The sequence below is a fragment of the Halobacillus litoralis genome, from assembly GCF_020524025.1.
GTDB lineage: Bacteria > Bacillota > Bacilli > Bacillales > Halobacillaceae > Halobacillus > Halobacillus litoralis_D.
In genome coordinates, this window is record NZ_JAIVKN010000004.1 from 173,015 (window position 1) to 230,685 (window position 57,671).

Consider the following 57,671-nt stretch of genomic DNA (forward strand, 5'->3'; position numbering starts at 1 on the left):
AAAAGCATGCCTTGCTGCGGGCATGCTTTTTAAAGTCTGGTATGTTCAGATTCTTTCTATTTATTTCTTATACTGGTCCAGTAGATGCTGCAGCTTGCGTGCAACAGCATCTACTGGACCATTCAGTTCCTGGCTTGAGAAAGTTACTTTCGCACGGCTTTCGTCCATTTCCAAAGCCTCAGCAAATAATCCCCCAAGTCCACGGGCACGTCGATCAACTTCTAACATGACATCGACATGGTTTTCCTGCAAAAAGAAGATGGCTTCCAGTTCGTCTAAATAGGAACGGTATGATCCACCTGGGGCAAATTCAAACTCCTGAACATAACCAAAACGTTTAGAGACCTCCATTTCAACCTTTCGAAGCCTGAAGTCGAGGTTGTTTTCTAAGGCATTCAGCACTTTCTCAATATAAGGGTGAGGGGCTACTTTAATCGGATCGCGGTCTTCGGGATCCAGAGCCATAGGAATTGCGAGTCCTGTTTCGAACCAAATCGGAAGCCTTCCGAGAGACGCCGGAGCATGATAAGGGAGTTGAATGGAGAATGGGATTTCTTTTGTTTCCCCTGCCTGGATCGTTTGATTATTAGCAATGGGATATTTCTGTAAGGCCACTTTTTCTCTTACCTTTTTATCGTCCACTTCGCGGATCGCTTCTGTCATAAGGAATATATGGATGGAGTCGATGGTTTGTTCTACATCGCCTCCTTGAATAACTACTTTACCATGAACGTCTTCTCCTGGTACGAACTGGTCTTTTTCTAACTGTGTATCTACCTTTGCGGCACCAACGCCAACACTGGCTAATATCTTTTTAAACATGTGATCTCCTCCTTTTCCTGATTATACGAAAAAGATGAAGAAAAGGGTTCATCTCTTTTTCAATAGGCAGGTAAACAAATTTTACGAAGCTGCGCCTTCTTTCGCTCTTACTCTATGATCTTGAATGGACCAATAGAATCCTAGTATTCCCAGGCCGCCAGTGAGTAAAAAGAAACCGGCCATCATGCCATTAGATAGTAAAGCGCTGAGCATCAGCCCTAAGCTGCCGACGATCTGACCGGCATCCATCGCTAATCCGCTGACGGCTTTGTAAGAGCCCCGGGCATCATTCTTAGCAAACTTAGCAACATAGGTGGAACGAATCGGCTGAAAGAGCAGTTCTCCTACGGTTGCGATGGTAATGGCAGCCATTAATATGAATAACATGTTGTTCCACGCTAAAAAACTATATCCCCATACATACATCAACAGTCCAATGAATAATATGGCAGATGCATGAAATTTTTGTGCAATTCTCCCGATAATCGGAGAAGCGAATATGACAATGATCGTGTTGAGGAGGATCAGAAGACTCAGCGTTTTAGCTCCGTCCACCGGGATTCCAAACAGAGACGTATGGATATCCTCATTTAGACGGACAGCAATAAATCCATAAAGGTGAAACTCTAAGGATAAAATAAGCAGTGTAGCAGCACAGAGGACCATAAAACGCGCATCTTTCAAGACATCCGTGTAGTTAGAAACAAACCCGGAAAAGATCCCTTGTTTAACTCCTGCGATTTTCTTTGGTTCATAGTTATCTTGAATCCATCCCATTGTAAGTACTAGTGTAAAGATTGATAAAAGCGAGAAGCCTAAAAATAATGCGAATGTATGGGTTAGAAAGAATAATCCGCCCAGTACAATTCCAATTGCGAATGCGACGTTCGTAGACCAATAGATAAACCGATACATCGTGGGCTGTTCTTCTTCGGAACTTACGTCGATGAGAAGTGCTTCTGAAGCAGGGTCAATACAACGGCTGGTAATACTTAAAGTGAAAAACATAATAAATGTGATCCATACCGATTCAAACCACGGAGAGTTCGCCAACGCAATGAGGGTAAAGGCAGCGGTTTGAATCATATATCCGGTGACCATCACTTTCTTCCTTCCATAACGGTCTGCCCAGAACCCTCCATACATACTAAACACAATGGATACAAGGGTCGTGAATGTTAGAATCCCACCGGCAAAGGCTAAGCCGAGCTGATTGGAAAAATAAATCGCCATAAACGGAAAAATACTCATTTCTGCTACATCCGTCACAAAAGAGGCAGTCATCCGGAGCTTGATATTGATATGGAATTGCTTAAACTCTGTTAAAGTCATAGATTTCCTTCTCCTTCCTAGGATTTTATTGTAAATTGGAAAATAGGAAAGAAAAAGTGTAATGGATTTTTTTGATTTTCATATTTTAAAGGAGAATATCCGAATGAGTGTCTTAGAGTACTATATCGATCTAAAACGGCTGCCGGAATATCAACAGGTGAAGGAAATTCTCATTTCAAAAAAAGAAATAGCGGAGATCCTTTTCTGCTCTTCAAGGAATGTTCATCATGTGTTAAATCGATGGATACAGGAGGGATATGTGGATTGGAAAAGCCAGCGGGGAAGAGGGAAAAAGTCGACATTAACTTTCTTGTTGTCGCTCGATGATGCAGCCCTCCGTCACGTAAATGATCTTATCCAAAAGGAAAAAGTAAAGGAAGCGATGATATTTGCTGACCATGATCAATTTTCTTCCACGCTGAAAAAGGGACTCGTCTCTACCATACAACAGGCTTTTGGTATTCAGCATTCAGGGAACGAAGAAGAAACGAATGACACCCTGCATATCCCTTTACAGCATAACCTTTCCAATATGAATCCCTTCTTTGTAACAATCGCAAGTGAGGCACATATTTTAAATGAGGTTTTTGATACGCTGGTCCACTTTAATACAGAATCGAAGACATTGGTCCCGCATCTGGCTCAAGGATGGGAAGCAAATGATGATTTTTCTACCTGGACTTTTTACCTGCGTAAAGGCATTCGATTTCATAATGGAAACTTGCTGACGAGTAAAGACGTCCTGTGGACATTTGAATCATTGGTTCATGAAAAAGTGGATATCCCGAATAAATGGCTGGTTGAGGGTATAGAGGATATTTCCATTGTGAATAAGCACAGCATCAGGTTTCACTTAAAAGAAGGCAATCATTTGTTTCCTCATTTTTTAAGCGCTGTCTATACCTCTATCATTCCGGATGGGTCTGACATTAGCAGCAATCTTTTAATTGGGACGGGGCCGTTTATGCTGGAAGAGGCCATGGACGAAAAAATAGTTTTAAAAGCCTTTGATTCCTACTTTCAAGGGAGACCTTTTCTTGATCATATTCACATATGGAAGTTACCAGAGAGTGATTTTAATCCGCTTTACTTTTTTATTCATGATGACAGCGGCGCCTATGATATGAAGGGATCTACTTTTACGATTTATGATAAAGGAAGCAACTATCTCATCTTCAATATGAACAAGCGGGGGATTCATCAGAACCCGTTCTTTAAACAAGCGGTGAGTGAGATGGTTGATTCTAAGGAAATGATTCAGGAATTGGGCGAACCGCGGTGGGCACCTTCCACAAGTTTTATTCCTGAGATGAGCAGCTACAAAGAAGTAAAACATTCCATAGAAAAAGCTGGTCAGCTTCTCGATGCATCCAACTATAGAGGGGAAACCATTCATCTAGCTGTCCTGCGTTTTGAAGACTTTATGGAAGATGCCAGGTGGATGCAGCAGAAGCTGCGGAAAATTGGGATTGTGGTCGAGATCCATCCAATTGAACTGTCAGATATTTACCGTGAGGATTTCATGTTGTCCTTTGATGCTCTATACACAGGAGAAGGGTTTGAGGACAATCTTGAGTTAGCGCTTCTTATTTTGCTGAGGAATGAATATGGGATCCGCAGATATCTCAATCCCTCTCAAGTTAAGGAGCTGGATCAAGGGTTTGAAGCTCTAAAGAAACAGCCGGACGATCAAGGATTCTTAGATGTCTTTCATACGATTGAAGAGAGACTGAAAGAAGATGGAACCATTATCTTCACCGTTCACTCTTCCGATCAGAATACCTTTCAATCGAATTTGCAAGGGATTCACATCAGCGGATACGGCTGGCCGATCTTTCGTGAATTATGGATTAAACAAGAATAGACGTTGACCTGCATGAAGCCTTCCAATTGTTTGGTGAAGAAAACTCAGGTAGGAGGCGAGTGTGAATGAAAGAAATCCTTGTTAATTATATGAAAAGATTTTCGGATCTCAGTCAGCAGGAGCTGGAGGCCATCGTATCGGATATCCCAGTGATCTCTTTTAAAAAAGGAACGATCTTGTTACACCAAGGGCAGATTCCTGATCACTGTTATTTTATTCTCAAAGGGTGCATTAGAAAGTACACCATTAATGAGGAAGGGAAGGAAACTACTGTTCAGTTTTATACAGAAGAACAGAGTGTTACGGTTTTTAGTTCACCTCTTCATCCACAGTATTCAGCCTACACTTTGGTATGCCTGGAGGACTGTATGTTAGTAGTTGGTGACTTATCATTGGAACAGGAGAACTATAAGCAACATGCTGCACTCCAACCAATGATCCGCCAAATGATTGAAGCGGACATGGGAGAGGTGCAGGATGATTTTGCTGGTTTTATGTCTTCGACACCAGAAGAGAGATATAAGTCCTTGAAAATAAAACAACCTGAGCTGATTCGCCGGGTGCCTCAGCATCAGCTCGCAAGCTACTTAGGCATCACTCCTGAGTCCTTAAGCCGGATTAAAAAACGTCTGGGATAATCTTTAAACCTTCATTCAACGAGCTTTTATGCCTTTGACCAACAGCCATAAACCAAACCCTAATTCTCCAATTGTCATAGGAAGCATTAAGGTCATCTCAATGATAGAAGTGACGTTCTGAATCAACGGGAAAAAACTTTTCAGAACGTGAACAAGCATATAGCTGACTCCTGCGATAATGAGTAACGTGCTGATTACTTTTGGAATAGAGCTTGATTTAAAAGTGATCAAACCGACAAGTAAGAGATGGACACCAAATACAATCAGTCCAATCGACCAAATGGTTTCAAAGGCGTTGATCCTTGTCATGACTTGAGAAGCAGAGGTTTCCATTGAAGCTCCTGTGTTTTCTAAAGCGATTATATATGCGGTCACCAGCTGGGAAACGGCTGCAGCAAGAATGGCTGTGTAAAGGAGACGAACCCAGCCGGCTAATAATGAATACTCCGCATGGACTGGTCTTAAGCATATATAAAACGCCCACGCCACTATAATATCAAGCAAGATAATTAAAACCCAGCTTAAAATTTCATAATGAAACAATGTGCTGAATACCTGGATGTTTTCTAAAGTCTCCAAAGCGTCTTCGGGAATAATAAGGGTTGAATGAGCATAGCCATAGGAGAAAAAAGCCGCAAACGTCATGATGAGCAAGGATATTCCTGCAATTAGGGACGACTGTCGCTGCAGACCACTTAATTCATTCATAGGTGTTGAACCTCCTTCATCGTTTATTTGTATGGTACCTGCATAAGGGAGATGCTGCATTGACTTAAGTTAAGAAATCAAAAAAAGAACGTCCCTGTTGTTTTAGTAATAACAAGGACGCTCCTCTTTAATTGGTTCTGCTTACATCTCTCTATGTCCATTTTATCTAGAAGATCTATTGTCGAGACCTTTGTGCGGCTTGTTAAAGTTTCATTCCCCGAACGCTTCCGGAAGCATCTTGAATCCTTCAATCTCCGCATCTTCTTCTATTTCAATCATAATGCAGCGTTTGCCTTTATAATTGACCTGCCTCACAAATTCAAGGTCCTGGGGACTAATTGAAATATTGGCGACTTTTGTATTAATTTTAATAGATTTCGATTTGTATTTCGGTACAATACTCGATGCTTTCAGCTCATAGCCTTCATTATCAGTAATTTGTTGGAACGCATGTTTTACTTTTTCGCCGTCCACTTGTTCACCACTTTGGTTTAATACACGCTCAACTTCTCTATAATCGAGCTTTGGAGGTTCATCCTCCTCATTTTCTTCAACGACACGGTTTATCTCACTGTAGACGTTAGCGAGGGTGGAGGGGTTAAGCTGGTCACCGACGACATCCCTGATGACTTCTTCGAAAACCGCCTTGTCTTCCTTCGCTGTCATAATCTCTTCTCCATTTAATACGTCTTCAATGAAACGGTAGTCCAGCTCATTTGCTTTCCCGGCTGCATAGAGAACGTGGTTTACATCAGATGCCCCTTCTGTAATGGATGGGAAGAGGAATCCGGACATAGGATTCTTCAAATCGATGACGGGATCGACTTCAATCTTATATTTAAATTCTTTCTCCACATAATCAAACTGGATTTCTTTCTTAGGCTCTTCCGTTTTGTTTATGCTGCAGAGTATGAAAGGGTTGGAGTAAACAGCATCACGATCACTTTCCTCTGATTCTTCACTCCTCCGTTTTGTTGGTTTCATATACTCCGCCCGGATAAACGTAATGACAATATCTTTTTCATATGGATGGTCGTCGATGATTTTCTCTGTCATGGCGAGCATCTCCTGTTTCCAATCCTCTACGTTTTGACTGAGCAGCCCTCTATGTAACAGAAGCTGACTTGAATTCTCAGCATCACGCTGAAACTTCAGTTCAAATAATTTTTCGTCCAGCTGCCCGGTCAGCACTTTCTTGAAATTGTTCATAAACAGCTCTTGTTGATCGCGATCGAGCATTTCAAATGGCTGGCTCTGGTGGTGGTAGATATCTGTCGACTCTTTCATGATGTATACATTAAAGATGTCTGTGATTTTTAATAAATCGTTATCTACTTTAAATTGTTTGCGAATACCGGCAATGTCTTTTTTGTCCATCAATCGCTCACTCCTATAATGATCTTCGTTCAGGATTCTTTTATTTTAACACTGATTCATAATTGTTTATCGATAGTATTTCAAAAAAAGAGATCTTCTGTTATACATAAAGAAAGTAAACCTTAGGGAGGCATGAAAATGAAAATGATTGATTTAAGTGTCCCGTTAAGCCCGAAGGTAAAAGAGCCGACCCCGCCATCCATTCACTATCATTCGCACAAAGAAGGAGCAGACCAAGCTGTACAGCACCTCGGTATTACACATGATGATTTGTATCAGGGAAAAGCATGGGCGACCGAGGATGTGTCAGCCAGTACCCACGCAGGAACACACGTGGATGCCCCGTACCATTATGGAGACGTTTCGGAAGGTGAAAAAGCACGAACCATTGATCAACTGCCTATCGATTGGTTTTATGGAGATGGTGTGCTTTTTGATTTTAGCGAGAAAGAAAAAGGGTATGAAATTACTTCAGATGATTTGAATGAGCAGCTGGAGGAGATGAGTTACACATTAAAACCGCACGATATCGTCCTTATCCGCACGGACGCGGATAAACAGCTGTATCAACCTCAGTATGCTTTTTGTCACGCTGGTGTTTCAGCAGAAGCCACTCGATGGCTGATTAATCAGGGGATCAAAGTTATGGGCATTGATGCGTGGGGATGGGATATACCGCTTGATGTCCAGGTGCAGAATTACAAAAAAGATCCTGCCAGTAATCGGATTTGGGATGCCCATCTGGTAGGACTGGAGAAAGAGTACTGCCAAATTGAAAAGCTGGCTAATTTGGACCAAATCCCCAGGCGTCATGGATTTAAGGTGAGCACATTTCCAGTAAAAATTGAAAACGCGAGCGGCGCATGGGCCCGTCCCGTAGCAATCTTGGAAGCGTGAGCTGAAAAGAAGAGGATTCCTTCTATAGAAGGAATCCTCTTTATTCTTAGTTATCTTGTTTTGCTTTTTTTGATTTACGTGCGCGTTTTGCTTCTTCTTTGTGCGCTTCATTTGCAGCTGCACTTCCGAATTCCTGAGAAAATTCAGTATCTGCCTGCTGCGGGTTAAACCCCTTTTTGTTCTTTTGTTCTGCATCGTTTTTCTTATTACGCTTCGCCATGATGTGTCACCTCCATTTCCTCCCTTAGTATGAATCAGAGTTTGATTTCTCATGTAAGAAAAAAGGTGAATTTTATCTAGAATCCATAGGCGATAGGAGGTATAATATACAAAGATAATCGTTTGAAAAAAATAGATGGAAGAGGGGCATCCGGCCTTCTTCCATCTATTTTTTCTTTGCAAACTCCAGAAAGAAAGGGACGATCGTATGGATTTCTTTACAAGAATGGAACAACACACCGGGGTCTGTCTAAACGACGTCCAAAAACAAGCGGTCCTTCATACTGATGGTCCGCTGTTATTACTCGCTTCACCAGGCTCAGGAAAGACAACGACACTGAATATGAAAATCGGCTACTTGCTGCTTGAAAAGAAAGTGAGCGCAAATCGCATTATGGCGATTACGTTTAGTAAAGCCTCTGCCCATGACATGTCTGAGCGCTTCGACCGTTTCTTTTCTGCGGTAACGGATGAAAAAGTGCATTTTTCGACCATTCATAGTTTTGCCTTTAAAGTGGTGCGTGAATCGCTGAGAAAAAACGGGCAGGACTTCCAGCTGATTGAGGGGAATATTAGTGACGAAGAGCTGAAGAAAGGTTTCGATGGGCCTGACATCCCTCTTCACAAGAAATTTATTTTGAAAAAAATCTATGAAGATACAAACGGGACACAAATTTCAGATGATGAAATGGACGAACTGATGACCTATATCAGCTTCGTAAAGAACCGGATGATTGAAGGCAGGGAACTTGACAAAGTGACCTGTCATGTCAAAAACGCTTCAGATATTTATCAGACCTACGAACGGTTTAAGAAAAAACGTGACGATAAATTACTTCTCGACTTTGATGATATGCTCACTCTTTGTCACCGCATCCTGCTTGAAGACGGGGCACTCTTATCAAAGTATCAACAGCAGTTTGAGTATATCCTTACCGACGAAAGTCAGGATAACTCCGTCGTTCAGCATGAAATCGTCGAACTATTGGCGAAGCCGCATAACAATTTATGTGTGGTCGCCGATGATGATCAGTCCATTTTTATGTGGCGTGGGTCCGATGTAACGAAGCTTCTGCAGTTTGAAAAAAACTATCCTGATGCAACGGTTATGACGATGTCACAGAACTACCGGTCCTCACAGGAAATTGTTCAAGCATCAAATCAGTTTATCAAACGCAACAAAAACCGTTATGCAAAAGAAATGTTTACAGAGAATTCTTCTCATAAACCAGTCGAGATTAAATCGATGCGAAATTATGAGGATCAGTTGAAGTATGTGACAGAAGAGATTAGAAAGAGTGGAGCGGACGAAGAGGTCGCTGTTCTCTACCGCAACAATTCCTCCGCTGTACCGCTTGCAGACAAGCTCGATAAAGCCGGCATCAAGTTTTATATGAAAGATATCGACGCCAAGTTTTTTAAGCACTGGATTGTAGAGGACATGCTGAACTTTATGCGCTTTTCCTACAATGATAAGCGGATTGATATTCTAGAGCGGATTCATACGAAGTTCAATGCCTATATCTCAAAGCAGCAAATCGCCTACTTGAAGAAGAAAAATAACCAAACATCTGTATTTGATACGCTGCTTGAAAGTGACCTTCCGTCTTATCAGCAGAAGAATATTACTCAGGCGAAGAAGCAGTTTAAAGCGATCAACGAAATGGAGCCTGATAAAGCGATCCGAACCATTCGTGATAAACTTGGCTACGACCGTGCGATTAATAAAATGATAGAGAAATTCGGATTTAATGCCGAGCATCTATTCAGCATTCTGGATACGCTCGAAGAAATCGCTCATGGCCTTGGCACCTTAAAAGGGTTTGCCGACCGTCTGAAGGAACTCGAACAGTTGGTTCAAACGTCTAAATACAACAAAGACAAAAGTCCGCTCACCCTCACTACTTTCCACAGTGCCAAAGGGCTTGAGTACGACAAGGTGTATATGATTGATTTAATCAATGGTGTTGTACCTTCGAAAGATGATATGGAACGTTACCGAAATAAAGAATACGGACCTATGGAAGAAGCGGTCCGGCTTTTCTATGTCGGCATGACCCGAGCAAGGACAGACCTTGAGCTGTTAACGTATAACTATAAAGGAAATGAACGCGTTACTGAATCCATCTTTGTCATGAATGTAAGAAGAATCACCCAGCCTGAAGGGACTCAAACAACAAAAAGAAGACGAAAGCATCCAGACGTTGATTTAACAGATGAGACGCTCTTAAAGCCTGTTGAAATCGAGCTTGGTAAAGCCGTTATTCATAAAAAATTTGGTCCCGGAGTCATCAAAGAGTATGGCGGGGAACAAATTGGTATACAGTTTAAGGAAGCGGGCTATAAGGAACTCCTGCTTGAGTTTTGTATGGAAAACGGGTTATTGAGTAAACCGCAGATATAAATTGTTCGTTTAGCAAGAGGACAGCCTTTATATAAAGGCTGTCCTCAGCTTTTAGAGAAACCCGTGTTTTTCATAAGCTTTTTTCTGCCGTCAGGAGCAAAAGACCGTTCCGTTTCCGCTGTGAGGTCTCAGGTTGCTCTTTTTCCGCAGGGTTGTCACGGTCTGCAGATTTTCCAGAAAGCATCTTCTTTGAAAAAACGGTGGATGACGGTGGTTTTCATTCTTAGGGGATCTATTTTATATGTAGAAAAAATGTGCACTTATAAATAGATAAAGGCCCCGGACTAAAGCCGGGGCCTCTTCGTTAGTTGGTTGCCCGCATTTCGCTTCTACTTTCCTGTTTGTTACGTACCATTTGAAAGATGGTCAGCGCGGCAAAAAGGGCAAGTCCAATTAATGAAATGATGAAGTTCGGATAGACGAGTAGAACACCTGCTGCGATTAATCCCACTCGCTCAAACCAGTTCACCTTTGTCACGTAATAACCGATCATAGCTGCACTGATACTTGCCATTCCTAAGAGGGCAGTGGCAACACTAATCGTTACATTGACCGCATTCGCATCGCCCTGAAGTAAAAGAATCGGGTTCGATACGAAAATATACGGAATGATAAAGGCAGCGATGGCGAGTTTCACAGCCGTCACTCCTGTTTTCATTGGATTTGCACCTGCAATTCCTGCACCTGCATAAGCGGCAAGACAGACAGGAGGAGTGATATCGGCAACAATGCCGAAATAGAAGACGAACATGTGAACAGCGATGACCGGAACATCAAACGCGAGCAAGGCAGGCGCGGCCATCGTAGCCGTTACAACATAGTTCGCCGTTGTCGGCAAACCCATTCCCAGAATGATACAGGCAATCATCGTAAAGAACATGACGAGGAAAAATTGTCCCTGGGCAAGATCAATAATCCCGCCGGCAATTTTCGGTCCAAGTCCGGTGGTCGTAACCGTACCAGCGATAATACCGGCGGTGGCACAAGCTGCAATAACTGGAAGAGCCACCCGCGCTCCTTCTTCCAAAAGCTTGATGATTCCTTTAATGGACATGCGCGTATCTTTTCTGAGAAAACTGATGACAAAAGCTGTAACGATAGCAAATAGAGCTGCATAGGTTGGTGTTCTGCCTGCTAGAAGGAAGCCGATGATAATGATAAGCGGCAGAAAAAGATCGAGCCGTTTCATCAGGTTTGTTATGTCAGGCAGTTCTTCCTTCGTCAATCCACGGATATTCTGCTTTCTAGCTTCAAAGTGAGTGCCGAGAAAAACCCCTGAAAAATATAGAAGCGCCGGTATGATGGCGATGACGATGATTTGATTATAGGGAGTCCCTGTATAGGAAGCCATAATAAAAGCAGCGGCACCCATAATTGGCGGCATGAGCTGCCCGCCGGTCGAAGCGGCAGCTTCTGAGGCAGCGGCAAAATGCGGTTTAAACCCTGCATTTTTCATCATCGGAATGGTGAATGATCCGGACCCGACTGTGTTGGCAACTGAACTTCCGCTGACCATTCCCTGCAGACCACTCGCAGCAACGGCAGCTTTTGCTGTACCGCCGGTATACCGACCGGTCAGGCGGAGAGCGATATCGTTGAAAAATTGTCCGATATTCGTTTTGACTAAAATGACACCAAAAAAGAGAAATAAAAATATATAGGTGGACGATATTTGAATCGGTATCCCAAAAATGGCGCTTGAGCTGAAAAACATTTTAGTCGCAAGCGTCGGCCAGTCATATCCGGCGTGGCCGATAACGGGAATGTAGTTGCCGAACAATCCGTATAAAAGGGCAAGCATGGCAATAATGACAATCGGAAGGCCTACGACACGTCTGGTTGCTTCTAACAGCAGAAGGATCCCAGCTGTCGCTACATACTGATCCATGTAGGAAAAACCAAAAATGATCGCCTCGTTAATCAAACGTTCATAATTTTGAATGATATAAAAGTTTGTATAAAGTGCAATGGCTGCTAAGAGAACATCATACCAAGGAATTCCACGCTTAGCTGTCAAAGAGGACTTGATGGGATAGAGGAGATAGACAAGACACAGAGCAGCACCAAGGTGAACTGCTCCTTGAATTAACGACACATAAGCCCCTCTGTAAGCCGTATAGAGCTGAAAGATGGTGAGTGCACTTCCCAGGATGAGAGTGAGCCACCCCCAGGGGCCCAGGTTCGTACGAAAGCTGCTTTCTTTGTCGTATTTTTTCATGAGTTCCCGCTTGTCGACTTCTTGATTTTCCTTTGTTGGCACTGATCTTACCTCCATTTCTAAATGGTATCATTTGAAAGAACCGGACAAAGCTATGCCCGGTTCTTGATGAATGGTTTATTTATTCAAGGAGCCCTTCTTCTTCGAAATACTTCTCTGCACCTGGGTGAAGAGGGAGTTCGCCGGCACCTGATAATGCTGTATCTTTTGTAATAAGCTTAGCTTGAGCTATGGACATGTCCCCAGCATTTTCAAACAAGGTCTTGGTCATTTCATAAGCTAAATCTTCACTCACTTGTTCAGTAGAACCCAGCAGCAAAGCCATTGCTGTGATTGTTTCTACAGGCTCGTCCTGCCATTCGTACGTACCAGGTTCAACCGTATAAGCTTCATACTGACTGTTTGCAACGACTTCATCAAGTGCCTCACCTTCGATGTTCAGGAACTTGACTTCTTTCGTTGCCGCTTCTAACTCATCCGTTGTAGAGGAAGGTACGCCAACAACAGCAAAGGAAGCGTCAATCGTTTTGTTCTGAAGCTTACTTTTTGCATCTCCAAATCCTTCTTCAAAAGCTTCATAGTCTCCTTCTTCAATTCCATACGCAGAAAGAACCATTTCAGCCGCTTCACGTGTCGCTCCACCTGGCGGGCCGACAGCGACTTTCTTGCCTTTCAAATCTTCAATAGATTCAATTCCTGTAGAATCAAGAGTGACAACCTGAAGAGCTTCCGGATAAAGGGAACCAATGACGCCTACGTTTCCTACATCCTTGCCTTCGAATTCACCTGTTCCTTCAACAGCATTAATCATGGTTGTGTTCTGAGCAATGCCAAGTTGGAAGTCACCGGACTGAATTTTGGCTATGTTTTCAACAGAAGCCCCTGATTCAACTGAGCTGACATCAAATCCTTCCATGTCGATGTTATCTGTAAGAAGGTTAGCCATTTCTCCACCTAGAGGATAATACACGCCACCAACACTGCCTGTCCCCATTGTAAGGTTTGTCATTTCTTCTCCACCGCTGTCGCCACCATCATCGCCGCCAGCTGAATCGCCTCCATTTCCGCTTTCACCGCAGGCGCCGAGAATCATGCTGATGGTGATGAGGAAGACGATCATCAACCAAGAGTGCTTTTTCATCAAAATACCCCCTACTTTTCAAGTGTTTTTATTCAAATAGGAGTGCTTTTTCCTATTTAAAACTAATTATCCCTTATATTTACATAATTTTATCTCGTTTCGTCAATTATTACAAGAATATTAAGAAAATTACGTCATTAACGGTTGGATTAGGAAGGTTATATAAGAGAAGAGGGGGGAGTGAACCGCAGTCACGTCTGACATGGATGCTTCTCATTGCATGAAGCCATTAGCAGCAACTGAATACAGGGTTATTTTTAGAAAAAAATGAAAAAACAATCTTTTTTCTATACTCCTCCATCCGTGCTATAATCCTAAAATGCAAAATTTATGTATGGTGAATTGTTTGATAATTCGAATGATTCAGCAGTAAAAGGAGATTCAACATGAATGACACACAAGTTCTAATACAAGAACCAATGGCGATTTTTGCCTACTTGATTGCCCTTGTCGGGGCAGTATTTATGTTATCAACGTTGGAGTATAAGCCGCTTAAGAAATTTTTCGGCTATCTACCACCGTTAATTTGGATGTATTTTTTACCGATGCTTTCGACAACGTTCGGAATCATCCCGCAAAGTTCAGATTTATACAGCTTCTTAAGTACCTATATGCTGCCCGCTGGTTTACTGCTGTTAATGATCAGCACGAACGTACCAGCTACCTTTAAACTTGGTGGAAAAGCTGTACTTGTCTTCCTTGCAGGTACTGTCGGAGTAGTAATTGGTGGACCTATTGCCTTTGCTTTATTCCAAGGTGTATTACCTGATGAAGCATGGCGCGGTGTGGGTGCACTTGCCGGGAGCTGGATCGGTGGCTCTGCGAATATGGGGGCGATGATTGAAGCTTTCAGCACGCCTGACGATATTTTAAGCCCAATTATCTTAACGGATACATTAGTCGGAATCGGCTGGATGGGAGTTATGATTTCCCTTGCAAATTTCCAGGAACGCTTTAATAAGTGGAATGGCGCGGATAACTCTACGATCAAGCGCGTCAATGAAGATATTGCAACAGATGTGCAGAATAATGCGAAACCAATTCAGCTTCCACAGCTCTTTGGGATCCTTTCCATTGGCTTCGCTGGTTCTTATTTAATCCGTCTGTTTGCTGATCTTTCGTTCATTCCAAAATCTGATGTTATGAATACATCCACGTGGACGTTCTTAATTATCACTGCTGTCGGGATTGCCTTATCCTTTACCAAAGTCCGCAACCTTGAATATTATGGTGCAAGTAAAGTTGGATATATGGGGATTTACTTGTTCCTTACAGCTATAGGAGCTCAAGCAAACTTGATGGATATCGTTCAAGCACCTCAGTTTATCCTTATGGGACTGGTGTGGCTCGCTATTCACGTGCTTTGTATATTCCTTGCCGCACGCTTATTAAAAGCACCGCTCTTCTTCGTTGCTGTCGGCTCTCAGGGAAACATTGGTGGAACAAGCTCTGCTCCAATTGTTGCCTCTGTTTTCCAACCGGCGCTTGCGCCTGTCGGATTGTTGATGGGTATCCTTGGTAATGTAGTTGGAACATACGCAGCTCTCCTCTGTGGTCAACTGGCCCGGATGATTGCCGGCGGATAATCATAAACTGAATTAAAAGCCTGACCTTTTTTAGGGTCAGGCTTTATTTTATTTATATGAATTCCCCTGGAGGACACCTACGTCAAAATAACCTCTCTGTTTCATCCAATTGGGATGGGCTCTCCTTCATTGATTGTTCTTTTTTGAATATATATAACAAAGTGAGCGGGGAAAGGGGAGATCCTATGGCTGTAATTAAAGCTCCATACAAAGACATTAAACTTCTTGCGCGTCTGCTCAGAGCTGAAGCGGTCGGGGAAGGGAAGCAGGGGATGCTCCATGTCGGGGCAGTTACGGTGAACAGAGCAAGGGTGAATTGTTCAGATTTTGAGGGGTTAAGAACACTACCTGAAGTGATTTATCAACCCAAAGCGTATGAAGCACTTCAACACGGGATGTTTTATCAAAGATCAAGAGAGAGTGAAAGGCGCCTGGCAAAAAGGAATGTGAAAGGGCACAGATCATGGCCTGCAAAGTATAGTTTGTGGTACTTTAAGCCGGAGGGTCAATGTCCACCCACCTGGTATGACCAGCAGCTGGTGGGCCGGTATAAGGCTCACTGCTTTTACGAACCAGTTCAGGGCGAGTGTGATGAGATTTACAATTCGTATTAATGGCTGTGTCCGTGATGATATTCTCTGCCTCAACCATGAGGTGGAGTTTTTTTTGGTACAGGTGAAAAAGAGCGTTTATTAAATGGAACGATCATTTTTGTGAAAGCAGGAAACACTAGGGAAGTAACAAGTACAGGTAGGAGGGAAAGCATGAAGGAAAAGGGAAAGAAGCTTGGACGCACAGAAGCGAACCTTAAAATAAATAAATATCTCGAAGGTGAACGTAAAAAGGAGAAGGACTTGAGTACAGGGTATATGAACAATAATACTGCAGCTATTGAAGTGAATGAAAAAGATCAGTAAGAAAATAACATCCCTCCTTCTTTTGATTAGAAGGAGGGGGTAGATTCAGGATATGCTGCTTCTCAGGTCATTTTCAATATCTTCAAGACTGCGTCCTTTCGTTTCTGGTACATAATTCATAACAAATAAGAAAGCCAGAACACCGATGGCTGCAAACAACACAAACACCCATGCTGTACCTATGGCTCCAAGCAGTACTGGGAAGAACAAAGAGACAATGAGGTTGGACAAAGATAATAGTAATGTTGTAAATCCGGTCGCTGCACCTCTAGCTTTTAATGGGAAGAGTTCCGGAAGCATTACCCACACCACCGGTCCCCATGTGGCTGAAAAGAAAATAATGAACAAACCTAAGAATATGACGGTCAGCCAGGCGATACTCGTCGTCAATTCTGCTGTAAATAAAATCACTGCCAGAATTGTGAGACTGGTCACCATACCAGCATTTCCAATAAGCAGCAGCTTCTTCCTGCCCAGTTTGTCTATGGTTGCAATGGCTACTAATGTCATCAGGACATTTAATATTCCAATGCCGACGGTTCCTAAAATAGATGCAGAGTCGCCAAGGCCTGCTTTTGTGAAAATGGTCGGAGCGTAATAAATGACGGCATTAATTCCTATGAACTGCTGAAAGATGGCAATTCCACTCCCTACAATCAGCATCGGACGGACCCACTTCGAAGTTAATACATCCCAGGTACTCTCTTTTTCAGCTTCGATTTCTCTCATCTGTTTAATTTCTTTATCAATATCCTCTTTCTTTCGTGTGAGGCCCATTATGTTCCGGGCTTCTTTTTCACGGTTCTGCTTTAGAAGCCACTTGGGGCTTTCCGGCATAAATAGAACGCCTATCATTAATACCAGCGCAGGTACAGCAGCAAGCCCCAGCATCCAGCGCCATCCTTCAATTGGAGCAAACGCATAGTTGATAAGGTAAGCGAGAACGATTCCTATGGTAATCATTAACTGGTTAAGAGAACCTAGTGCGCCTCGGGATTCCGTTGGCGCCATCTCTGATAAATAGACGGGTACAATGGCTGTCGATCCGCCCACTCCAAGACCTAGAATAATGCGACCGGTCACAAGGATTGGTACGTTCGGTGCGAAAGCCAGCACAAACGATCCGGCTATATAAATAAGTGCTATAGCAAAAACAACACGTCTTCGACCAAAACGATCCGAAACATACCCGCTCAAGCCTGCTCCTATAATCGCTCCTACAAGTAAGGAGCTGACTACGAGTCCTTCTAGAAAATTCGATAAAGGGATATCTTTGCCTATAAATAAGAGAGCTCCTGAAATAACCCCAGTATCATATCCATAGAGTAAGCCTCCTAAGGCTCCAAAGAAGAAAATCCAATTCTTACTTAAGTTTTTATTCAAGTGGATAACCACCTTTCCTTGCGTTTTATCCATTTTGTTCCACTTTTTATTGAGAAAAAAACCTGCCTTGTGAAGGAATCCATTTAATTTGTGATGGAGGGTAATTTAAACTCTTACATAAATGCGTTCTCAAATTCTTTCCTTTACAACCGACTAATTCATGGAAACAAAGGATTAAAAGTTATAAAGGATACTTAGCCTGAAAAGTTTCAGTAATGAGGGGACAGGGAATCCATAAACAACTAAATCAAAGGCAGAGGTGGGAAAGTATGTTGTTTTCCGGGACGAAACTTTCGGACTTATCTAAAGCATCCGTCACTCTTTTACTTGTTGGAGTGATCGCTTTAGGTTTATCGTTTTATATATTTATGGATATTACATTAAGTATCCTGGCAAAAGAAAAGTTCGCTATAGATCAGGCTGCGTTCAACTTTGTTAAAGAAACCTCATTTTCCGGGGTGGAGATCTTTATGAAAAGCATTACGCAGGCAGGGTCGGTCATCGTAATGGTGATTCTATCTCTTCTACTTGCCGGCTATCTACTTTTCTTTTCTCCATTCAGCCGTTGGGTCGGTGTTTATTTCATCCTTGGGATGGGAGGGGTCAGCGGATTGACCAAAGCCCTTAAAATGTTATCAAGCAGGGATCGACCGGAGTTCATGGGCGATTTCCATGGTACGTCATCAAGTTTCCCTAGTGGTCACACTTCAGGAGCCATTGTATTTTATGGGTTTGTCATCTATCTAATTGCAGTCAGCCGGTTAAAATCAAGATGGAAATGGTTTATTAACAGTATAGTTGTTGTCTTGACACTGCTGATTACGATTAGTCGGCTATACTTAGGTGTTCACTTTTTCACTGATATTGTGGCAGGCTTCCTATTTGGACTTATATGGCTTTTCATCTGTATTGCTGCTCTGGAAATAACCCTTTGGCATCAACGCAGACGCCAGACCGAAGAACAGTCGGTTACGGAATCAGCCGCTCAAAAAACATAGAGCAGGAACCTAAATAAGGTTTCTGTTCTTTTTTTATGGATGAAATGTTGGATATCGTGAAGACTATGGGAAAAGCACGGATTTTGCAAACACACGATGCGATCCAAAATGGAGGAATTTCTCATGCCAGCAAAGCCTCGTATTTCATCGTCTGAAATCGGGACGTTATGGATGACCTACCAACAAAAGACGATGGTTATCAGAATGTTGGATTACTTTATAGCTAAAGCCGAAGACCAACAAGCCAAAAAAATCATGGTTCACTTACAACGCGATATCAAGCCATACGTTACAGACATTGAAACAATCTTTAAAAATGAGGGAATAGATGTTCCTGTAGGTTTTACTGAAGAAGATGTCGCAACAGGAGTGCCTAAGCTCTACGACAATGGCTTCGATATTATGTTCCTGCGGTTGATTAAAGAGATCAGTATGGGCATGCATACGTTGAACTTGACGATGGGCTATCGGAAAGACATTACTCAGATGTTTCGTGAACTTACGAGCATTACACAGAAGTATTATGTCGAGTGCACCCAGTATCTCCTGGCAAAAGGTCTGCTGCCAAAGTCACCGTATATCGCTACTCAAAAACCAATAGAACATGTACAGCATAAAGATTATTTAAGCATGTTCAAGTCTAATAAAGAAAAGAGAGCACTGAATACAGTTGAGATTGCTCACCTGCACCATGCAATTGAATCAAATATAACGGGGATGCACATGATTTTAGGTTTTGCTCAATGTGCAACGGAGAAAGATGCCGCGAAGTATTTTAAAGAGGGCGCAGAGCTTGCGAAGGCAATCATTAAGGAATTATCTGAAGTTATGTTGGAAAGTGACCTCCAGGCTCCATCCACAGCCGGGGGGAATGTAACTGCTTCTCATCTAGCCCCGTTCTCAGATAAGATGATGCTTTATTGTGTTAGTCTCTTTTGCAGCTTTTCCTTAGGAGGAAACTCTCTAGGAACAGCGTTCAGCTTAAGAAATGATCTCCCTGCGAAATTTTCAGTCTTTATGAAAGACATTTTCCAATATGCTCATGAAGGAGCTAAGATCATGATTAAGTATGGGTGGATGGAAGAGCCGCCTCAATCAGAAAAGCATTAACGATTTTATAAGAACGAAACTTTCCCCGCATAAAACTTTCTGTGAAAGGGAAGGGACAGAGGAGAAGCGAAAATAGGGGGATGGATATGGAAAAGATGAACCGGGGAATTATTACTGCCATTTCAGCTATCGGTATTGCACAAGGATTAAAGATTCTTACTTATCGTAGAAACAACGGCGAATGGGATATAAAACAAGCTGCGACGACAGGTGGAATGCCCAGCTCTCATTCCGCAGGTGTATCAGCACTCGCTGCATATATAGCCGCAAATAAAGGCTCCCGCCACACTGAGACGGCTTTAGCTGTTACATTTGGTGTAATCGTTATGTATGATGCGCAGGGCATCCGCCGGCACACAGGAGAAATCGCCCAGCTGGTCAATGATCTCGAAGACAATTTTGCTGCTATTTCTGGTGATTTTCCGAGCTTTGAGTTTGTCGAGCGTGAGAATGAACTTAAAGAACTGCTCGGCCATCAGCCGATTGAAGTCCTGGGCGGAGCGGTGTTGGGAGTGCTGCTCGGGTACTTATCAGCTAAGCTTGAAGGGTAACAGCTAAGATAGAAAAAGCAGACTTGCTTTTTCTATCTATTTTTTTGAGAATGAAACAATTGATAAAGCTAAAGATATACCAAGGAGGTGTGGATGATCCAATGAAAAAGAATAAAAACCTGGCCCGCACGCAGGATGGCGATCATATTGCAAGCTCAGGAACCAATGTGGATGCCGTTAAGCGTCAGAACAAGCAATCCGGTTTAACTTACAATGAAGTAAAGAATCTCCTGGCTGAGTCCACTCGTGAACATAATTAACTCAGTGGACAACTTATGAAAAAGGAAAAAAGAATGACTCTGGAGTGAAAGGGACCTGATTTGGGGATAGTCAGGTCTTTTTGGTTCTGCTTAGAGTTTGGAAATGAATAGGTTTAAAAGGATACAGCAAAGAGAATGGAAGTAGAAAAAGCAAAAAGGAGATCCATTTTCATGTCTATCAATCAGACCATTTTTTTGTTATTGATCGGGTATCTTATTTTTACGATTGATAAAAAACAGGCAAATCTTCCCGTGCCGATGATTCTGGTCTTCATTGGAATCGGGTTGTCTTTCGTTCCTTTTTTTTCATCGGTTCATGTAACGGAGTATTTGATTTATTACGTCTTTCTTCCTCCTTTGCTGTTTGTTTCAGCCTATCGTTTTCCACCTGAGCACTTCAAGAAAAACAGTAACTTGATCATTTTTCTTTCAACCGTGGGCATTATTTTAACGGTCGGTATTTTAGGGGCTGTCCTATATGTCATCAGTGGTCCATTTATATCCCTAACTTTCAGCGGTGCTTTGCTGCTTGCGGCCATTTTAACCCCGACGGATCCGGTGTCTGTGGTATCAATCTTAAAAAATTCCACCAGCGATAAAAAAATTGCCGATGTGGTCGAAGGAGAATCACTTTTAAATGATGGGACAAGTGTTGTTATTTTTACAGTTCTCATTGGCATGTATACAGACAGCCAAAGTTTTTCCCTCCTGTCTTTCTTTGGGGAATTCCTATTGGTTTCCCTGGGAGGGGTAGGACTCGGCGTATTTTTCGGCTGGATCATTAGTAAAGGCGTGCACTATACGCACAACAAGGAATACCAGGTGATGCTCAGTATTATTCTTGCCTATGGTATTTTTAATTTGGCCGAAGCTTTCCATATATCCGGTGTATTAGCTACCGTATCTGCTGGACTTATGCTTTCATTTGAGTATGGTCGCACATTTAAAGAAGAGCACTTCAAGGAAACTTTAGACGGTTTTTGGGGCGTAGTTGAAACTTCTGCGTTGTCACTTTTGTTCCTGCTGATCGGGATCGAAGCGGCTGGGTATTTGGCTGCACCGGTGTGGGGGTTTGCTTTCATTGTCTTCGGACTGTCTATTCTTGTCCGTTTCCTTATCATTGGAGGTTCCACGCAGTTGTTTACAACCTGGCGCAGGAGAATTAACTGGAGAGAATCAGCCCTTCTAACTTGGGCCGGTCTTAAAGGGACGATGTCCATCTTTCTTATTCTTTCATTCAAGACGGAAGCGGAAGGTGGAGAGACCTTTATTGCGCTGGCATTTGCATCGGTTTTGATTTCATTAGTACTGCAGAGTATTGGTGTCTTCCCATTATCCAAGCGGCTGCTGAAGTCATAATCACAACTTTTTTCGAGTGCGTTTACATTCGATAAAGGCTTGCAGGGCTTATGAAAAGGACTATTATTAAGATCCTCAATTATATGTAAAAACAGGCGGATCTCACATTAGGAAGAGGCCGGGGAGTCGTCCGCCTTTCACAATTACATAAAAGGAAATCATTCTCTTAGGGAAGTGTAGGAGTAGGAAAGGGACTTAAAGAGCCTGGTTCAGCTGAACCAGGCTTTTTATAGTTATTTTTTTCTCCTGGTTTTGGCTTCCTCAACAAAGCGGTCAAACAACCGCTGCATGCTTTCGTGTTTTTTTGTCATCATTTCTGCATGCCATTGCACGCCTAAAACAAACCCATCTTCACCTATCTTCTCTATAGCCTCTACAACACCGTCTTTCGCATAGGCTGTGGCTTTAAATCCAGGCGCAACTTCTTTAATGATTTGATGATGGAACGAATTGGTGAGCGTCGTTTGTCCAAACTGTTCTCTCATTACACTGTTCGGTTCAGTTGTAATGGTATGCGTTTCCTGGCTCGGGTTATGGTATTGATCATGTTTCAAGGATTCTGTCTCCATATAAGAAAGATCCTGGTGCAGGCTGCCTCCGTAAGCAACGTTCAATAATTGAATCCCGCGACAGATGGCGAATACAGGTTTCCCCTGACGAATCATTTCCTTAGCTAAAATTGTCTCGGAATGGTCTCTTTCAGGAAAAGGAGTCCCCTGCTTCAATCGTGGTTCCTCGCCATAAAGAAGAGGATTGACATCGTGCCCCCCTGAGAGAACAAGCCCATCCATTGCCTGCGCCTGCATCGTTATAGTCTCGTCATCTTCTAAAACAGGAAGAATGAAAGGAATGCCGCCTCCCCTAAGGACAGATTGGACATAGTCATTGTTGACGTAAGCACGGTCGTAACCAGGGAAACGGCCCCCCTGGTCAATAATTATGCTTCCAGATATTCCGATAAGTGGTTTCATGATGATTGAACTCCCTCTTTAAAACTTTGTATTTGGCTCTGTTACACATCTATGCAACCCCTAAATGTGAAACGAATGATTTGAGTGTGTTGAATCGAATAACGGGTAGTCTGCAGGAATCCTCACCATAAGCCCACGAAAAGCGGCCTGGCCTCAATCCCAGAAATAAAAATGACATCGACGTTTAACAGAGCCTTGTTATTGATATTTATAGTGGATATAAAATGCACAACATTTCCTGAAAATCTAATTATTATTTACAGAGATAAGTAAGAACTTTACCTCATCAATTAAAAAATTGTGGAAATCAGGACCCATACTTTGACATCTTTCGACATCTATATTAAAATCCAAGTAATTTGATAAGAATTACATACTATCGCATTATATAAAAAAGGTAGTACGTGTTCAATTAAAACATTTCTGGAAAAGGAGAGTATCCATTGAAATTATCACGCTTATTTATGATTTTATCTCTAGCTTTCGTTGTAGTTGCTGCCGGCTGCAGTAATAATGAGGAAAGCAGTGAAAAATCAGATGCAGAGAATAAAAAAGCAGAAGCTCCGTCAAATGAAGAAGGTTTGACGATTGCTGTAGAGAGTAACTTCACAAGCATGGACCCGCACGATACGAATGATAACCAGTCCTACTCAGCCCAGTCGGCCATCTATGAAGGGCTGTTAGGTTTTGATGAGGACCTTAACATTGTTCCTGTCCTTGCTGAAGAATACGAAGCGAATGAAGATTCTACCGTTTTCACTTTTACATTAAAAGAAGGTATTACTTTCCATGATGGAACGCCTTTTAATGCTGAGGCGGTGAAGGCAAATATCGACCGCCTCGCTGATCCTGAAAGTCAGCTTCGACGCAGCTCACTTTTTGAACTGGTGGAAAAAACCGAAGTAACCGGCGAGTATGAAGTGGAAGTTACATTAAAAGAGCCATTTGGTGCGATGCCAAACAACTTTGCTCACCCGGCTGCAGCTATGATTAGCCCTAAAGCGATTGAGAGCAGTGATGAAATTGCCCGCAACCCTGTAGGGACAGGACCGTTTCAATTTACAGAATGGAAAAGCGGAGATCATTTAACCGTTGAAAAGTATGAAGGTTATCGAGAAGAAGGAGTACCAAAAGTCGACCGTGTTGAATTTAAACCTGTACCGGAAAGTGGATCGCGTGTAGCAATGCTTCAAACAGGCGAAGCAGATTTTGTTTTCCCGGTAGCACCAAACCAGGTTGAAACTTTAAAAGATGAAGCGGGCGTATCTGTAGTAAATAAACCCTCTCTTGTCGTAAAATACTTCTCTATGAACACAATGAAAGAACCATTCAATGATCCAAAAGTCCGTAAAGCACTAAATTACGCCATTGATAAAGAAGCTTATGTGAATGTGATTTATGATGGATATGCTTCGGTTACTAAGTCTGAAATTGCCCCGGACACCCAGCATTATGCCGAGCAGGAAATTTACAAGTATGACCCTGAAAAAGCGAAGGAGCTGCTGACAGAAGCCGGATATCCGGATGGCTTTGAAACAACAATCTGGGGCGGTACAAGCTCTTTGAAACAAAAAATGATGCAATTCTATAAACAGCAGCTAAGCCAGGTTGGGATAACGCTTAACGTTGTGCCAATGGAAGGTGGAACACTTGGGGATAAAATCTGGGGTGTAGATAACCCTGATAATGCAGAACTGGAGCTTTATAACGGAGGTTGGTCTCCATCTACTGCTGATGCTGACTGGGGACTTCGTCCACTATTCAGTTCTAAATCCTTCCCGCCTGAAGCCTACAACACGGCTTATTATGAGAATGAAAAGGTTGATGAACTTCTGCAAAAAGGATTATCTACCGCTGATGATAAAAAACGCGGTGAATACTATGCAGAAGCTCAACAAATCATTTGGGATGATGCACCATGGGTATTCCTTGCTGTACCTGATCTGATTTATGCCGAGCAGGAATATGTCGATGGATTAACGATGCTTCCATCGGGTGTCATGGATCTAAAACAAGCTGAAATTGTTTCCGAATAAAAGGGAGAGGTTGAGCGTTCAGCGCTCAACCTCTTTCATGCTTTTATGAAAATCATTTTTTTATAGAGGTTCTCTTAAAAAGTATTTGACGAAGGTGAAGATAATGGAAAAGCTTCTCTTTAAGGGGGATCTCCATGACGTTGTTATTTCTTTTCATTAATAAGAAAAAGGAGGGAGACCATGCTGAAGTATAGTATAAAACGAATTTTAGGCATGATTCCGTTATTGTTTGTCATATCCGTCATTGCCTTTTTATTCGTTCATTTAATTCCCGGTGATCCTGCCCGCTTAATTGCCGGCACCGATGCAACCATCGAGGAAATTAAAAATATCCGTGAAAAATATGGGTTGGATGAGCCACTTTACCAACAGTATGTGGATTATATGGCGAATCTCTTTCAAGGGGATTTGGGGACGTCCATCGTAAGCGCGCGTCCTGTTATGGATATGCTCGCTGAGCGTTTCGTTCCGACGCTTTCTTTAACGTTTGCCAGTATGTTCTGGGCGTTACTGTTTGGACTGCTGATCGGTGTGATTTCTGCTGTTAAGCGAAATAAATGGCAGGATCATTTGACGATGTTCCTAGCCGTCTCCGGGGTATCTATTCCGTCATTCTGGCTTGGACTGATGTTGATTCAATTGTTCTCCGTCCAGCTTGGCTGGTTCCCGACAGGAGGTATTGGTGGAATTGAATCGTATATTCTTCCATCTTTAACGCTTGGAGCAGGTGTAGCTGCTATTATTGCCCGATTTACTCGTTCCTCATTAATGGATGTGTTGAAAGAGGACTATATTCGTACTGGACGAGCCAAAGGATTAGCAGAGTTTAAGGTTATTAACAGACATGCGTTACGGAACGCGATGATTCCAGTTGTAACAATGTCGGGGCTGCAATTTGGGTTTCTTCTCAGTGGCTCGATTATTACGGAGACAATATTCAGCTGGCCGGGACTTGGGCGGCTGCTTATTAATTCGATCACAGCGCGTGATTATCCAGTAATTCAGGCGGAGATTTTATTGTTTTCTCTTGAGTTCTTATTAATTAACTTACTGGTTGATTTACTCTATGGATTCTTGAATCCGAAAATACGTTACGAGGAGGGGTCCTGATGGCTGAAGCTAATGTTCATATGGAGGAACAGAAGAGAGTGACACCTTTTCAGCAATTTTGGAGCTCTTTCAAAAAGCAGAAGGTCTCTTTTGCAGCAGGTGCTTTTCTCTTACTCTTGTTTATTGTAGCCATCATCGGTCCCTATATCGCCCCATATGAGCCCAATGAACCGGACTATAATCAGTTGTTATCCGGGCCGTCCTGGCAGCACCTGGCTGGAACCGATGACTTCGGTCGTGATATCTTCAGTCGTATTCTGCACGGAGCAAGAATCTCTTTGGCTGTGGGATTATCCTCTGTTCTTTTAGGGGCGGTTGTCGGAACTGTTTTTGGAGTGATTAGCGGCTACTTTGGAAAATGGATAGATAGTGCAATTATGCGCGTGATGGATGTTCTGCTCGCTTTTCCTGGAATGCTGCTTGCAATTGGCATCATCGCTATTTTAGGACCGGGTCTTGTCAATGTTGTGATGGCAGTAGCCATATTCAGTGTTCCTGTATTTGCCCGGATTATAAGGAGTAACACGCTCGCCATTAAATCCACCTTATATGTGGAAGCGACGCAGTCCATCGGTTCATCACACTGGCGGACGATTTGGAAACACATCTTTCCTGGAACGGTTTCGACGTTGATTGTCTATTTTACTATGCGTATTGGTTCGGCTATTCTGATCGCAGCTGGACTAAGCTTTCTTGGTCTCGGTGCAGATCCTTCCACACCCGAATGGGGGGCGATGCTTAGTAATGGGCGGAGTTATTTAAATAATGCTCCCCACGTTACGTTTTTCCCGGGATTGGCTATTTTCCTGACAGTTCTGGCCTTTAACTTATTGGGAGATGGGTTACGTGATGCACTCGATCCGAAAATTAGAGAATAAGGAGGGAAAGGTTATGTCCAACCCTATATTGTCAATAAATCAAATGTATACGAGCTTCCATGTCGACGGTGAAACGATACCTGCTGTTGAAGGGATTGATCTTTCCCTCTATCCCGGCGAAATCGTTGGTCTTGTTGGAGAATCCGGGAGTGGTAAAAGTGTGACGTCCTTATCCGTCATGCAGCTTTTGGAAGGTACGCCGGGTAAAGTGACTGGCGGGGATATTCTTTTTGAGAATCAAAACTTACTGGAAATGACCGATCGGGAAAAGAGGAAGCTGCGAGGTAATGACATTTCTATGATTTTTCAGGAGCCAATGACTTCTTTGAACCCCGTAATAAAAATTGGGAAGCAGTTAGTCGAAGCTATCCGTGAGCACCAGTCTATTTCCAAGAGGGGCGCTGAGAAACATGCTGTCTATATGTTAGATCAAGTAGGCATTCCAAGAGCGGAAGAAATTATGAAAGAGTATCCGCATCAGCTGTCTGGTGGAATGCGGCAGCGTGTCATGATTGCGATGGCAATGTCTTGTGATCCGAAGCTTCTCATAGCCGACGAACCGACAACAGCTCTTGACGTAACGATTCAGGCCCAGATTCTTGATGTCATGCGTAACATGAGGGATGAACATCATACAGCTATTCTGTTTATTACCCATGATTTAGGAGTCATTGCGGAAATGTGCGATCGAGTGGCCGTTATGTATGCCGGGCGGATTGTGGAGCAGGGGACCGTTTATGAGATCTTTGAAAATCCAAAACACCCTTATACAAAAGGGCTGCTCGGCTCAATCCCTAAGATTGGCAGCCGTGCGGAGCGTCTGGATTCCATTAAGGGACAGGTTCCTACAGCGGAAGACCGTCCCAAAGGATGTAAATTCGCCAATCGGTGCCCGTTTGTCTACAAGCACTGTTGGGAAGAAGAGCCTCCGCTCTTTGATGGAGAAAATCGATGCTGGCTGCACGAACAAAAGGGGGAATCGCTATGAAAAAACCTCTTTTACAAGTGGAAGGTTTGAAAAAGCATTTTGTCAGTCAAAAAGGGTTCAGTAAACGCTCAAAACAAATCGTAAAAGCGGTGGATGGAATTTCTTTTGATATTCAGGCAGGAGAAACATTTGGCCTTGTAGGGGAGTCGGGATGCGGAAAATCAACGACAGGCCGAATGATTATGCAGATGTTAGAAGCGACAGAAGGGACTGTAACCTTTGATGGCAGGCGGATGGATACAGTGAGCGGCCAGGAATTGAAAAAAGCCAGAAAAGATTTCCAAATGATCTTTCAGGATCCTTATGCTTCGTTAAATCCGCGTATGACTGTTCGGGATATTATCGCTGAGCCTTTGATCGTTCACCGTTTGGAAGAAGGTAAAGGGATTGATCAGCGAGTGTATGAACTACTGGACACCGTTGGTCTGCCAAAAAAAGCCGCAGAACGGTATCCGCATGAATTCAGTGGCGGACAGCGTCAGCGAATTGGAATTGCAAGGGCTCTTGCGGTTAAACCAAAGCTGATTATTGCAGACGAACCAGTTTCTGCGCTGGATGTGTCCATTCAATCACAGGTGCTGAATCTATTAAAGGATTTGCAGGATGAATTTGACCTGACCTACTTATTTATTGCTCATGATCTGAGTGTGGTCGACTTTATTTCCGATCGTATTGCTGTGATGTACTTAGGAAATATCGTGGAAATTGGAGAGAGGGATGATGTGATTCAAAACCCTCAGCATCCTTACACTAAGGCCTTACTGTCTGCAGTACCTGTCCCGGATCCACGTGCCAAACGAGAGCGGATTGTATTGGAAGGTGATCTGCCGAGTCCATCTAATCCACCTTCTGGATGTCCTTTTCATACAAGATGTCCGTTTGCATGGGATCGCTGTAAGAATGAAGTACCAAAGCTGCAAAGAGGGAAGGAATCCAGTCAATTGGCTTCCTGCCATTTGTTGGATGGATAATAGTAAAACAAGCTTCTCTGTAGATGCAGGGAAGCTTGTTTTTTTATAACAATGCTCTCTTCATGAAAGCGTGATCAGGTTTTGATTCAGGTAAAACGTAAGCATAAATTCCCTCCCTGACCATGGGAGCCACCCGCGGACATCTATAAAGCTTATAGATTTTGTCTTATCAATGACTGATGGAAGAAGATTCTTCTTCTGATCTTCACACCCGGTCATTAGAGTGATACATATAATCAGCCTCCTTTGTTCGATACTCTTTCATCCAGTTCCTTTCTTCTTCGCGTTCAGCTGTTTCGTGGTAGGATGGAATAAATAGGAGGAGCGGAAATGCTGTCATGACTATTCGCTTACGTGCTGACAAGATTAGAATTCTATTATTAAGAATCTTGAAGGAGGAGAAATTTATGGGAACGGCACTATTTGCAGCTGCTCTTTTAGTTATTGCTTTTATATTTAGGCGGCTCAGGATTTTGAGCAGAAACTCAAGTATCCAGGTGGAACAAAACGAACGGATATTAAAACACTTGGAAGAATTAAATCGGAAATCTTCCGATGCATGACTGAAGGAGTATATCTTATTTTATAAGGGGGCGGGGTGGTGGAGGTTTTTGCAATAATCATCATGGTTGTCGGTTTAACCTTAGCTCCTCTCATTGGTTTTTTCTACCCTGGATGGCGCGAAATAAAAGGAAACCCCTTATCTGAGAAAGAACTGTATGGGATTAGAATGTTGGGGATCGGTGTCTTATTAATCTGCTTCGTTATCAGTCAAGTAGGATTCAGGGGGTAGAGGGAAGCATCTATGAACATATTTGGAACGGATTCTTTTAGATAAGAGTTTTGCAGTCTTATCAAACCAGATGAAGAGGGGAGCACTTATGAAAAAAGTATTTAAATATGTGCTGTTAAGTATGGCTGCACTCATTGTTGCTGGTGGTACAGCTTTTTATATATGGGCACAGCAAACCTATGAACCTTCTCAAATGCTGCAGCGCTTAGCTGGTGATGCAGTTAAAGAGGATGGATGGGTTCTTTATGAACCGGAAGAAAAGAATAAGGCAGGGCTTATCATATACCCGGGAGCAAAAGTAGAGCCGGAAGCATATAGCTACATCGCACAGCAGCTTTCTAAGCAGGGGTATGTGACAGGAATACCTGAAGTAACCCTCAATTTGTCAATGCTGAGCACAAACAAAGCCGAAGAAATGATCGCTCGGTATCCCTCAGTTGAAGAATGGTATATAGGTGGTCATTCCCTTGGTGGTGTATCAGCAGCTTCCTTTGTTCATCAACACTCTGATACGACCGACGGTTTAATCTTCCTTGCCTCCTATCCAAGCAGCGGCAGTGATTTTAGTGATACAAATGTCCCTGTTTTATCGATCTATGCAGAAAAGGACGGCTTAACAACGGAAGAGAAAATAAACGAAACGAAAGAACTCTTATCAAGTGAGAAGACCACTTTTTATAAAATAGAAGGCGGTAACCATGCACAATTCGGTATTTATGGTGAACAAAAAGGGGACAATAAGGCGGATATACCAGTGAAGGAGCAGCAGGATATCATTGTCCGGGTCATTCTCGATTGGCTGCAGGATAGATAGACATCTACTTAACTGGAAATACCGTTGTAACTGAGTAGTGAGTGAGACAATGATTAGGAGAATCTTAATCGATCAAAACGAATATAAGTACATCCGCAGAGGGGTTATGATACTGTGGATGTAGGATAAAGACAGAACAAAAGAAGGAGATTCCATGACACAAGAAAATAAGCCTGGATGGAAATTAGAACAGAGCTATACTCAATTACCGGATCTATTTTATACAAGAATGGAGCCGACAAAGGTAGAGGCTCCAAAACTGGTTGTCTTCAATAAATCACTTGCTGAAAATTTAGGGCTTGCTAATGAACCTGATATTAAAGTGCTTGCAGGTAATGAATGGCCGGAAGGATCTTTGCCGATCGCACAGGCTTATGCGGGACATCAATTCGGGAATTTCACCATGCTGGGAGATGGCCGCGCTGTTCTATTAGGTGAGCAGGTGACTCCAAAAGGCACACGTTTCGATATTCAATTGAAAGGGTCTGGTCCCACCCCTTATTCCCGCGCAGGCGACGGCAGGGCAACGCTTGGACCGATGCTTCGTGAATATATGATTAGTGAAGCGATGCATGGCCTTGGAATACCGACAAACCGAAGTCTTGCTGTGGCAGCGACGGGGGAGGACGTCCGGCGTGAAACAGATCAGCCTGGAGCTGTGCTGACACGTGTGAGCGAAAGTCATCTTCGTGTAGGAACTTTCGAGTATGCCGTTCAATGGGGCACGGTGGAAGATCTTCGCCTATTAGCTGATTATGCGATTCAACGTCATTATCCAGAAGCACTGGAGGATGAAAATAAATATCTTTCTTTTTATAGGAAAGTGGTTGAACGTCAAGCTTTCTTGATTGCCAATTGGCAGCTGGTTGGTTTTATTCACGGAGTAATGAATACGGACAATATGACAATCAGCGGGCAGACGATTGATTATGGACCATGCGCGTTCATGGATGTGTATGACCCAAAAACAGTTTTCAGTTCCATTGACCATGAAGGGCGCTATGCCTATCAAAACCAGCCCGCAATTGGGCAATGGAACTTAGCCCGCCTTGCAGAAACGCTGCTTCCACTTATTCATCACGATCAAGAACAGGCGGTCCAGATCGCTCAGGAGGTTCTTTCTGATTACGGAAAGATTTATAATCGAGCCTGGCTTAATGGAATGAGGGCGAAACTCGGAATGATCACTGAAGAAGACCAGGATAAAGCGCTGATTGAAGACTTGCTTGAGATTATGGAAACGAATGGAACGGATTACACTAACACGTTCCGCGCGCTGACTCTTGATCAAACGGAGCGTTTGGAAATGGCAGGGATAACCACTTTCGTTAACTGGCATAAACAATGGAAGAAAAGGTTGGAAAGACAACCTCAGTCAGAAGCAGAGGCGTTCTCTCTTATGAAAAGATCCAATCCATCCGTCATTCCAAGGAATCACCTTGTTGAAGAAGCGTTGGAAGCGGCTGTTGAACGCAAAGATTTTCGTGTGATGGAACGGTTAATGGAAGTACTGAAAGATCCTTACGCCTACACACAGGAACAGGATTTGTATACCGACCTTCCAGATCCTACTGATAGACCATACCGTACTTTCTGCGGGACATGAATTCAAGGAGACCAACATAAAGAAAGCCGGCCTTTTCAGGGCCGGCTTTCTTTATGTTGGCTGGATAATTATGGACATGTGATACGTACATTCATTCCTATTTCTGCATAGGATGAATTTATAACTTTGAGAAGGGGAAGAGTCCATTGTATTTTAATCCTCATACCTATTTAGGTAATGCCTCCTCGAATACCCGGTCATCTATAACAAGAAGCAGCCAGGACAATCACCAGCAAATTTCTGAAAAGATCCTTGCGGCCATTAAGGGAAAGGCTGAATCCAGCGAACTTTACAGCCGTTTAGTTAATCATGCACCTAATGAACAACATCAACAGGAAATTATTCGAACGTGGCAGGAAGAGAATGCCTATTTGCAGGAATTTTCCCGCCTGTATACCTCCATGACGGGCAGCCCGCCTTCCTACTCTATTGAACCCATGACGTGTGATACTTATGAAGAAGGTATCCAAAGAGCTTATGAGAGCGAATTGAAGAATTATGAGAACGACCAAAAAATGTACCACCTCGCTCAGTCAATGCCAATCTCCAACGTCTTTTCAAATGCGTGCCAGACTGAAGTTGAACACGCCAATCGCTTCCAAGCGTTGTCGACTCAAATCAATCGCGATATTCATTTGGAAGATTACGGGAAGAAGCCTTATGTCGTGAACATTGATAAAGCGACGATTCAAAATGATACGTATCGAACAGCGATCTGGACTGGTGAGCACTTACAAGTAACCCTGATGAGTATCGGGGTGGGAGATGACATTGGTCTCGAAGTCCACCCTGATGTTGATCAGTTCCTGCGAATTGAGCAGGGGCAGGGGATCGTTCAAATGGGGGATAAGAAAAATCAATTAGACTTTGTAAAAGAAGCATACGAAGATTCTGCCATCATGGTTCCTGCAGGTAAGTGGCATAATTTGACCAACACGGGTGATCGTCCACTTAAGCTTTATTCCATTTATGCACCGCCTGAGCATCCGTTTGGTACAGTGCATAAGACGAAGGCAGATGCTGTGGAGGCAGAAGAATAGGGGCTAGAAGACGCGGGTCTATTCAGACACCGCGCCTTTTTTGATTTCTTAAGCATAAAGGTAGAAAAGGACATACGATAGGTTAAATCTAATCTTACCGTTTAGCTTGTTTTGCGATAGCCAGGGCTTGTCTTTCAAACTCTGCTTCAGTTATTCTTCCTTCCAATACGTCCTTAACCAGTTGATTCATTTCTGGTGTGACATTCAGGCCTTCCACTTCAAGGGAGTATTTTGCATTCTTCATCGCACTTTCCAGGTTATTCACTTTCACAAATACCACCTCTATTTTTATATCTTACATTATAGATGAAACCATTCATTCTAAAAATAAAAGTTTGACCAACCATTCTGCTCATATGAAAGTAAGTAGAAATGGATTGGATATTTTTTCTGGTTCTTGTATTTTTAAACGCATAGGGAAAAGTAAGTAAGAAACCTCCTCTTATTCTACATGTATTTACAAAAGCTTCATGTTTTTTTACATAAACGTAGTGTTAAATTAGTCCGCTATTTACACTTGGTCACTAAGATTGTGTATGTAATATTAATAATCTTATTCATTCGGAGGGAAAAAAATATGAAGAACAGTGTAGCTAAAAAAGTGCTGTCCGTTACAGCGTTGTCTTGTTTGTTTTTTGGATCATCAGTCGGAGCGTCCAACACGGATTATGTAAGTGCATCTGAGAAAACAGAAGATGTGAAAAATGTCATTTTCATGGTTGGCGACGGCATGGGGCCTGCATATACAACAGGCTACCGGTATTTTAAGGATGATCAAAGCACAGTTGAAATGGAAGATACAGCCTTTGACCCTTATCTTGTAGGAATGCAGTCGGTTTACTCCGCAGACCCATTCCATGATGGTGGAGAAGATGACGAAAAAGAAAATATCCCGGATTCGGCAGCAACCGCTACGTCGATGAGTTCAGGAGTTAAAACGTATAACGGAGCTATTGCTGTTGATATGGAACAGAAAAACACGAAGACTGTGTTAGAAGAAGCGAAAGAAAAAGGCATGTCTACGGGACTGGTTTCTACTTCACAAATTAACCATGCCACTCCAGCTGCATTCGGGACACATGATGTTTCCCGTCATAATTACGATGCAATTGCGGACGATTATTACGATGATATGATTAACGGCGAACACAAAGTCGATGTACTTCTTGGTGGAGGAACGGATTACTTCGAAAGAGATGACCGTGATCTTACAAAAGAATTTAAGAAAGACGGTTATGATTATGTCACGACAACAAAAGAACTAACGAAGACAAAAGATGAACAAATCCTTGGTCTTTTTGCTCCGGTCGGATTGGACAAGGCGATTGATCGTCCGGAAGAGCAGCCTTCACTTGAGCAGATGACGGAAACCGCGCTTGACGCTCTTAAGGAAAATGAAGATGGTTTCTTCCTTATGGTTGAAGGAAGCCAGATTGACTGGTCTGGACACGACAATGACGTTGTCGCAGCTATGAGTGAAATGGAAGATTTCGAGAAAGCTTTCCAGAAAGTAATCGAATTTGCGAAACAGGATGAAGAAACCCTTGTTGTAACAACTGCAGACCATTCTACCGGTGGTTTGACTGTTGGAGCGAATGGCCCTTACAAATGGGATCCTGATGTCATCAAGGCGGCTAAGAAAACCCCTGATTACATGGCCAAACAGATTGTAGAAGAAGGGAAAGATATTGAGGCTACACTTAGCGAAAATATCGAATTCGATGTAACAGAAGAAGAGCTTGCGTCTGTCAAAGAGGCATTCGAAAACGCTAAAGAAGATGAAAAAGTGACAGAGGTAGATAATGCCATTGAATCTATTTTCAATGAACGTTCCGGTACAGGCTGGACGACAAGTGGTCACACAGGCGTAGATGTTCCTGTTTATGCATATGGACCTGCTTCTGACATGTTCGCTGGTCATATCGATAACACGGACAATGCGAAGAACATCTTTAAAATCCTAGGCGCTTCTGATAACGAAAGCGGAGCACCTCTGGCAGAAACGAATACTAATTATCCTACTGGAATGCTTGTAGGAACAATCATTGCTGGTGCCGGGGCTTTGTTACTCTTCAGAAGAAAAAACGTGAAAGCATAATTCAATAATAACGGGTGTTAAAGGAGAATTCCGATGGTCAAGAAACTATCCATTGTCTTCATTATAATGGGACTTTCGATTGTCATCTTAAATGGATATCAATGGTGGACAGAAAGCAGGGTGGCCTCCTTTGACCCTGAATTAGAGGAAGAGAGATCCCTCTCTTCCTCTTCTTTAAATCAAGCTGCCGGAGTAGAAAATAAAAAGGTAAACCACCTTTCGGCAGAAACAATCACTGATTATCAAACAGGTGAACATGTAGGAGAGTTGGTGATTCCTCGATTGGGCAAACGCTATCCTGTGTTTTATGGAGCAGATCAAGCTACGCTGAAAAAAGGGGTCGGTATGTATGATACTCCTTTTACCACTTCTCCATCTGAAGGGGGACATACAGCTCTTGCCGGTCACAGGGAGACGACGTTTGTTGGCCTTGACGCATTAGTTGAAGGTGACTTTATTTACGTAACAGAAGGGGTTACTGAATACAAGTATCAAATTAACAACATCTGGGTGACTGATTCAGAAGATACTTCTGTTATAGTATCGAAATCAAAACCAACGCTCACATTGACCACCTGCTATCCATTTGACTTTATCGGCTCTGCTCCGAAGCGTTTTATCGTGCAGGCAGATTTAGTAAACAGTAGAAAAGTAGAGTAAAGTTATCAGCCTCTTTCCTAGATGAAAGGGGCTTTTATTTTTAGGTTTTGTTAAAGTTTAGTGTTGTTTTTTTATTTAAGGTTTGGACAAGTAAAGAGAAAGATGAAGAATGGAGTTCAAACGAATGTTTTCGTGGACTTTAGTCGAGTGTAAGGTGGGGCTGGTTAAAATGACAGAATCTTGAACAAATCCTTTACATGAGAATGGTTATCAGTATACTATATTAGTAGATACTGAAAATCATTATCACTCACGGAGGATTTAATACATATGAAAATATCTAAATTGATTTATACATCTTTACTCATACCAACTTTACTATTTACAGGCTGCAGTTCAGATCAAGAAGCTGAGGGGAAAGAACAGAACGAAAACAGCGTTAAGCAGACAGAACAAACGAACACAGACGCCCAGAATAAGCTGGAGGAAGCGGTTGCGCAATATCGTCAATATGGACTTGAGCAAACGGATGTATTTGTTGAGAAGACAGAAAAGTTTGTGGAAGCTGTTAAAGCTGGTGAGCTTGAGAAAGCGAAAGAACTTTACCCAGTTGCAAGAATGCCATTTGAGCGTATTGAACCGATTGCAGAATCCATGGGCCAGCTGGATCCTAAGATTGATGCACGTGAAGGAGATGTCCCGGAAGAAGAGTGGACGGGCTATCACCGCATCGAAAAGATTCTATGGGAAGAGAATCAAACAGAAGGTGCAGAAGAATATGCAGGACAGCTGCTGAATGATGTAAAAGCCCTGCGCGCTAAAGTGGAGCTTGTAGAAGTAGCTCCGCAAACGCTTGTGACAGGTTCTGTTGACCTTCTTAATGAAGTATCTTCATCTAAGATTACCGGGGAGGAAGAACGCTACTCCCATACGGACCTCTATGACTTCGCTGCGAACGTTGACGGAGCGAAGAAAATAGTAGAGCTCTTAAATCCTGTACTGGAGGAAAAGAATCCCGAGCTTGCCGGGACCCTGGACGAACGATTTGAAGGCGTTTATACTGCATTAGAAGATTACAAGCAGGCGGAAGGATATGTCTCCTACACCGATCTAACGGAGGAAGATACACAGAAATTGAGTAAGGCGATTGATGCTCTTGCTGAACCACTTTCCCAAATTGGGATGGTACTAGAAAAATCCTGAGTCCCTCCAAATGACCACTAGATTACAAGTCTAGTGGTTTTGTGCCGTTCATTTATGAAAGGATGGAAATGATGAGTAACGAACACAACCAGTCGAATAAATCAAACAGCAAAATATCCAGGCGTGAAATGTTATATCGAACGGGGGCCGGGGGTCTTGGCTTGTTAATCGGAGCGAGCGGTCTCGGAACTATAACGGCGTTGGGGAATACGAAGAGCGACAAAGAGGAACCAACGTTAAAAGATGATCAAGTTCCATTCTATGGAAAACACCAGGCGGGAATCGTGACTCCACCGCAGACGTATGCATATCTGATTTCTCTTGACCTTACAACCAGTTCCTTAGCGGACGTCCGTCAATTATTTAAAGACTGGACGGTCGCTTCAGAGAAAATGTCTCAAGCTAAACTGATTGATTCTTATGAGGATAACCTTTACGTCCCACCAGCAGACACAGGGGAAGCAGATGGGTTAACTGCTTCCAACCTGACCATTACATTTGGATTTGGTCCAACTTTTTTTGTGAAAGAAGGATCCGACCGCTTTGGACTGGCTGGTAAAAAGCCGGATTGTCTGAAGCCGCTTCCTTCATTTGCTGGTGATCAGATTGAAGATCAGTGGACAGGAGGGGATCTTTGCGTCCAGGTGTGTGCAGACGATAAGCAAGTCGCTTTTCATGCCATTCGAAACCTTATCCGTATTGGTCGCGGAGCCGTTACATTGAAGTGGATGCAGTCTGGGTTCCAACGGACCAACGGATCGAATGTCAAACAGTCCACGCCCAGGAATCTGTTTGGATTTAAAGATGGAACAGTAAATCCACGTTCGAAAGAAGAATTCAATGATATTGTTTGGTCCAACGGCAGGGAAGCTCCATGGATGAAGAACGGCAGTTACATGGTCATGCGCAGGATCCGTATGCTGTTGGAAGTGTGGGACCGTACGCATCTTAGTGAACAGACGAAGACTTTCGGCCGCGACAAAGTATCCGGAGCTGCTTTAGGTCAGAAAGAAGAATTTGACGAAGTTGATTTTGAAAAGAAAGATGAGAATGGGAACTTATATGTACCTTCTGATTCACATATTAAGCTTGCCCGTGGGGACGGTTCACAAAAAATCCTGAGACGTTCGTATTCCTACTCAAGCGAGATGGACCCGACCCGTGCTCAACTGGATGCAGGCTTGTTATTCATTTCTTATCAAAAGGACCCATTTAAACAATTTGTACCGATACAAAAGCGGATGGCAGGTTCTGACCGTATGAACGAATATATCCGTCATATAGGATCAGCTGTATTCGCCTGCCCTGGAGGAACAAACAAAGGTGGATATGTAGGGGATTCAATTTTTTAATCATATCTTACACTATTTATACACGAACGTGTTGTAGAAAGACGATATTGCCCATTTACCCTAAGGAGATCGAAAGGAAGGGGTTCCCTGTCCTTTCATTCCTTTAATACAGGAAAATGATTCTATAAGATGTCCTCTTTTAATCTGCAACCCTGTACACGTAGAAATATCTATAGCGTTTCCTAAGCAATGGAATGAAAAAGGGGAATAGAGGAAAGGATGACAAAAATGTACGCGAAGCGAATAGCTGCACTCGCATGGGGGGCATTTGTTTTCCTGATGTTGATCTCCACTTCGATGACTTCTGTGCAAGCATCTGAGGGGAAGGAAAACCTGTTACCTACGGTCGGCAATGCGCTGGTCGAAGTGAGAAGCGAGGACTATGAAGCACTGAAACAGTCTCTTGATACTTATGAGACGATATGGGAAGAAAGAGAAAACAAAACGAGTTCGGATGAAACCGAAGCTGTAATTTCCGAAGAATTAGAGGCTTCCCAAAAGATGCTTCAATCTTCTTCTATTAATCAGGATCAATTATATGAACGAATTGTGAGCTTAGCTCGAGTGACAGATGAGTACGTTAGTTCATCTGCTGAACAAGCTTCCCAAATTGATCGTCAAGGGCTCCGGAACCTTGCAAAAGATTTAGATCAGCTTCAGTCTGTAGTTGAAAACGGGGATACAGAAAGGGCTCAGGAACTGAACCGGAAATTTGTGTCTTCATGGACTTCCCTTGAGAAGCCGATACGAGAGACAAACGTTAAAGCGTACGGCAATATTGAAACGAAGATGGCTATGGTCCGGGTATCCTTAAATAAAGAACCAGTGGACAAGGAAGAGGCAGAAAATGCAATTGCGGAGCTTAAACTGGCCATTCAGAAGTATTTGGATGGAAAAGTAACGAGCGAATCATCAAGCGGGGAAGATGAGACGATTGCCGGCTTAATTGGTTTACTCGAAAAAACGCAAAAAAATATTAGTCAGAATCAGTTGGATAAAGCAGCTGATCAGATGGAACAATTCATTCAATCCTGGCCGGTTGTAGAGGGGAAAGTCCTGACTAAATCACAAAAAATCTACAACGAGACAGAGGTCACTATGACGAACGTCTTAAGTGCCTTGAGCTCAGACCAGCCGGATCCTGATGGAGCCAATCAGATGATTGATCAAATGAAAAAGGACTTGGAACCATTCTCAGGTGAAAGCAGCTATTCAGCGTGGGATGCTTTCTTTATTCTGCTTCGTGAAGGTATGGAAGCTATCCTTATCATTGCCACTCTTCTTGCATATTTGAGACGAACTGGTAATGAACACCAGCGTGTCTGGGTGTGGAGTGGTTTTGGTGCCGGTCTTTCTTTAAGCACAGGCTTAGCAATTCTTTTGACCATGGTATTCGCCGGCTTACAGTCGGGAACGAATCGCGAGATCATTGAAGGTGTAACAGGGATTGTTGCGGTTATCATGATGTTGTCTGTCGGGGCCTGGCTGCATAAGCAGTCCAATATTCTGGCATGGAATCAATTTGTCAATAAGCAGCTGGATAAAGCCATGAACAAAGGTGCCAAATGGATGCTGGCTTTGATTACTTTTATAGCAGTTTTCCGTGAGGGTGCAGAAACCATCATCTTTTACCTCGGATTAGCGCCATCCATACGCCTTTCCCAGCTTCTGATCGGGATGGGTAGTGCGCTTATCTTCCTGGTTGTCCTGGGAGTACTTATCATCAGATTAAGTGTTAAAATTCCCGTACGTCCATTTTTCTTAGCGGCTAGTATTCTTATTTATTATATTGCTTTTAAATTTGCAGGCGTCAGTGTACATGCATTGCAGATTACCGATATTATTCCGGTTCATCAAATTAAGGGTATGACCACGATTGATTTACTAGGTTTCTACCCAACTTGGGAAACCGTTCTTGTTCAGGCTGCCCTTCTAGCGGTCATTGCCTCTCAATATGCAATGGCTGCTAAAAGGAAGCGGGAATCCAAGCGGGTGGCAGCCCAGGATGAGCAAATATCATAAAGGAAACAACACCCTTGATTAAATCAAGGGTGTTGTTTTTGTATTCATTCCCCTGCTTATAGAGCTGGGGCATATCTTTTCTTAACCTTTTTCTTCTGTAATTTATCCCTGCCTTCAGAAGCGCGCGAAGCATAATCCCCTCCACAATGACATTTCTGAATATTCTTTACTTGGTGATGAGAATCTCATACACTGTGAATGATAAGTCTTTTTTAATACATGGATCTTTTAGGTATGTTTCTTGTTTTCTCTCATTTGTTTTTATTAACTGGGAGGTTCTTCTGTTGCTGCCATTGACATGCGGTGACATCAGATTCCCATTTATCCACTTAGGCATTTCAAAGTTTACTTTTCGAATTTAGTAAAACATGCAAAAGGTGGTGGCGCTGATGAATCAGATCAGACCTATGCACGAGCTTGAAGTGGTGGAAGAAAACCGATAAACAAACGTAATGGAGGATAAATCTATGCAGACATTAAAGGGCGTTAAAATCGTAGAATATCATGAAGGTCTCGCTAAGAGCATTGCGGATATGTGGAATGAAAGCCGGAGTGAGTGGGGTGGCGACGCTGTTGTGACGACAGAGCAGGAGGTAAAGGAGAAAGAAGGAAAGTCTACAAACCTCCACTTATTCCTTGCTCTGATAGAGGACAGAGTCGTGGGTTATTGTGGTCTATCTGAATATAGAGAAGATACGGGCTCGCTTTACATTCCTCTTTTGAACGTTCATCCGGATTATCACGGTAAGAAAATAGGCAGGGCGCTTTTATTAAAGGCTATAGAGAAAACTGTTGAATACGGTTGGCCGCGTCTCGACTTATTTACATGGCCGGGGAATACAAAAGCCGTGCCGCTGTACAAGAAGTGTGGTTTTTTTTGGGAAGAGCGTGATGATACAACACACTTAATGAACTTCATGCCCTTGGTACTTCAAATCGAATGGCTCCGTCCTTTCTTTGAAAGGAATGATTGGTATGAATCCAGTCAGCGTCCGGTAGAGATTAAGCCTGATGGAGTAAAAGAAAATGATCATACGTTCTATGAGTACAAGTGGACAGCGGGGGATGAATTTGTCCGCATACAAATCGAACGGACAGGGAGGGGCATCCGGCTGATTGAGACAGAAAATCTTCTCATAGAGATGAGTCTTCCGCAATTTAAACTTCTTGAGAACGAAGAACATTCTGTGTGTTACCGGGTCGTGAATAAAACCGTAACGCCGGTAAGAATAAATGTTCACGGGTCATCATCCTCCTTAATAAAACATGACTTTGTGGAAGAATTAGAAGTAGAGAAGGAATGGGAGGGAGAACTGCCGCTTCACGTGAGCGTGCCTGCTAGAGAGCCCAGTCCTTGGAAAACACACCCGGTTGTAGAGGCTGATTTTACAATAGACGGTAATACCATCCCTTTTAAAACAGGCGTCTTTCCAATCTATGCAGGTAAAATAAACCTTCGGACGGTTCATAACAGTTGGAGAAAAAATCAACAGGGTACTGTCTATCTGGATTTAGAGAGCAGCCTGGATGAATCATCACGGTGGACAATCCAATTACCTAAACAAGAAGTATTAGACTGGGGGAATTCTGCGGTGAAAGCAGAAGTCGGGAAGAAGGAACGCCTATCCATCCCTGTTCCTGTTACCTTAAAGAAGAATGACTTCCTCTCTGAGGATATTGAGGTGTGTGTAGAATTTGAAAATAGAGAACCATTGACTTTTAAAGCTCCATTGAGGCTGGCTTTTCCGGGGTACGGAGGGAAATTCGGCGGGGAAACACAAAACTACTGGTATGGATATAATGGTCCCTATTTTATTGAGATCGAAAAACGCAATCACTTTATAAAAGCAGGGTCTATTCGATCTAAAGAGGACCCAGTGACAATTATGACTCCCCATCTTGGGAAACCGTTCAGTCAGGAATTTTCAAAAAAAGAGGCTTCATCTGTCGAATATATTCATCTCGCAGAAGCTCTTGTATTAAAAACAACGCTGGAATCAGAGGCTTTCCCATCAGTCCTTTTAAACACGTACATAAAGGTTTATGGGGATGGGCTTGTCGAGATGCATCACGAGTTAATTAATCGAGGAGAGGCGAAAACGGACATGCATCTGCTTCTGCCTGTTTTCCCTATGTATAAGCAGATGGCTTTACCTTTCAAAGATGGTGTTGCTGTAGGTACGGAAGCATTAATTCCATATACAGAATACATCCGTGATCAGGATATATCGGAACCATGGCTGTACACAAGTAATTCGTGGGGCGATACCAAGGCTCTGGGTTGGCCTGAGAATGCGGTTGGCAAGAAGAACGACTGGCGTTTCAGTATTGAATATTCTCTTGGAAAACTTCCAGCACATGAAAAGAGGTGTCTCGGCCCTGTTCAGATTGGTATAAATGCTGTTTCGAACTGGCGTGATTGGCGGGACCTGGTAGTCGGGGAAGGCGGCAGAGAACTGAAAGAGAGACCTTTATATGCTTTGGAAGCATCCGACGGAAGTTTCATATCGTGCGTAGGCGAACAAGTGGTCTATACGTTCCGTTCGCTTCTAACTCCTTATGTCCACGGGTCACTGACAGTAAATGTTGAGGAAGAAACGTTCGTAAAAGAGGCGGTAAGAGAGGATTCTAAAACTGAAATCAATATCAAAATGACTCATCAAACGCCGGGCATCAAGGAGATAAAAGGACGTTTTCGTTCATCCGGACAGGAAGCGGAACTCCACACCCTCCAGCTCGTTCAGAGCCACCAGGGCATCAAGGTAACTGAAGAGGAAGGCCATTGGACTGTGAACAATGGCATTCTTTCCTTCTCTGCCGATGCTGCCTACTACCCAGGTGTTTACTCATTGATGTATGAGAACCGTGAAGCTCTGCATCATCAATACCCTGAAGCAGGTGCTCGAAGCTGGTGGAATCCATGGGGAGGGGGATTACGATACGCTCTCCCGGACGTTAGTGCCTTTTCCATGCTTAAGGAACATACAAACGTCACGGCGGTGGAGAGAATCGATACACTTGGTCAAAGATGGACGGGTCTTTGTGTAACTACAACCATTACAAAACATGAAAAGATGAAAGGCGTCACACTTAAACAGTATACGTTAACGCTGCCTGGTGTTCCGGTTGTCGCTTTATATGCAGAAATTGACCAAGGAGCAAATCGCGCGTTTACAAATGAAAAACTTCTGTTTGAGGCGTTTTTTAAACCTGGAGAAGAATTATCTTCTTGTTATGCACATGTTCCAAAACCAGGGGGTGTTTTCCATACGTATTACGCAGGAGTGGAAGAATATGAACTGGAAAATACACCAGCAGTCTTAATTGGATCAGATGAGCGCAGGGAGAAGCTTACGTACTTATATCCTTCCGTGAAAAAAGAAGCGGGCTGCTACATGAACCAGGATGTTTATTTCATTGAAACCATTCAGCAGTGGCAGGCTGCTTACAAAGATACCGCGTCCGTTGCACCGACATTTCTCTACTATGGAGAAGAGGACCTGCCTCAGGCACACCATCTCTTCCACGGTCTTTCGTTTCAGGCGGAAAACGTATGACCATCATTGATGCTCATGTTCACTTTTCTAACATCCAAAGTTTTATCGACACAGAGCACCAATCCCGTGTTGATTATTCAGGGAAGGGGCTGCGAAAAGAAATGGACGAAGGAGGAGTAGCCCTTTGTATCGGGATGGGCGTGACGGAAACAGAACCAGAGGAGTTCCCTGACCCCCTTGCCGTCTCCCCCATGATGCTCGATTTGGAACCTGAAATCCCAGCCAGCCTTGCTGTATGTCCAGGGATCAACCCATATAGTCTGGATCAGGAGGGACTGGATCGTTTAGAGAAAGAGATTCAGAAGCCCGCTGTTGCAGGCATAAAAATCTACCTTGGGTACTATCCTTTTTATGCCTATGACTCTGTCTATCAGCCTGTCTATGATCTAGCCGCCGCTTATCAAACCCCTGTTGTTTTTCATACGGGAGATACTTACTCTGAACGCGGTCTATTAAAATATGCACATCCGCTGACACTGGATGAAGTGGCTGTAGACCGGAGGGATGTAAACTTTATGATGGCTCATTTAGGAGATCCATGGGTGCTTACTGGAGCGGAAGTCGTATACAAAAACCCCAATATGTTCGCCGATCTGTCGGGGTGGGTCGTTGGTACGAAGGCAGACCTCGATGAAAAACTTGCCGGCGATCATTTTAATCATGTGCGTCACGCGCTTTCTTTTTGTGATCATTATGAGAAACTTCTGTTTGGTTCAGACTGGCCGCTCGTACCTATTAAAGATTATGCGGAATTTATTGGGAACCTTATTCCTTCCAGACATCACGAACATGTATTTTATGAAAATGCACTTCGGTTGTTTCCAAAAATAAAAAACATGATCCAAAGATAATAGCCACCGGCAGTCCTCTGTTAAAAGAGGGAACCATCTTGGAATTATAGTGGCCCTGTCCTTACCTTTTGTCCCATATGTTCCTAAGCAGAAAAAGGGGGGAGTTAAACTTCCTCCTCTCTTAAATAGGAAGAAATTCTTTCTCTGTGTCACCTATTCATATAAGTTGATCCAGACATGAATATGCGGGAAATTAGTCTATGTTCATTCTGTTTTTATTGGGACTTTTGACATCCTATACAGCTCTTATTATACTGATAGTATGTATAGCAACTAGTTCATCGCGAGAGAGAAGGGACCAACATGAGACTACGTTTTCAGGATTATATCAGCATTAAACTGCACCAAACCGACTTGAAGCTGACGGGCTATATTAAATCCCAGCTTCAGCCATACAATCTTGCTCCAGAACAGAATCTAATTATGATGCTGTTATGGGAAAAAGATGGGTTAACACAGAATCAACTGGCAGATTATTTAGGGAAAGATAAAACCAACATAGCTCGTATGGCATCAAATTTGGAAAAAAAAGGATTTATTGAACGAAAGTTCTGCAGTGAAGATCGTCGTTCTTTAGAACTTTACTTGACGGAGAGCGGCCAAGAATTAAAAGAGAAAGTCATCCCTGTCGCCGAATCTTTTAATGATGACGTTACAAACGGGATTACAGAGGAAGAGCTGCAGGAACTGGACAGGCTCCTTTCGAAAATACAGCAAAACATTGAAGGGTGAGGAGCCCTTTTTTGTTCATAGGTAGTCGTTATAGCAACTAAATAATGAGGGAGGATTTATAGTGGCTTTTCAACGGGAGATAAAGGATCACTGGTATGTACAGTATAAGGAAATGGGCTTTCCGGCTATTCAAAAAGGCTGGGTGCTTCCGCCTGAGCGATGGAAGGAGTTTGACCCATTTATTTTAATGGCAGAAGATTGGTTCAAGAAGGGTACATTCCCTGATCATCCCCATCGTGGTTTTCAAACCGTTACTTATGTCATCGATGGTCGGCTTGAGCATATTGATAACGGTGGAGGACGCGATATTCTGGAACCGGGGGATGTCCAGTATATGAATGCCGGCTGGGCAGCTCGACACGCAGAAGACGGTGTCGAAAATGATATCGCACACACCCTGCAACTTTGGCTCAACTTGCCTAAGGAGCAAAAGAAATCAGAAACGATTTATCAAAATGTGTATGGAGAAGAAGCCCCTGTTGTTTCGTTCCGGGGAGGGTCAGTTAAGGTGTTTTCCGGGAGTTTAGCAGGTGTTCAAGGTCCTCTGGATTCCATTGTTCCCATTACTCTCAGTGAGTGGACAATGGCAGAAGATGCAGAATATACCTTGAATATTCCCGGGAACCACCAGGCTTTCTTATATGTTCTGGCCGGTGATATTGAAGTAGGTGAGAATAAGGCTGGGCTTAAAAAACATGGTGTAGGGACTTTAACCTTTAATGAGGATGAAGAAGGGGAGAGTGAACTAAAAATTAAAGCGAATCAACGGCGGTCCAAAGTATTGGTTTACTCAGGTGCTCCTATTCGTGAAGACATTGTTCCTCATGGACCATTTGTCATGAATACCATGGAAGAAATTAAAGAAGCGTATGCGGATTTTCGAAAAGGGAAGTTTGGTCCCCCGGCTGTTTGACGAAATGGGGGAGTGAAAGTTACCCCTCTTTCCATGCTGGTCAGAGATAACTAAAAAATTGAAAGAAAAAGAATCGTAGGTATGTATATATCTACGATTCTTTTTCTTTATCAGAGACTTTCTTCCGCTCTAAAGGCAGGGTGCAGCAGCGGAAGGATCCGCCTGATTTAATTATTTCTGAGAACTGGACAGGAAGGACCTGGAAGCCATTTGAGGTCATCCTTTGGTTTAAGCGTACATTAGAAGAAAGGCTGATTATACGTTGGTGCCCTAAGGAAAGAACATTAGGACCCATAAAAAACTGTTCTTCCTGAGTGACGGGGATTAAAGAAAAGCGGGACCTGAGTTTGTTGAGTCCTTGAGGTGTGAAAGCAGGCGGGTATATAAGCGCTGTACCTTTATCAATGATATTTAACACACAGTCCAGGTGGAGGACGTCACTTTTCAGTGTTAGAGCTTCAATGTTGTCATTTGGTCGTCTGCTTTTTAATTCCTCAACAGCTTCATGTGATGTCCGACCGCTTAAACCGACCCAGATAGTAGAACCATCTAGAAGTACATCTCCCCCTTCAATAGGATGAAGGAACTCTTTCTGATGAGCGATGGATTTATTTATCAGCCACTTTTTTAAATGCACCGTTTCTTTTTGACGTATGGTTTCACTCATGTTCCCTACATAAAATTGATCCTCAATCACAAATCCGATATCCCTTGTAAACACCTGTTCGTTTAACTCATGTATAGCGGGGAGTTGATGTACGATGACTTTGTTTTCTTTTAATACCTTCACAAAGTTTCGGTGCTGGGTTAAAGCGAGACGGGTGTCGATATCAGCATGCTCATAATGTTTCTGTGTTTCATTTATTATGTTGGTAATGCTCATAAATCTAGGTTCTGTCACAATCACTTGGTTAAGCGGATCGTACTCCGTTTTACAATGGATGTTGTGTTTTAGTGCCGCACTCTTCACATAAATAACCTCCATTTAAATATTAGATGATAATTCCCTAAAGTTGAAAATATCAAACTACTTTCTGGTTAGGGAAATTCTATGCGCATCCTTATTTGGGGGGCAGGAATAGGTGGATATTGTTTTATTTCATGGTTGAAAACGGAAAGTGGTAAAATAATGAAAAAGGAGGGGAAGTCATGAGCTTTAAAGAATTAAAAGATTTCGATGCTTTTACAGAGTTGTCCCATCGTTGTTATCCAGGAATGAAGCTTAATACAAGGGAAGAAAAGGAACGATATACACAACATCGAAGGAAAATGGCTGAAAAAGAAGAGATACATACTATTGGCCTTTATGAACGCGGTAGTTTAGCTGGGGCTTATATCGCCTATGACCATCAAATGAACGTGTATGGAACAAAGGTGAAGGCAGCAGGAATTGGTACGGTGGCAGTAGATCTGCCTTATAAAAAACAAGGACATGCCAAGCGGATTATTCAGAAGTTTTTATCCGATGCGCGGGAAGAAGGGCGTATCGTCACGCATTTATACCCGTTTCAGCCTGCGTTCTATAAACGAATGGGCTTTGGTCTAGGTCCCCGCTTATCGACGTTCCAATTTCATCCTTCTCAGCTGCCTGGCTATGATACAGAACTATCTGTGGAAGTGTTAAGGAATGACCAACTAGAAGAAGTAAGAACGTGCTATCATGATTGGGCTGGAGCCAGTCACGGTTCAACGGATATCCCTGATTACGGTTTTACTTTTTTGGAAAAGGAGCACCTGCATACAATTGGAGTCCGAAAAGATAATACGCTTGTCGGATATATGACCTTTGAATTCAAAGAGGGAGCCCATTTCCTCCAAAATGACTTGTATGTAACGAACTTTTTCTATACGACCAACGAGGCTTACCGGGCATTGATTCAGCAGTTACATAATCAAAAGGACCAGGTCCGTTCCATTCATTTTCCTACTTTCGATAATGATTTTGCCTTCATGCTCGAGGATCCTGCCCACATTGATCAACAATTGATATTTTCCATCTACCATAAGGCTGCCACCGAAGGACGTGGCCTGATGTATCGAATCATTGACATCCCTGCCTTTCTTGAGAAGATTAGGAAGCACCAATTCGGTACAGACACTATCAGAATTGGATGGAAAGTGACAGATACACTTCTTGATGAAACGTATGAATCCGTATGGCAGTTTGCGGCAGGACGCCCATCTCTAACCGACCAACCCGCAGAAGCTACCATAGAGATTGACATTGGCAGTTTTTCTTCATTGTTAATGGGGTGTGTCACATTAGAAAGTCTGGAAAAAAGCGGAGCGGCAGTTACAGACAAAGCCATTCGCCTTTTTCAACATCCACACCAGCCAAAGAGTTGGACGTTTTTTTAAAGAGATCCATAAAGGGTCTCTTTTCTTTTGTATTCATTAACCATATCTTTTTAATTCCATACATATAGGTAATAAGAAAAACAGGTGAGTAATGGGATGGAAGCAGGGATGGTGGATGAAGAAAAAAGAACACCTGGATAAAGCTGTCCGTTATTTTAAAAGAAGACCTCTGGAAAATGTCCTGCGCGCGTCATGGATTAAATACCAGCAATTAGAACATACGGGTGGAACGATTATGACTGAGAAACTCTCTTATAAGGAGTTATTGGCATTAGCTGAATTTATGGGAATGTCTGAACATGCGCTGGATTTAAAGCGGAAGTTTTCTTTAGCAAGAATGGAAAGACAAATCATAGCTTACTGGCCGGGTGTGACAATGAAAGATTTGCTAGAAGCTTATTTTAATCAACCTATTCTTCCTTTAAATGAATCAGATTCTAACAACCTTTCATGATGAGGGGGTTGACGGTTTAAGGTTTAGGGGATATAATAAAAGTTAATTATTCTTGTTCGGTTAGGAATGAAAGAAAAAGTAACGAGAGTCGCTTTCCTCTTGAATGAATAGGCAGAGCAATTATAGTAATACAATGTGGAATAACTTCCACGCAGGAGGTAACAATATGTTACAAGGTACAGTTAAATGGTTCAACGCAGAAAAAGGTTTCGGTTTTATTGAAGTAGAAGGACAAGACGATGTATTCGTACACTTCTCTGCTATTCAAGGCGAAGGTTTCAAGACTCTAGAAGAAAACCAAGAAGTTTCTTTCGAAATCGTTGAAGGCGACCGTGGCCCACAAGCGGCTAACGTTCAAAAATAAGTAAGACAAAAAAGACTTCCGAGTTTACTCGGAAGTCTTTTTTTTTATTGTATTTTTAACTATTCTTTTCGTTGAGTGGTAAACATTAAATCTATGCCAGACTCTTATTCTTTATAAATGAGATTTACTTAATTCGTGAAGGCTTTTTGGAATGAATAAGCTGGGAAAGTGAAAGCTTTCGGCTGTCCGTCACCGCTAATATTAAAGATAATCCTAGTAGAGACAGAGGAAGCTCAAATCCTCCTATTAATCCAGAGGGGAGCTTAGCCAGGATAATCGCACCTATCATTGTAAGTCCAAGAATTACCGCCGAAGGGACTACCAATATTCCTAAGATCAAGAAACCTCCTCCTATTGCTTCCGTTACTGCAGCTACATAAGCAAGCGATGCGGGTTGTCCAATTTTATTAAACGTTTGAATAGCTGCTTCCATGTTTCCCAGTTTTTGTACTCCATGAGCCAACATAATGATTCCTAAGATCAGTCTGCCACCTAAAAGACCCCATTCTATTCGTTTCTGCATACGCACACCTCATTTTCTAATTTCTTAGCTAACGTAAATAAAGCAATATTGGATCATGACTTAATGAAAGAGTTAGGAATGTGTGAAGAGAGCAGGTTATATACAAGGTTATGCCATGCTGGGGTAGGAAATTCTCAAGATACCACTAAGAGGATACCCGGCAGCATCATAAAAAAGGTCAGCCCTTCATGATTTCGAAGGGCTGACCTTTTTCTTTTTAGTTTGTCGCGTCTACCCGGACGCTTCCGCATTGGATAGGATCCAGTTCCAACGCCAAGCCCCTCGAGGTCTTAAGCAAGCCCTTTGCTGCGGCAGAGAGCGCCACTTCAAAGGTTTGCTTAAGCTTGTCGGGGCCAACCGAGGCGTTTCCACTTTTCTATCGTCCAGTTGCAGCGTCCAGACACTCGAGGTCATAAGTCAATCAACTGCGTGAATAAGAACACTTCACTCCGCTGCTTGTCTTATGCTTGTCGCGTCTACCCGGACGCTTCCACATTGGATAGGATCCAGTTCCAACGCCAAGCCCCTCGAGGTCATAAGCAAGCCCTTTGCTGCGGCAGAGAGCGCCACTTCAAAGGTTTGCTTAAGCTTGTCGGGGCCAACCGAGGCGTTTCCACTTTTCTATCGTCCAGTTGCAGCGTCCAGACACTCGAGGTCATAAGTCAATCAACTGCGTGAATAAGAACACTTCACTCCGCTGCTTGTCTTATGCTTGTCGCGTCTACCCGGACGCTTCCGCATTTGATTACACCCATGTATAGTCTTTTCCCCAGCTGTCTTTGGCTAGTTCCCGGATGCCTTGGACGATGGATGTTTCTACTGCATAGGCGTCGCCTTGTTCGTAAGGGTTGTAGTGGAATGCGTAAAGGCGTGAGGTGAATTGGTGAAAAGGAAGGGAACTTTCTCCTTCGATTTCTCCATTTCCCGCTACGCTTGGTTCAATATTCTGGCCCCAGTTTTGAGAGCCGTCATTGTTTGGATTATAGAAATAAATACGTTCTTCCCCTTGTGGGTCCTTTTTAATCCGCGTAATGGATACGGCGTGAAGTCCGAGCAGTTTGCCGTGTACGTTTGTAATAAAGATGCCTACAGGGTTTGGATAGATTAATTCATAGTCATCATTGTATTCAGGGTGATGTGTTGCATAAAAAAGTTTAACAAAACCAGAGTAGTCCAGGACATATCCGGTAATTGGATCGAAAACGGAACTGAACCCTTTTTGTACCCAATTTCCGTAGAACGCTGGATTAACCCAGCGGTGTCCGTCTTCTCCGCGCAGGGCTACACGTGTCATCATTTCGCTGTATATCTTGTCGAGATGCGGGACCAGAACGAGTGAAACAGGGTCCAACTCTTTATCCAGCTCCGGTGCAAGCCCGCCTTTCAGCCCTTTTGAGTGGATAGGCGTGCCCTCAAATGTAAAGTCGAGGTCGCCATCACGTGCTGCTCTAGGTATGATTTCAAGCAGGAATCCCGGTGCATGCTGGGCCCACAAGCTTATACCCCGCGCCGCCTGACATGTTGGGTTAAACCCTTGACCGACACCGAGCGGCTGTCCGAGTACTTGTATAGTACCCGCTACAAGAATGCTATTGGCTGTTACGCCTTCTCCGGTATTTGTCGTAGCGTACAGCGCGTTTCGTACATCTGGCCGTATATCAAGTTCCACCAGGCGGCGTAACCCTGGTGCGACAGGAGAGTGAGACAAGATTCCTCGTTCAAGCATCATCGCAAGACCATAAATGGCCTGGCGGGTTCCTGGAAAAATGGAAGCGCGGATCAGTTGAATGACTAGTTCGCGATTCTCTTCCAGGTTTGCGCTGCCTTTACTGTTCAAGCTTAAGGCATAAACAAGTAACCCCGGGTTTTGTTTGCTTAAGAAACGAATAAGGGTTGCATGGTGTGGGGCGACCAGTCCTGTGTCCCTCATGGACTTAGCAAGCGCGACACTCTCAGAGATAAGATCAGAACGAGTAATGGTTTTTAACTGTGCACGGTATGCGTGAATTTCCTTGTACTTAGCACTTAATGGCGAAGGACCTTCAATGGCAGCGATGAACTGCTTTAATTCTTCTCTGTCTTCTTCATCCGATTCCTGGTTTAACATTTGTTTCGCCATGTTTATCATGGATACGATTCGTTTAATCATGATCGGACGCTGAGCAGTCAGGCGTGTGATTTCGTCAATTAATGTTTGGACCAGGGCGCTTGAGGATAAGTGACTGGACAAAAACTGAAAGAGTTTCTCGGCTTTGTCATCATTTTCATGCTTTTCAATTCGTGAACTCTCACTGGCATCTGGAAAAAGCAGATTTAGGTTTAATACCATCACTTCATTTAGAAATTCTTCTGCGACCTTAGGTGAAACATTTTGGTTGGTCGATTTTCCTTCAGCTATAGCAAGCATGCGCAGTTCACTTAATACCTCGATAATCATCGGCAGCCCTTTTGCTTTTAGAGAACCTGCTACCAAAGGAGGTTGTAGTTTTTCCGCAGATTCCCATGGACCATCCTGAAATACGCCGGTTTCTTCAAAACGATGGGCATAGTCGTATAGATTCTCAAGACCCTGCTCTGCTTCAATAAGGCGGTTGGCTTCCTGATAAACGTCAGTCTGATATTTCGGTTTGGCAAAAGATGGAGCTTTTGCAAGTTCATCTAAAGCGTAAACAAAGCGTTCGACAAGAGCACCTGTCGTTTGAGGCATGAGACCTCTCCTTTCTCTATCTCCTGGGCTTACACATAAAAGTTATATTGCTCATACGCTTTCAATAAATCGGTCATTTCTTCACTGTTGGGTCCGTAAAAGAAGATCGTTCCATAGTGGTTACCAAAGCCGACGCGTTCTGCCACTTTCCCTTGAGGCGGTGTGAACATATCATGCTTTTCAAAGTATGGATGATCCTCCAGTTCTTCTGGAATTTTCAAATCTTCAACGTAATCAACATTCGGATGCACCATTAAGCATCCAGCGTAGTTTTGATAGTCATAAGGATCAGGGAAGAATTCAAGAAGTTCCTCTTCCGTTGTATTTGGGTCACTGCAAAGGATTTGAGCTTCATAGGCACTAAAACCGTAAGCACGCTCAATCAGTTCAAAAATGTGCCCTCCAGGTACGCGGGCAGCAACTTCCCCAAAATGGAGTGTTCCATCCTGAGTAATGAAATACTCTGGGTGAATGACACCATATTCAATTTCAAAGGCATCGACAAGTTTTTGTACGGCTTGTTGGATTAATGGGCGTTTCTCTTCAAGAGATGGAGAAGCCGGAACGAAATTGGAGTGGCCGAGACGAACATATTCTGTAATATTTAGGAACCGTACTTTTCCTTTATGAACAAATGCTTCACAGGAAAACTCCTGCCCATCCAGGTGGCTTTCCATTAAAAGTGGGAAGTCTGTGTCTTGGATGCGGTCTATATCGTCCTTATTATAGATCGCCAGGTGGCCCACAGATCCCGCTTTATCGAGCGGTTTAACGTGAATAGGATCCAGGTGATCACCTTCCAGTTTTAAAAGGGCTTCATTTACACGCTTTAAGAAGCGTTCAACGTCATCTTTATCCCGTGCTTCTTCAAACACGCCCACTTTAATGCCGGAGATTTGAGCTTTTCGTTTCATCATTCCTTTGTCCCGTAATAATAGGGAACGGTTAAAGACTTTAGGGTCTTCACGGAATCGCGCATTCAACGCGCCTGCCCATTCCACACATTCTTCATATAAAGGGACAGCTAGTTCGGCTCCCATTTCCTTCAATTGTTTATACAATTGATCGGAACCTTCGTTCAGCTTGTTAAAATCCCATCCCACGAAGGGAATATCGTGTCTTTCCGCATATGTTTGAAAATCTGCAGGGCCTACGACGATAAAAGGAAGATTTCTTCTGGCAGCGGCCTCAATTGCCTGCACGCTCCATCCAATTAATGCCGTATAATACGGTTTTGTCTTTTCAGCTTCCTCAACAGTCGCATTCAATTCTAGTTGATCCAATTCCATTACGATCCCTCTCCTTTGTCCTTGAAGTGATAAGTATATGAAACTATGACACTGTTATCTTTAAAGTATCAGAATAACCTAGAAACTGTAAGCATTATTATGTGGTTCGACAAAACTAGTGTTTATTCAACAAAAGAGAAGGCTGGATATCCTGTCAATATTCGTTGATGATCTGCATTATATGATAAATTTCCTGGGAAATATGAATAGAACCTTTTACACATCTTCTTTTCCCGTTTAACTCTTTCAATTTTTGTTAAAAGTAAGGAAAGGAGATGATACTTATGTCTAAATGGAAGACGTATCAGAATCAACTGAAGAAATTAAACCCCAGGAAAGCAGTTGAACAAAGCCGTCAGTATTTTTCTGAGAAAGATACGATGGAGAAACTTCGCACATACAGTGGACGGATCGGAGAGAAATTCGTTTACTACAGTCTGCTTCTCTACTATGCGCTGCAAAGCCCGGAAACACCGAGAAAAGCCAAGCTCACCATAGCGGGGGCGCTTGGTTATCTCATACTTCCAGCAGATGCTCTCCCGGATTTCCTTCCGGTTGTAGGGTTTACAGACGATAGTGCTGTCATTTTGTATGCAGTCTATCAGGTGATTTCTCATATAGATGAGAAAGTGAAGGAGGAAGCGAAGGTCCGGATGGTCAAATTGTTTGGTGATAAAGTGAATATAGAGAATTTAGAAGATCCAACCAAAAGTGGGAAAGCCGATTAAGAAGGCCTTCCTGCTTTTTTCATAGTCTAAACTCGTGTATAATAGGCGTGTTTTGTAAAAGGTTCAACCCAATGGTGATGTTGTTTGGGGAACTCTCTTCCCTTCAACGGCAGAGCCTTGTAAAAGGAGAATCGACATGCCTGTTACGATTAAAGACCTCAAAACAAACGGGGCTTTTTTTCAGCATCTAAATAAGAAAAATGAATATAAACAAAAAACCCGTGAAACGATATTGCGCACGACCGCACAGCTAATTGAAACGGAGACGACAGAACAGCGTCCCGGCATGCTGCTTGGAAAAATACAGTCCGGGAAAACGCGTACATTTATCGGTGTCATGGGACTGGCTTATGATAATGGATTTGATATGGTCATTGTTTTGACAAAAGGAACCAACGCGTTGGTTAAGCAGACCCACGCCCGCCTTCAAGAAGAGTTTTCCGGAGCGATTGAGCATGATGCTATGCGTGTATATGACATCATGTCCCTGCCTGATAATCTACGAAAATATGAATTGTCCCAAAAGTTGGCCCTGATTGTGAAAAAAGAAACTCACAATCTTGAAAGATTAAGGGAAGCTTTGGAAGAGAAGTATCCACAGCTGGCTGGTAAGCGTGTGTTATTCATTGATGATGAAGCTGATTTTGCGAGCGTAGCGTATGAATATAAGCGGGATCAGAATATTACGCAGATGCGCGTCATTGCTTCAAAAATTGATGCCCTAAGGGAGCACCTTGAACAACCCGCTTTTCTTCAAGTAACTGCTACTCCTTATTCTCTGTATTTACAGCCTGAAGATATGACGATTCACCAAGGGAAAGTGTTCCAGCCGATCCGACCGGCTTTCACGGAGCTGGTGCCGGTGCACGATCGCTATATTGGAGGGGAAGTTTACTTTGAAAAGGGTGAAAAAGACGGGCATCTGGCATCGTATCTCTTTCATGAAGTCGATGAAAAAGAACTGGAAGTTATGAAAAAAATGGATGGGCGTCGTGTGAAAATGGACCGCCTGCTCAGCCAAAAGAACATAACGAATATCCGCCAGTCCATTGTTAACTTTATCGTGGGGGCTAGTATCCGCCGTTATCAGCAGCGTATGAGAGGTAGACGTGAGCGGAAGTACTCGTTTATTGTGCATACAGAACGTGGGAAGAGTGCACACGCCTGGCAGGCTGAGCTTATTCAAGGTTTTGAAGAACTGCTGATTCAGGCATCTCGCGAGGAGACGGAAGAATTTCAGCAGCTGATTCGTAGTTCCTATGATGACCTTATCCGTTCGGTGAGCACTCTCAAGAAAAACCCCGCTCCGAGTTTTGAGGCAGTGTATAAAGAAGTACGGTACTCCCTTGATGAAGAGTATATTGTCAGCAGTGTCGTGAATTCAGAGAAAGATGTCAATGAACTGCTTGACCACAAGGGGGAGCTCCAATTAAGGGCGCCGATGAATATTTTTATTGGCGGGCAGATTTTAGATCGTGGCGTAACCATTCACAACTTGATCGGCTTTTTTTATGGGAGAAATCCGAAATCATTCCAGCAGGATACCGTTCTGCAGCACTCTAGAATGTACGGGGCACGACCAGTAGCTGACCTCGCTGTTACGCGGTTTTATACGACGCAGAGGATTTTTTCTATCATGAAACGGATTCATGAATTTGATGCAGAACTGCGCAGAGCATTTGAGCGTGGAGGCCATCAGCAGGGGGTTGTCTTTGTCCAACGCGATTTGAAAGATGACATTATGCCGTGTAACCCCAGTAAAATTCTGTTGTCCAGTTTGACGATGATTAAGCCTCATAAGCGAATGCTGCCAGTCGGTTTCCAAACAGGATATAAAACCCATATACAAAAAACGGTCCGCGAGTTAGATCGTAGGATTACTTCCCTTTATAAACAGAAAAACCAATCTCAGAAGAATGCCATATTGGTACCTGTTGGAGAAGCTAAAAAACTCCTTCGGCTTGTTCATGAAACACTTGTAATGGAAGGTGGGCACGAGTTTCAATTAGATGAGTATGAAGGAGTGCTCGACTACTTGAGCTCAGAATCTGAAGGTGGAGGATATGTCTGGCTTTTAACACGGACCAACCGAAATATACAACGTTTGAAACAAGATGGGAAATACGAAAATTCACCTGATACTCCAGGGAAAGGGGCTGGGGAACTCGCTTTGGCACGTAAGACGGCTCAAGAGTATCCGGCACTCATAATGTTAAGACAGGAAGGAAAGAAGGAGCACGGATGGCGCGGCTCACCGTTTTGGTGGCCCGTACTTGTTGCTCAGGCTGAAACGGCACCGACCGTTTACGCTAACAAAACGGTGAATTAAATAGTCAATGAACCAAGAAATAAAAAAGGACCCTGCTCAGGGTCCTTTTGTCGTACATGTTATTTTTCAATTGGTTCATCAAATAGATCCGTGAATTTTGCGACGTTTTCGTAACTAAATTCAAACGCCATTCTCACTTCTCCGAACCCGGGCTGATAAAAGTACCCTTGGACCTCATAACTGTTAGGGTTTTCCCTGACTTTTGTGAGGTGAAAGTAACGTTGGATAAATTGTGCCATTTCTTCCAGTTTCCTATTCCGCACCTTTATCCATTGTTCTTTGAGTTCATTTGTGGGGAAGTCAGATTCCTTTAACATGTGCTCACTCCTCTACGGAAATCAAAAGCTTTGAAACTGTTTATAGACATTATACTATAAGAGCCGGCGATTAATTTCAACTATTCTAAAAATTACCGCCATTCTTTCATCTATATCTATGTATCCTTGTTATATAAGGAGTAAACCGCTTATTTAGCAGAGGGGAAATAGACGGAAATAGTAAAGGGGAAGGAATGTAAGGGAACCCGGCTTTGTAAAAGACCAAATTACTTCCTCTTTCCGTCTAATGAAAGAAGAGCATGAATACAAAGAATAAACACTT

52 protein-coding genes are annotated in these 57,671 nt (G+C 43.1%); 36 read left to right on the forward strand and 16 right to left on the reverse strand.

Translation table 11 applies throughout. From position 1 onward, the window contains the following. Positions 1-60: 60 nt before the first annotated feature. Both LC036_RS15025 and LC036_RS15030 read right to left on the reverse strand, forming a co-directional pair. Positions 61-822 (reverse strand): sporulation protein, encoded by a 762-nt coding sequence (locus tag LC036_RS15025; RefSeq protein ID WP_226584525.1) that lies wholly within the window; start codon positions 820-822, stop codon positions 61-63. A gap of 81 nt (positions 823-903) precedes the next feature. Continuing rightward, positions 904-2,154, reverse strand: a complete 1,251-nt coding sequence (locus LC036_RS15030) for an MFS transporter (protein WP_226584537.1) — start codon at positions 2,152-2,154, stop codon at positions 904-906. Positions 2,155-2,257: 103 nt separating this feature from the next. Here LC036_RS15030 and LC036_RS15035 point away from each other — a divergent pair, with 103 nt between their 5' ends. Beyond that, positions 2,258-4,018 carry an ABC transporter substrate-binding protein gene (locus tag LC036_RS15035; protein ID WP_226584540.1) on the forward strand — a complete coding sequence of 587 codons (1,761 nt, stop codon included), beginning with the start codon at positions 2,258-2,260 and terminating at the stop codon, positions 4,016-4,018. Between the two features lie 65 nt (positions 4,019-4,083). Further along, the gene (locus LC036_RS15040) at positions 4,084-4,656 is read left to right on the forward strand and encodes a Crp/Fnr family transcriptional regulator (protein ID WP_226584542.1); all 573 of its coding nucleotides are present in this window, start codon (positions 4,084-4,086) and stop codon (positions 4,654-4,656) included. Positions 4,657-4,671: 15 nt separating this feature from the next. On the opposite strand, the gene LC036_RS15045 is transcribed toward LC036_RS15040, so the two are convergent. Together LC036_RS15045 and LC036_RS15050 are read right to left on the reverse strand one after the other, a co-directional pair. Then, positions 4,672-5,364: a DUF4386 domain-containing protein gene (locus LC036_RS15045; protein WP_226584545.1), complete on the reverse strand. Its 693-nt coding sequence runs from the start codon at positions 5,362-5,364 to the stop codon at positions 4,672-4,674. Positions 5,365-5,574: 210 nt separating this feature from the next. After that, the gene (locus LC036_RS15050; RefSeq protein ID WP_226584548.1) at positions 5,575-6,741 is read right to left on the reverse strand and encodes a DUF4317 domain-containing protein; all 1,167 of its coding nucleotides are present in this window, start codon (positions 6,739-6,741) and stop codon (positions 5,575-5,577) included. Positions 6,742-6,879: 138 nt separating this feature from the next. On the opposite strand from LC036_RS15050, the gene LC036_RS15055 reads away from it, so the two are divergent. After that, the gene (locus LC036_RS15055; RefSeq protein WP_226584549.1) at positions 6,880-7,638 is read left to right on the forward strand and encodes a cyclase family protein; all 759 of its coding nucleotides are present in this window, start codon (positions 6,880-6,882) and stop codon (positions 7,636-7,638) included. 46 nt (positions 7,639-7,684) lie between these two features. Here LC036_RS15055 and LC036_RS15060 read toward each other — a convergent pair whose 3' ends face one another. After that, positions 7,685-7,858: a hypothetical protein gene (locus LC036_RS15060; RefSeq protein ID WP_226584552.1), complete on the reverse strand. Its 174-nt coding sequence runs from the start codon at positions 7,856-7,858 to the stop codon at positions 7,685-7,687. Between the two features lie 225 nt (positions 7,859-8,083). Here LC036_RS15060 and LC036_RS15065 point away from each other — a divergent pair, with 225 nt between their 5' ends. Then, complete coding sequence (locus tag LC036_RS15065; protein ID WP_226584555.1) at positions 8,084-10,261, forward strand: ATP-dependent helicase; 2,178 nt, start codon at positions 8,084-8,086, stop codon at positions 10,259-10,261. A 304-nt stretch (positions 10,262-10,565) separates the two neighbouring features. On the opposite strand, the gene LC036_RS15070 is transcribed toward LC036_RS15065, so the two are convergent. Together LC036_RS15070 and LC036_RS15075 are read right to left on the reverse strand one after the other, a co-directional pair. Next, positions 10,566-12,536 carry a TRAP transporter permease gene (locus LC036_RS15070; protein ID WP_226584558.1) on the reverse strand — a complete coding sequence of 657 codons (1,971 nt, stop codon included), beginning with the start codon at positions 12,534-12,536 and terminating at the stop codon, positions 10,566-10,568. A 64-nt stretch (positions 12,537-12,600) separates the two neighbouring features. After that, a complete protein-coding gene (locus LC036_RS15075; protein ID WP_226584561.1) occupies positions 12,601-13,620 on the reverse strand; it encodes a TAXI family TRAP transporter solute-binding subunit in 1,020 nt (339 codons plus the stop codon). A 386-nt stretch (positions 13,621-14,006) separates the two neighbouring features. On the opposite strand from LC036_RS15075, the gene LC036_RS15080 reads away from it, so the two are divergent. The 3 genes from LC036_RS15080 (at position 14,007) to LC036_RS15090 (ending at position 16,123) form a co-directional block, all read left to right on the forward strand. Further along, on the forward strand, positions 14,007-15,206 hold the full coding sequence (locus LC036_RS15080; RefSeq protein WP_226584564.1) for a DUF819 domain-containing protein: 1,200 nt from the start codon (positions 14,007-14,009) through the stop codon (positions 15,204-15,206). A 185-nt stretch (positions 15,207-15,391) separates the two neighbouring features. Then, positions 15,392-15,820, forward strand: coding sequence for a cell wall hydrolase (locus LC036_RS15085; RefSeq protein ID WP_226584566.1), 429 nt, complete (start codon positions 15,392-15,394; stop codon positions 15,818-15,820). Between the two features lie 150 nt (positions 15,821-15,970). Then, a complete protein-coding gene (locus LC036_RS15090) occupies positions 15,971-16,123 on the forward strand; it encodes a hypothetical protein (RefSeq protein WP_226584582.1) in 153 nt (50 codons plus the stop codon). Positions 16,124-16,168: 45 nt separating this feature from the next. Here the strand turns inward: LC036_RS15090 and LC036_RS15095 are convergent, their stop codons facing one another. Next, complete coding sequence (locus LC036_RS15095) at positions 16,169-17,506, reverse strand: sugar porter family MFS transporter (RefSeq protein ID WP_413229975.1); 1,338 nt, start codon at positions 17,504-17,506, stop codon at positions 16,169-16,171. Between the two features lie 269 nt (positions 17,507-17,775). On the opposite strand from LC036_RS15095, the gene LC036_RS15100 reads away from it, so the two are divergent. From LC036_RS15100 to LC036_RS15120, 5 genes are all read left to right on the forward strand, one after another. Further along, the gene (locus LC036_RS15100) at positions 17,776-18,504 is read left to right on the forward strand and encodes a phosphatase PAP2 family protein (protein WP_226584588.1); all 729 of its coding nucleotides are present in this window, start codon (positions 17,776-17,778) and stop codon (positions 18,502-18,504) included. 123 nt (positions 18,505-18,627) lie between these two features. After that, positions 18,628-19,614, forward strand: coding sequence for a DUF3231 family protein (locus LC036_RS15105; RefSeq protein ID WP_226584591.1), 987 nt, complete (start codon positions 18,628-18,630; stop codon positions 19,612-19,614). A gap of 86 nt (positions 19,615-19,700) precedes the next feature. Beyond that, positions 19,701-20,165 (forward strand): divergent PAP2 family protein, encoded by a 465-nt coding sequence (locus LC036_RS15110; RefSeq protein WP_226584594.1) that lies wholly within the window; start codon positions 19,701-19,703, stop codon positions 20,163-20,165. A gap of 50 nt (positions 20,166-20,215) precedes the next feature. Continuing rightward, positions 20,216-20,425: a hypothetical protein gene (locus LC036_RS15115; RefSeq protein WP_226584596.1), complete on the forward strand. Its 210-nt coding sequence runs from the start codon at positions 20,216-20,218 to the stop codon at positions 20,423-20,425. Positions 20,426-20,596: 171 nt separating this feature from the next. Next, a complete protein-coding gene (locus tag LC036_RS15120; RefSeq protein ID WP_226584598.1) occupies positions 20,597-21,784 on the forward strand; it encodes a cation:proton antiporter in 1,188 nt (395 codons plus the stop codon). 233 nt (positions 21,785-22,017) lie between these two features. Here LC036_RS15120 and LC036_RS15125 read toward each other — a convergent pair whose 3' ends face one another. Then, on the reverse strand, positions 22,018-22,755 hold the full coding sequence (locus LC036_RS15125) for a gamma-glutamyl-gamma-aminobutyrate hydrolase family protein (RefSeq protein ID WP_226584601.1): 738 nt from the start codon (positions 22,753-22,755) through the stop codon (positions 22,018-22,020). 443 nt (positions 22,756-23,198) lie between these two features. On the opposite strand from LC036_RS15125, the gene LC036_RS15130 reads away from it, so the two are divergent. The 5 genes from LC036_RS15130 (at position 23,199) to LC036_RS15150 (ending at position 28,738) form a co-directional block, all read left to right on the forward strand. Then, positions 23,199-24,791, forward strand: a complete 1,593-nt coding sequence (locus LC036_RS15130) for a glutathione ABC transporter substrate-binding protein (protein ID WP_226584604.1) — start codon at positions 23,199-23,201, stop codon at positions 24,789-24,791. A 180-nt stretch (positions 24,792-24,971) separates the two neighbouring features. Beyond that, positions 24,972-25,901, forward strand: a complete 930-nt coding sequence (gene gsiC, locus LC036_RS15135) for a glutathione ABC transporter permease GsiC (RefSeq protein WP_226584607.1) — start codon at positions 24,972-24,974, stop codon at positions 25,899-25,901. Beyond that, a complete protein-coding gene (locus LC036_RS15140; RefSeq protein ID WP_226584610.1) occupies positions 25,901-26,779 on the forward strand; it encodes an ABC transporter permease subunit in 879 nt (292 codons plus the stop codon). Before gsiC ends, LC036_RS15140 begins: the two co-directional genes overlap by 1 nt. Before the next feature lie 13 nt (positions 26,780-26,792). Beyond that, a complete protein-coding gene (locus LC036_RS15145) occupies positions 26,793-27,767 on the forward strand; it encodes an ABC transporter ATP-binding protein (RefSeq protein WP_226584613.1) in 975 nt (324 codons plus the stop codon). Next, on the forward strand, positions 27,764-28,738 hold the full coding sequence (locus LC036_RS15150; RefSeq protein ID WP_226584616.1) for an ABC transporter ATP-binding protein: 975 nt from the start codon (positions 27,764-27,766) through the stop codon (positions 28,736-28,738). Before LC036_RS15145 ends, LC036_RS15150 begins: the two co-directional genes overlap by 4 nt. Before the next feature lie 205 nt (positions 28,739-28,943). Here the strand turns inward: LC036_RS15150 and LC036_RS18525 are convergent, their stop codons facing one another. Further along, positions 28,944-29,078, reverse strand: coding sequence for a hypothetical protein (locus tag LC036_RS18525; protein ID WP_264188397.1), 135 nt, complete (start codon positions 29,076-29,078; stop codon positions 28,944-28,946). Positions 29,079-29,145: 67 nt separating this feature from the next. On the opposite strand from LC036_RS18525, the gene LC036_RS15155 reads away from it, so the two are divergent. The 5 genes from LC036_RS15155 to LC036_RS15175 all read left to right on the forward strand — a co-directional run bounded on the left by LC036_RS15155 (position 29,146) and on the right by LC036_RS15175 (position 32,991). Further along, the gene (locus LC036_RS15155) at positions 29,146-29,301 is read left to right on the forward strand and encodes a hypothetical protein (RefSeq protein ID WP_226584618.1); all 156 of its coding nucleotides are present in this window, start codon (positions 29,146-29,148) and stop codon (positions 29,299-29,301) included. A gap of 38 nt (positions 29,302-29,339) precedes the next feature. Further along, the gene (locus LC036_RS15160; protein ID WP_226584621.1) at positions 29,340-29,531 is read left to right on the forward strand and encodes a hypothetical protein; all 192 of its coding nucleotides are present in this window, start codon (positions 29,340-29,342) and stop codon (positions 29,529-29,531) included. Positions 29,532-29,619: 88 nt separating this feature from the next. Then, the gene (locus LC036_RS15165) at positions 29,620-30,345 is read left to right on the forward strand and encodes an alpha/beta hydrolase (protein ID WP_226584624.1); all 726 of its coding nucleotides are present in this window, start codon (positions 29,620-29,622) and stop codon (positions 30,343-30,345) included. A gap of 154 nt (positions 30,346-30,499) precedes the next feature. Beyond that, positions 30,500-31,951: a protein adenylyltransferase SelO gene (locus LC036_RS15170; protein WP_226584626.1), complete on the forward strand. Its 1,452-nt coding sequence runs from the start codon at positions 30,500-30,502 to the stop codon at positions 31,949-31,951. A gap of 146 nt (positions 31,952-32,097) precedes the next feature. Continuing rightward, on the forward strand, positions 32,098-32,991 hold the full coding sequence (locus LC036_RS15175; RefSeq protein WP_226584628.1) for a cupin domain-containing protein: 894 nt from the start codon (positions 32,098-32,100) through the stop codon (positions 32,989-32,991). A gap of 94 nt (positions 32,992-33,085) precedes the next feature. Here LC036_RS15175 and LC036_RS15180 read toward each other — a convergent pair whose 3' ends face one another. Beyond that, a complete protein-coding gene (locus tag LC036_RS15180; protein WP_226584630.1) occupies positions 33,086-33,262 on the reverse strand; it encodes an antitoxin VbhA family protein in 177 nt (58 codons plus the stop codon). A 306-nt stretch (positions 33,263-33,568) separates the two neighbouring features. On the opposite strand from LC036_RS15180, the gene LC036_RS15185 reads away from it, so the two are divergent. The 9 genes from LC036_RS15185 (at position 33,569) to LC036_RS15225 (ending at position 46,319) form a co-directional block, all read left to right on the forward strand. Next, positions 33,569-35,089, forward strand: coding sequence for an alkaline phosphatase (locus LC036_RS15185; RefSeq protein WP_226584632.1), 1,521 nt, complete (start codon positions 33,569-33,571; stop codon positions 35,087-35,089). Positions 35,090-35,122: 33 nt separating this feature from the next. Then, entirely contained in the window at positions 35,123-35,749 is a 627-nt protein-coding gene (locus LC036_RS15190) for a sortase (RefSeq protein ID WP_226584634.1), read from the forward strand. Positions 35,750-36,019: 270 nt separating this feature from the next. Then, positions 36,020-36,892, forward strand: coding sequence for an iron uptake system protein EfeO (gene efeO, locus LC036_RS15195; protein ID WP_226584636.1), 873 nt, complete (start codon positions 36,020-36,022; stop codon positions 36,890-36,892). Between the two features lie 71 nt (positions 36,893-36,963). After that, entirely contained in the window at positions 36,964-38,244 is a 1,281-nt protein-coding gene (gene efeB / locus LC036_RS15200; RefSeq protein WP_226584637.1) for an iron uptake transporter deferrochelatase/peroxidase subunit, read from the forward strand. A 219-nt stretch (positions 38,245-38,463) separates the two neighbouring features. Continuing rightward, positions 38,464-40,266: an FTR1 family iron permease gene (locus LC036_RS15205; RefSeq protein ID WP_226584639.1), complete on the forward strand. Its 1,803-nt coding sequence runs from the start codon at positions 38,464-38,466 to the stop codon at positions 40,264-40,266. Positions 40,267-40,733: 467 nt separating this feature from the next. Further along, entirely contained in the window at positions 40,734-43,823 is a 3,090-nt protein-coding gene (locus LC036_RS15210; protein ID WP_226584649.1) for a GNAT family N-acetyltransferase, read from the forward strand. Next, complete coding sequence (locus LC036_RS15215) at positions 43,820-44,674, forward strand: amidohydrolase family protein (protein WP_226584651.1); 855 nt, start codon at positions 43,820-43,822, stop codon at positions 44,672-44,674. Before LC036_RS15210 ends, LC036_RS15215 begins: the two co-directional genes overlap by 4 nt. 303 nt (positions 44,675-44,977) lie before the next feature. Beyond that, positions 44,978-45,406 (forward strand): MarR family winged helix-turn-helix transcriptional regulator, encoded by a 429-nt coding sequence (locus LC036_RS15220; protein WP_226584653.1) that lies wholly within the window; start codon positions 44,978-44,980, stop codon positions 45,404-45,406. Between the two features lie 112 nt (positions 45,407-45,518). Then, positions 45,519-46,319 carry a pirin family protein gene (locus LC036_RS15225; RefSeq protein ID WP_226585218.1) on the forward strand — a complete coding sequence of 267 codons (801 nt, stop codon included), beginning with the start codon at positions 45,519-45,521 and terminating at the stop codon, positions 46,317-46,319. A 91-nt stretch (positions 46,320-46,410) separates the two neighbouring features. Here LC036_RS15225 and LC036_RS15230 read toward each other — a convergent pair whose 3' ends face one another. Then, positions 46,411-47,289 carry a dimethylarginine dimethylaminohydrolase family protein gene (locus LC036_RS15230; RefSeq protein WP_226584655.1) on the reverse strand — a complete coding sequence of 293 codons (879 nt, stop codon included), beginning with the start codon at positions 47,287-47,289 and terminating at the stop codon, positions 46,411-46,413. A 179-nt stretch (positions 47,290-47,468) separates the two neighbouring features. On the opposite strand from LC036_RS15230, the gene eis reads away from it, so the two are divergent. The 3 genes from eis to LC036_RS15245 all read left to right on the forward strand — a co-directional run bounded on the left by eis (position 47,469) and on the right by LC036_RS15245 (position 49,495). After that, positions 47,469-48,677 carry an enhanced intracellular survival protein Eis gene (gene eis, locus LC036_RS15235; RefSeq protein WP_226584657.1) on the forward strand — a complete coding sequence of 403 codons (1,209 nt, stop codon included), beginning with the start codon at positions 47,469-47,471 and terminating at the stop codon, positions 48,675-48,677. Between the two features lie 115 nt (positions 48,678-48,792). Then, positions 48,793-49,131: a hypothetical protein gene (locus tag LC036_RS15240; protein ID WP_226584660.1), complete on the forward strand. Its 339-nt coding sequence runs from the start codon at positions 48,793-48,795 to the stop codon at positions 49,129-49,131. A 166-nt stretch (positions 49,132-49,297) separates the two neighbouring features. Next, entirely contained in the window at positions 49,298-49,495 is a 198-nt protein-coding gene (locus LC036_RS15245) for a cold-shock protein (protein ID WP_226584662.1), read from the forward strand. Positions 49,496-49,619: 124 nt separating this feature from the next. On the opposite strand, the gene LC036_RS15250 is transcribed toward LC036_RS15245, so the two are convergent. The 3 genes from LC036_RS15250 to LC036_RS15260 all read right to left on the reverse strand — a co-directional run bounded on the left by LC036_RS15250 (position 49,620) and on the right by LC036_RS15260 (position 54,014). Next, positions 49,620-50,018: a DoxX family protein gene (locus tag LC036_RS15250; protein ID WP_226584664.1), complete on the reverse strand. Its 399-nt coding sequence runs from the start codon at positions 50,016-50,018 to the stop codon at positions 49,620-49,622. Between the two features lie 745 nt (positions 50,019-50,763). Beyond that, positions 50,764-52,725, reverse strand: a complete 1,962-nt coding sequence (locus tag LC036_RS15255) for a hypothetical protein (RefSeq protein ID WP_226584666.1) — start codon at positions 52,723-52,725, stop codon at positions 50,764-50,766. A 29-nt stretch (positions 52,726-52,754) separates the two neighbouring features. Further along, positions 52,755-54,014: an ATP-grasp domain-containing protein gene (locus LC036_RS15260; protein WP_226584668.1), complete on the reverse strand. Its 1,260-nt coding sequence runs from the start codon at positions 54,012-54,014 to the stop codon at positions 52,755-52,757. 284 nt (positions 54,015-54,298) lie between these two features. Here LC036_RS15260 and LC036_RS15265 point away from each other — a divergent pair, with 284 nt between their 5' ends. Beyond that, positions 54,299-54,742: a YkvA family protein gene (locus tag LC036_RS15265; RefSeq protein WP_226584670.1), complete on the forward strand. Its 444-nt coding sequence runs from the start codon at positions 54,299-54,301 to the stop codon at positions 54,740-54,742. A 136-nt stretch (positions 54,743-54,878) separates the two neighbouring features. Continuing rightward, positions 54,879-57,071 carry a Z1 domain-containing protein gene (locus tag LC036_RS15270; RefSeq protein ID WP_226584672.1) on the forward strand — a complete coding sequence of 731 codons (2,193 nt, stop codon included), beginning with the start codon at positions 54,879-54,881 and terminating at the stop codon, positions 57,069-57,071. 59 nt (positions 57,072-57,130) lie between these two features. Here the strand turns inward: LC036_RS15270 and LC036_RS15275 are convergent, their stop codons facing one another. Then, complete coding sequence (locus tag LC036_RS15275) at positions 57,131-57,388, reverse strand: hypothetical protein (RefSeq protein WP_226584673.1); 258 nt, start codon at positions 57,386-57,388, stop codon at positions 57,131-57,133. Positions 57,389-57,671: the final 283 nt, after the last annotated feature.

Coding starts and splice junctions, on each gene's coding strand:
- LC036_RS15030 (WP_226584537.1), bottom strand. CDS start 2,154: ATGACTTTAACAGAGTTTAAGCAATTCCATATCAATATCAAGCTCCGG.
- LC036_RS15105 (WP_226584591.1), top strand. CDS start 18,628: ATGCCAGCAAAGCCTCGTATTTCATCGTCTGAAATCGGGACGTTATGG.
- LC036_RS15190 (WP_226584634.1), top strand. CDS start 35,123: ATGGTCAAGAAACTATCCATTGTCTTCATTATAATGGGACTTTCGATT.
- LC036_RS15120 (WP_226584598.1), top strand. CDS start 20,597: ATGTCTATCAATCAGACCATTTTTTTGTTATTGATCGGGTATCTTATT.
- LC036_RS18525 (WP_264188397.1), bottom strand. CDS start 29,078: ATGACAGCATTTCCGCTCCTCCTATTTATTCCATCCTACCACGAAACA.
- LC036_RS15150 (WP_226584616.1), top strand. CDS start 27,764: ATGAAAAAACCTCTTTTACAAGTGGAAGGTTTGAAAAAGCATTTTGTC.
- LC036_RS15050 (WP_226584548.1), bottom strand. CDS start 6,741: ATGGACAAAAAAGACATTGCCGGTATTCGCAAACAATTTAAAGTAGAT.
- LC036_RS15080 (WP_226584564.1), top strand. CDS start 14,007: ATGAATGACACACAAGTTCTAATACAAGAACCAATGGCGATTTTTGCC.
- LC036_RS15245 (WP_226584662.1), top strand. CDS start 49,298: ATGTTACAAGGTACAGTTAAATGGTTCAACGCAGAAAAAGGTTTCGGT.
- efeB (WP_226584637.1), top strand. CDS start 36,964: ATGAGTAACGAACACAACCAGTCGAATAAATCAAACAGCAAAATATCC.
- LC036_RS15220 (WP_226584653.1), top strand. CDS start 44,978: ATGAGACTACGTTTTCAGGATTATATCAGCATTAAACTGCACCAAACC.
- LC036_RS15045 (WP_226584545.1), bottom strand. CDS start 5,364: ATGAATGAATTAAGTGGTCTGCAGCGACAGTCGTCCCTAATTGCAGGA.
- LC036_RS15035 (WP_226584540.1), top strand. CDS start 2,258: ATGAGTGTCTTAGAGTACTATATCGATCTAAAACGGCTGCCGGAATAT.
- LC036_RS15265 (WP_226584670.1), top strand. CDS start 54,299: ATGTCTAAATGGAAGACGTATCAGAATCAACTGAAGAAATTAAACCCC.
- LC036_RS15260 (WP_226584668.1), bottom strand. CDS start 54,014: ATGGAATTGGATCAACTAGAATTGAATGCGACTGTTGAGGAAGCTGAA.
- LC036_RS15165 (WP_226584624.1), top strand. CDS start 29,620: ATGAAAAAAGTATTTAAATATGTGCTGTTAAGTATGGCTGCACTCATT.
- LC036_RS15025 (WP_226584525.1), bottom strand. CDS start 822: ATGTTTAAAAAGATATTAGCCAGTGTTGGCGTTGGTGCCGCAAAGGTA.
- LC036_RS15240 (WP_226584660.1), top strand. CDS start 48,793: ATGAAGAAAAAAGAACACCTGGATAAAGCTGTCCGTTATTTTAAAAGA.
- LC036_RS15205 (WP_226584639.1), top strand. CDS start 38,464: ATGACAAAAATGTACGCGAAGCGAATAGCTGCACTCGCATGGGGGGCA.
- LC036_RS15170 (WP_226584626.1), top strand. CDS start 30,500: ATGACACAAGAAAATAAGCCTGGATGGAAATTAGAACAGAGCTATACT.
- LC036_RS15090 (WP_226584582.1), top strand. CDS start 15,971: ATGAAGGAAAAGGGAAAGAAGCTTGGACGCACAGAAGCGAACCTTAAA.
- LC036_RS15055 (WP_226584549.1), top strand. CDS start 6,880: ATGAAAATGATTGATTTAAGTGTCCCGTTAAGCCCGAAGGTAAAAGAG.
- LC036_RS15040 (WP_226584542.1), top strand. CDS start 4,084: ATGAAAGAAATCCTTGTTAATTATATGAAAAGATTTTCGGATCTCAGT.
- LC036_RS15155 (WP_226584618.1), top strand. CDS start 29,146: ATGGGAACGGCACTATTTGCAGCTGCTCTTTTAGTTATTGCTTTTATA.
- gsiC (WP_226584607.1), top strand. CDS start 24,972: ATGCTGAAGTATAGTATAAAACGAATTTTAGGCATGATTCCGTTATTG.
- LC036_RS15255 (WP_226584666.1), bottom strand. CDS start 52,725: ATGCCTCAAACGACAGGTGCTCTTGTCGAACGCTTTGTTTACGCTTTA.
- LC036_RS15065 (WP_226584555.1), top strand. CDS start 8,084: ATGGAACAACACACCGGGGTCTGTCTAAACGACGTCCAAAAACAAGCG.
- LC036_RS15275 (WP_226584673.1), bottom strand. CDS start 57,388: ATGTTAAAGGAATCTGACTTCCCCACAAATGAACTCAAAGAACAATGG.
- LC036_RS15185 (WP_226584632.1), top strand. CDS start 33,569: ATGAAGAACAGTGTAGCTAAAAAAGTGCTGTCCGTTACAGCGTTGTCT.
- LC036_RS15060 (WP_226584552.1), bottom strand. CDS start 7,858: ATGGCGAAGCGTAATAAGAAAAACGATGCAGAACAAAAGAACAAAAAG.
- LC036_RS15250 (WP_226584664.1), bottom strand. CDS start 50,018: ATGCAGAAACGAATAGAATGGGGTCTTTTAGGTGGCAGACTGATCTTA.
- eis (WP_226584657.1), top strand. CDS start 47,469: ATGAGCTTTAAAGAATTAAAAGATTTCGATGCTTTTACAGAGTTGTCC.
- LC036_RS15100 (WP_226584588.1), top strand. CDS start 17,776: ATGTTGTTTTCCGGGACGAAACTTTCGGACTTATCTAAAGCATCCGTC.
- LC036_RS15215 (WP_226584651.1), top strand. CDS start 43,820: ATGACCATCATTGATGCTCATGTTCACTTTTCTAACATCCAAAGTTTT.
- efeO (WP_226584636.1), top strand. CDS start 36,020: ATGAAAATATCTAAATTGATTTATACATCTTTACTCATACCAACTTTA.
- LC036_RS15075 (WP_226584561.1), bottom strand. CDS start 13,620: ATGAAAAAGCACTCTTGGTTGATGATCGTCTTCCTCATCACCATCAGC.
- LC036_RS15115 (WP_226584596.1), top strand. CDS start 20,216: ATGAAACAATTGATAAAGCTAAAGATATACCAAGGAGGTGTGGATGAT.
- LC036_RS15145 (WP_226584613.1), top strand. CDS start 26,793: ATGTCCAACCCTATATTGTCAATAAATCAAATGTATACGAGCTTCCAT.
- LC036_RS15225 (WP_226585218.1), top strand. CDS start 45,519: ATGGGCTTTCCGGCTATTCAAAAAGGCTGGGTGCTTCCGCCTGAGCGA.
- LC036_RS15070 (WP_226584558.1), bottom strand. CDS start 12,536: ATGGAGGTAAGATCAGTGCCAACAAAGGAAAATCAAGAAGTCGACAAG.
- LC036_RS15085 (WP_226584566.1), top strand. CDS start 15,392: ATGGCTGTAATTAAAGCTCCATACAAAGACATTAAACTTCTTGCGCGT.
- LC036_RS15125 (WP_226584601.1), bottom strand. CDS start 22,755: ATGAAACCACTTATCGGAATATCTGGAAGCATAATTATTGACCAGGGG.
- LC036_RS15210 (WP_226584649.1), top strand. CDS start 40,734: ATGCAGACATTAAAGGGCGTTAAAATCGTAGAATATCATGAAGGTCTC.
- LC036_RS15270 (WP_226584672.1), top strand. CDS start 54,879: ATGCCTGTTACGATTAAAGACCTCAAAACAAACGGGGCTTTTTTTCAG.
- LC036_RS15110 (WP_226584594.1), top strand. CDS start 19,701: ATGGAAAAGATGAACCGGGGAATTATTACTGCCATTTCAGCTATCGGT.
- LC036_RS15140 (WP_226584610.1), top strand. CDS start 25,901: ATGGCTGAAGCTAATGTTCATATGGAGGAACAGAAGAGAGTGACACCT.